The following is a 57,671-nucleotide window of genomic DNA, read 5'->3' as shown; positions in this document are numbered from 1 at the left end:
ATGTTAGGAATAAAGTTAAAGATTTTATCAACCATATTCGTCAATGGAGCAAATAGACCGTTAAGCTCTAATTGACCAAGTACCATGGTCAAAACAACCAATAAGATGAACCAATAAACCATGTCAGCAATGGTGCTGCTCATTGGTTTCACGCCAGCTTTTTCGCTTAAACGTTCATCCATTGAGGTTTTAGCCAAAGCGGCATTGATAGCTGTGCGAGCCACAGTCGCCACAACCCAACCAATAACACCAACTGCAATAGCCACAATAAGATTAGGAATAAACATTAATACTTGGTTGACCATATTTGCAAATGGTGCCGAAATAGAGTTTAAATTTAACTGGCTAAGCGCCCCTGAAATAGCAATGATAAAGATAAACCAGAAAACAACCTTAGAGATAATGCCCTCAAGATCGTAGGTTTTACCCGTTGAGGAGTTCATACGTTGGTTCAAATTGACTTTAGACAATACACCGCGTACAAGTGCTGCAACGCCAAGTGCCACAAGCCAACCGATAATGAAAATCAAGATAGCGCCGATAATGGAACCGATAGGCCCACCAAGATAACCATTGAACGATGTATACATTGGATTCATCTTATCCTCCTTTAATCATCATATAAAAGCTGCCAAACAATATTGCATATTCCATTATTATTGAGCGAATCCATTACATAGATGGTTATGATAAATAGTATTTTTTGAGTTAATTATGCAATGACATTATAATTTTTGAGGATAAAGCTCTATCAGAGAATATTGGTCTACCTTGTGTTAACTGCTTCACTACCAAGACTTCAATAAATAAGATAAAAGCTTACACTCGGTTACTTATCACTTTAACTAATTCAGCTTATCTGATGTATTAGTGGATTTAAAGATAGAAAGCTTAACGTGTTGCTGTATTTGTGTGATAACTTGTTATCGTAAGAAGAAATATTAACATAGACTGTACATTAGCCCGATAATTTCGTGTCAAATATGGCTCCTAAAACGTAGATTTGATATGATGGCAAACAAATTAATAGATACCATTTTATAACTTGAGAAATCCTATGAAAAAAATCACTACTTTAAGCGTTAGTGCCCTTGCCAGTGCAATGTTGTTGATTACTGGTTGTAGCACGAACAATGGCAATCAAGAAACAGCAGCGAAAAGCGTTTCAATTACCGAGCAAAGCCCAGCCACTGAAAAAGTTGGTTACAGTTTGGGTTATATGATGGCGGAAGGTAATAAAGAAGCCGTGCAAGACTTAGATCTTGATACATTTGAGAAGGGGTTCCGTGACGGCTACGAAGGCAAAGAATCTGCATTGACACAAGAGCAAATGCAAGAAGTATTGACCGCGTACCAAAAAGAGCAAGAAGAGAAGTTTGTTAAAGACATGGAAACCAAAGCAGCAGAAAACAAAACCAAAGGTGCTGCATTCTTAGCAGAAAATGGTAAAAAAGAGGGCGTGAAAACCACGGCGTCTGGTTTACAGTACAAAGTTATCACGGCTGGTACGGGTAAATCACCAAAAGCGACGGACGTGGTTGAAGTCAATTACGAAGGCAAACTGATTGATGGTACAGTCTTCGATAGCTCTTATGAGCGCGGCGAGCCAATCGAGTTCCCATTAAATCAAGTCATCGCTGGCTGGACGGAAGGTTTGCAGTTGATGAAAGAGGGTGGCAAATACGAGTTCTATATCCCAGCAGATATCGCTTATGGCGAAGCTGGTAACGCTGGTATCGAGCCTAACAGCACGCTTATCTTTACTGTTGAGCTATTAAAAGTAAAATAAAACGCCAATCAGTATGTAGCAAACACAAAAAAGCCTTCATTGTTATGAAGGCTTTTTTATGACTATTATGGTCAGTTCAAAATAAAATCGATACGTTAATAGCAACGTGCTACTGGGTGAATTTTTCTTGCTTGCTGTCCGCGGGCGTGACAGAGGCTGCAAAAAATTTACCTCAGCAGCACTGTATCGGTTTTAGAGTAACTCGGCTATAAAATGTTTTATACGCTGACGTCAATTATAGGTTCTTTTGGAAAACTTTTGAGTTGCGACCGTTATGATACTTCTCTAAACGTGCAGCTGGCAGCGCACTAGCATCCACTTCTTCAAAGCCTTGTTCAACGAACCAATGAGCAGTACGAGTGGTCAATACAAACAACTTATGCAGACCGTGACTGCGTGCTTGTTGCTCCAAGAATGCCAACAAATCGGCGCCGCGACTGCCACTTCGATAATCAGGATGGACAGCGACACAGGCGACTTCTGCTGATGAGGCATCCAGCGGATGCAAGGCAGCACAGCCCAAAATCATACCGTCACGTTCGATGACGCTATACTGATCAATCTCTTGTTCCAAGCGCTCACGTGAGCGGCTGACCAAGATTCCTTGCTCTTCTAGCGGTGATAGCAGCTCGATAAGACCAACCACGTCATCAATATCAGCACGACGAATCTCTTCGTAAGGGTCGTGACTGATCAAAGTACCAGAGCCGTCACGTGTGAATAGCTCTTCTAGTAATGCGCCGTCTTTAGCGTAAGAGATGATATGCGTACGATGAACCCCTTGACGACACGCCAAGCTGGCACAATTTAAGAAATAATTGATTTCGCAGTTCAAGTCACGATCTCGTAAAAAGCGATCCACTTCGTTTGGAATCATCTCGCGCAGCAAGCGATCATCATCATTGATACCGGTTTCTTCACCTAAGAATATCAACTTATCTGCACCAAGTGCCACAGCAGCACTTAGAGCAACGTCTTCTGCCAATAAATTAAAGACTTCGCCAGTCGCTGAATAACCCATTGACCCCAAAATAACAATATGGTCGTGCAATAAATTATTTTTAATGGCTTCAACATCGATAGAGCGGACTTCGCCTGTCATCTGATAATCCACACCATCACGAATACCATAAGGACGTGCAGTCACAAAATTACCTGAAATGGCATCAATGCGTGAGCCATACATGGGTGAATTGGCCAGTCCCATCGACAGCTGGGCTTCGATCTGTAAACGAATCGCCCCAACGGCTTGTAAGATAGCAGGCATCGCTACCCTTGGGGTAATACGAATATCTTGATGCAGTGGAGAGGCGATACCCGTACCATCTAAATTATTTTCGATTTGCGGTCGTGCCCCATGTACTAAGACGAGCTTAATACCTAAGCTGTGCAGTAAGGCAAAATCATGGATAAGCGTACTAAAATTGGGATGATTGACCGCCTCTCCACCGAACATAATCACGAACGTTTTGCCGCGATGTGTGTTGATATAAGGCGCAGAGTTACGGAACCAATGGACGTAGTCAGGGTTAATTTGTGGCATAGCACTAGTAGTCATAGTAGAGGCAATAGTTGTTTGAATAAAGAAAAGGCGTGGCAAAAAAATGCCAATCGCTAAAGATTTACCATAGCAAAAAACACCGTTATGAGCTATCTTTTATTTCAGTCGTATTCATCAATCTGCATCGCTGATAGACTATATACACAACCGCTACACGGGGTTAGTGTACGTACAAACGCTTTTTGCTATGCTAAACACTATTATTTTGCCGATACCGACCAAACCACAGATCGTCACGTCGATAACAAGGTCTCTACACGGTCCAAAATATATTAAAAGCGATTCAAGCTTCACCAGCCGCGTTTTACCGATATATTAACTAGGGATAATGAAAACCATGAAAAAAAGTAACCAATTTGCTAGTCCATTTAGTGCTTGGAGCGGCCATCGCTTGTTTCACGTTGTTGCTGGTACCCTTATCGGGGCGATGGTGGTGACTCAAGCCTCGGCCATGTTACCAACGCCAGAGCAAGCTGTTGATGGTTCGGTTGCTATGCAATCATCGGCTAATACAAACAGTCGCTCAAGCGCGCAAGCTGTCAATAGTAAGATTACAGCCTCGTTAATTAGCACCGACGCGAATGGTCAAGAAGTCTTGGTTCCTGTTAATGCCAGTACACGATTACAGTCAGGTAATGTGTTGGAGTATCAAGGGTATTTTACCAACACCAATGCGGATAGAGTCCGTAAAATGACAGTAACGATGAGTATCCCTGAGCAAGTAGAACTACTGCAAACCGTTTCTCCTGATTTTCCTTATGGCAGTGCAGATGGTAATACTTTTGCTCGTATGCCTTTGCGTGGAAAAGTAGACAATAAATTGCAAGAAATCCCACTAAAGTATTATAAAGCAGTGCGCTGGGATCTCGAAGGCGTTGGTCTTAATGACACAGTCGTGGTGAAATATCGTGCGCGTGTTAAATAAATCTAGCATTTGAAGTGAGGGTGTATTGCATTGTCATTAACGCTGTACTTACTCAAATATAAAAAGCACCACAGTTTATAGCTGCGGTGCTTTTTTAACGCCTAGGCTTTCTAGCTGTTCTGTTGATGAATAGATCAGAGAGTCGCATATTTGCTTGCTGATTTTTGTTTGATGAGCTGTTTAATGGCGGGAATGTGTGGTGCAGTTGCTTGCATGCCGGCTGTGATCAGTGCACGACGTTGGCTGGTATCAATTGAGCTTATGTGAGAAACCTGAGGAGTGATGACAACATCCGCACGATCACGCTCATGACGCATAGATAAGAGGTGAGTATTACTCGGCTGTGCGGCGATACTATTCTCCATAAACCCCCAAACGCTACTGAGGGAATTTAGTGTGGGCAGTTTTTTGGTACCAGAAGTCTGTTTTTGCGTTTCAACAGCTGTCACGTCAACCGCGATAATAATATCAGCACCCAAATCATGCGCACTATCTACTGGCACCAAGCTTATGACACCGCCATCGATGTATTTTTTGCCGACAGTTTCAGGAATGCGAGGGGCAATAAAAATATTGGGTACGCTACAGGACGCTTGTACAGCGAGACCTGCGTCCCCTGTGGTAAATACCGCTTTTTTTAAGGTGTGCTTTTCGGCAGCAACAGCAGCAAAACGGATGGGGAAATTTTCGATGGTTTGCCCGCCCACCTTGGTATTGATAAAGTTTTTGAGTTTGATACCTTCGACAAAACCTTGGTTTGATAAGACAAAATCAGTCAATTCGCTATCAGTCGTGGTTATTGCCAAGCGCTCAAGCTGGGCTGGTGTGTAGCCGCTGGCATATAAGCTACCGACCAAACTGCCGACGCTGGTACCGACGATGAGGGTCGGTGTAATGCCTTGCTCTTCTAACGCTTTGATGACGCCAACATGCGCAAAGCCTTTCGCACCGCCACCGCCCAATACCAAAGCCACCCTTGGTGCCTCTGCGGCCTTTATTAAAGACGTAGAATTAGTCGTTGCAGGATCTAGTGTGCTACAAGCGCTCACAGGTAATATCAACATCGTCAGTATACTCAGACGTATTAGCGCTGCATGACGCTGGTAGTGACGATAGATGGGAGCAAACATAAAAAAGACCTTATATAATTGCCATTATGTAGAAAAGAAGGCATCAGTTATTGGTATGATATAAATGACTGATTTGTCTTTGAATATTTATGAAGCAGTATTACTAAATAGGTGACAATAAGCAATCATACTAACCTAAAAAATACGGCCAACAGCATCACATTCGCTTAGTCCATGAATTACGGTAAGATGTATCTTATATAGAAAAACCTATTACCTTTATCCATCATATTGTTAGGATCGTCGATGTCTGTTAGTCACTCGTCCATTCATTCATCAGACTATACTAGGTCTGATTTGCCTGTCTCAGCACTAGACTTGCCAGTGACTGCGCTGGCAGGCGTTGGAACAAAAGTCGCTGAACAGTTGGCACAATTGAATATCAAGCGCGTGTTTGATTTGCTACTGCATTTACCTCGGGATTACGAGGATCGAAGCCGCTCGCTGTCTATTGCTGAGGTTGAACATGGACAATCCGCATTGATCACGGGACGGGTCGTGCATGTCGATAATAAACGCAGCGGAATGACCGTTGTGATAGATGATGATACTGGCACGATCTCTTTGCGGTTTTTTAAAGTATATCCAGGTCTTGCACAAACGATGAGTTTGGGGACGCGTCTACAGCTGTTTGGCGAAGTTAAGGTAAGCCGTTACGGTAAACAAATGAGCCATCCTGAATATCAAATCATGACGGATAGTATCGCTGTGACGAATACGGGATTGCAGCCCATTTATCCAAGCGTCAAAGGCTTACATCAAAATAAGCTGCGTACATTGATTAAACTGGCCTTACAAACCGTTCGCAGTCAAGGTTTGCCGATGACGTTGTTAACGGCGGCAGATTTTTCAGTGGTCGCTGATTTGCCATTGGTGCCTTTTGAACCGACGAAGCCATTCGCAATAGAGTCTGAGTATTCAGAAGATATCTTTTCTACATTGGCACGTAGTGTGCCAGACCATAATGTCGATAGCACTTATCCTGCGGCTAATGATAGCAACCAAAATATAAATCCTGAAGCGGTTAAAGTAGCCAATAGCAATGTCTATAATTTGACGATATTTGAAGCTCTAGTATTACTGCACACGCCGCCCACTTACACCGATGCTGGCCAACAATATAAGCTGTTGGCCCAATTAAGTGCGCGCACGCATGCGGCTTGTCAGCGTTTGATCATTGAAGAGTTGGCAGCCCATCAGCTGAGCTTACTATACCGTCGTCAGCAGTTGCACCAACACAAAGCACCTAAGTGCGCGACCAAAAGCGCGCTTGCTGATGCGTTGTTTGGTGCATTACCGTTTGATCTAACGGGTGCGCAAAAAAGAGTCATGAAAGACATCACTGCCGATATGGCACTCTCAATTCCCATGCTTAGATTGGTACAAGGTGATGTGGGTGCTGGTAAGACGTTGGTTGCCGCAGGGGCAGCAGGGTATGCACTTGATAGCGGCTGGCAAGTGGCGGTGATGGCACCGACAGAGATTTTGGCAGAGCAGCATCTGCTCAACTTTAAAAACTGGTTTGAGCCATTGGGCATTAATGTGGGCTGGCTTGCTGGTAAGCAAACCGCAAAGCAGCGCCGCGAAGCATTAGAAGCTGTGAGCGACAACACAGTACAGGTGGTGGTTGGCACGCATGCACTGTTTCAAGAGCAGGTACAGTTTGCCAAATTGGGATTGGTCATTATTGATGAGCAGCATAGATTTGGCGTTGAGCAACGCATGGCCTTGACCAATAAAGGGGTTGCTAATAGTACGCCGCATCAGCTGATCATGACGGCAACACCCATTCCACGTACGCTGGCGATGAGTGTGTATGGCGATATGGACACCTCGATCATTGATGAGTTGCCGCCGGGCCGTACCCCTATCACCACAGTCACCATTGATCGCAATCGCCGTGACGATGTGATTGAGCGTATTGCCATTAACTGCGAAGCGGGTAGGCAGGCATATTGGGTTTGCTCGCTAGTAGAAGAGTCTAGTGTGCTGGACGCGCAAGCGGCTGAAGCGACCTATGAGGATTTAAATGAGCGCTTAGATATTCGCATTGGACTGGTACACGGCAAGATGAAGTCCGCTGAAAAACAAGCCATCATGCAAGCGTTTAAAGCGGGCAGCCTAGATTTATTGATTGCCACCACGGTTATCGAAGTTGGGGTTGATGTCCCCAATGCGTCACTCATGGTCATCGAAAATGCCGAGCGTTTGGGATTGTCGCAATTGCACCAGTTGCGCGGCCGAGTGGGGCGTGGTTCGACCAAGAGCTATTGTGTCTTGCTATATCAAAAGCCCTTGTCTGAGACGGGAACGGAGCGCTTAAATGTTCTGCGTGACAGCACAGATGGTTTTGTCATTGCGCAAAAAGACTTAGAGCTGCGTGGACCGGGTGAGCTTTTGGGTAAACGCCAAACGGGTAACGTCGGATATTATTTGGCTGACCTGATTCGTGATGAGCAATTATTTGCCATTGCTCAGCGTCTGGCCAAGCATTTGATTGTAGACCCTGCGCGCAAAGCAGATGTTAGCCAACTTATTCATCGCTGGATGCCAGAGGCCAGTCGTTATACCAATGCCTGATATGAGTGATAGAGTAGCCAGAAGAGTGACTGCTATCGTGACCGTCCATATCGTGAACATAGAACAAAATGTATAACCATACAGTGATGGGTTAGTATGTACTATTCTTGATAGCTTTATAGATACGATAATTGAAGAAAGTTAGTGAGTTAGTACGCCTATATTGACCCTTTTAGTTTTATTATTGCCTGTACTTATAGAGAGTGATCATGAGCGATCTTAAAGAACCCAATCCCAAGTCATCATCTGATTCTGAACTACCACCATACCGTCAATCTGATGCCAACACTCACAAGTCTTCTGCAAAGATGCCACTGTGGCTATTACCCGTACTGGTAGGGGTGCTTATTGTTGGCGTTTTGCTTGGCAAGTACTGGGGCGGTAATGATGAAGAAGGAATGGATGGGTCAACAACCTCTGCTACTGAGCAAAATGACGGTTCCAATACCGGCACTGCTAGTGAGGAGCCAGCTGTACTATCGGTAGAAACAGTGATGCCCAATCAAGACGATATTGGCGCGACCTTAAGTGCTGATGGAACGATCAATGCCAAAGACACGGCGAATGTCAGTGCCAAAGTAAATAGTGTTGCCATTGAGCAAATATTGGTTGAAGAAGGTGATCGCGTCAAAGTGGGTCAAGTGTTGGCCACATTTGATACAGAGGCCATGCAGCAGCAAGTCTTGCAGGCAGAAGCTGATGTGGCAGAAGCGGAAGCAACGCTTGCCAATGCTAGCGCTGATGCTGTCCGCGTTCTGCCACTGATAGATATCGACGCGATCAGCAAACAAGAAGCGGATCGTTATCGTACGGCTGAGGTAAAAGCTCGCGCTGCATTGCAGGCGTCAAAAGCGCGTCTGAGTAATCAGCAATTGACACTAAAAAACGCCAGGGTGGTTGCGCCAGTCAGTGGCATTATTAGTGAAAAAATGGTTGAGGTTGGTATGGTCGCTGGTGGTGAGCCATTATTTACGATTATCAAAGGCGGCGTTCTAGAATGGCGAGCAGAGATTGATCCCAAGCTGGTCAGCGACATTACTATTGGTACACCGGTACGTGTCAGTTTGCCAGACGGTGATTCAGTCATGGGGCAGGTGACTCGTATTGCACCGACCGCCGCTGACAACCGTCAAATTACCATTTATGCCAGTTTAGCCAACAATGCCAAAGTACGTGCAGGCATGTTCCAAACTGGAGAATTCCTATTGGGCAGTACCAGTACGCAAACCATACCGAACAGCGCCATCGTGAGTAATGATGGCTACGATTATGTGATGCTGGTGACCAACATAACGACGCAAAACGGTAAGACCATGGGTCGTATCAAGCAGCAGCGAGTGACGTTGGGCGAACGACTTGGGGACAATGTGGCGATCACAGAGCCGCTACCTAATGATAGCCAAGTCGTGAAGCAAGGCGGTAGTTTCTTAAACGATGGAGACTTGATACGTCTCATTACCACTACGAGTCTAACCAACAATCAAGCAGACACCACCAATAACTCAACTGGCACAGCCACGCAGGCGCGCGTATGAGCTTAAACGTCTCCGCTTATTCAATTAAAAACCCGCTGGTTGCCATTTTGTTGTTTGTGCTGCTGACATTGGGCGGCATCTATGGCTTTATGAAAATGAAGGTGCAGCAGTTCCCAGATATTGACTTGCCAGCGGTCGTGGTCACGGTGACCTTACCAGGCGCTGCCCCTTCACAGCTTGAAAACGATATTGCAAAAAAGGTAGAAAATAAGCTTACCAGTATTGAAGGCGTCAAACATATCAGAACGACGCTACAAACGGGCGCGGCCACCATGGTCACTGAGTTTGTCTTAGAAAAAGACATTCAAGAAGCTGTCGATGATGTAAGATCGGCCGTTGGAGAGGTACGTGGCGATCTGCCCGCAGCGGCCAACGATCCTATCATTACTAAAGTCTCGACCGCTGGGTTCCCTGTAGTGACTTACTCTGTTTCTGCCGATAACATGAGTGTGGAGGATCTGTCTTGGTTTGTTGATGATACTGTCACCAAGCGTCTGTCCGATATTCCCGGTGTCAGTACGGTCGGCCGCATTGGGGGACTTCAGCGTGAGATCACCGTTGCCGCTGATCCAATAACGCTCAGTGGTTTGAAGTTTTCGATTGCCCAATTATCGGATCAAATAGCGGGTATTCAGCAAGACAGTTCAGGCGGTGAAGCTGAAGTGGGCAAAACCACTCAGACTATTCGGGTACTTGGCGCTGTTGAGCGCGCCAGCGAGCTGAATGATTTGCAAGTGGCTGTTCCGACAGGGGGCACGCAAGCATTGGGGCGTATGGCACAAATCACGGATGGTGCTGCTGATCCAAGCTCTATCGCCAAGCTGGACGATAAAACAGTGGTGGCATTTAATATTACCCGATCACGAGGGGCGAGTGAAGTTGATGTGATGGCACTGGTCGATGCAGAGTTGGCAAAGCTCACAGCAGATGAAGGCAACATCACTATTGAAAAAGTCTACGATCGAGCGACGCCCATTTCTGAGGACTATGAAGCGTCGTTACGTATGCTGATTGAAGGTGGTCTATTAGCAGTCGTGGTGGTTTTCTTATTCTTACGCAATATTCGAGCCACCATCGTAGCCGCTGTTGCGTTGCCGCTGTCTGTCATACCCACTTTTTTGGGTATGTACCTATTTGGCTTTAGTCTTAATATCATATCGCTATTAGCATTGTCGTTGGTGATTGGCGTATTGGTTGATGATGCGATCGTCGAGGTCGAAAACATCATCCGCCATCTTCGCATGGGGAAGACGCCTTATGAAGCAGCGATGGAGGCAGCTGATGAAATTGGCTTAGCGGTCGTCGCTACTACCTTTACTTTGATTGCCGTATTTTTGCCAACAGCCTTTATGGGCGGGATTGTGGGGCAGTTCTTTCGCCAGTTTGGCTGGACGGCAGCCCTATCGATTTTTGCGTCACTAATGGTGGCACGTTTAATCACACCAATGATGGCCGCTTATATCTTGCGCCCAGAAAAAAAGCATGTTGAAAAACAAAGCGCGCTGATGGGTTGGTATCTTAAAATAGTAGGTTGGACACTGCATCATCGTTGGATCACGATAGGGGCAACACTGATATTATTTGTGGCTTCTTTAACACTGGTGAAGTTATTGCCCACGTCTTTTATTCCTGATAATGATATCGATCAAACCCGTGTAGAGATTGAACTGACGCCTGATGTAGCGTTGGCAGATACTGAGCGAGTTACTGCGCTAGCAAGCGAGCGTATTTTGGCGATGCCTGAAGTAACGCATATTTTTTCTTCCATTGGCGAAGCACAGGCCACGATGGACTCAAGCTCAAGTGGTGGCAGCAAAGCAGAGAATATCGCAGGATTAGATATTGTATTGGCCCCAAGGGCAGAGCGAGCATCTAAACAAGAGATTGAACGAAAAATTAGTCGTGTATTGTCAGCAGTACCTGGTGCTCGCTTTACCGTTGGTCTATCGAGTGGCGGTGAGAGTGGTTATAACTTCTCTATGACCAGTACCAATCCGCAGTTACTTGAACAGACTGTTCAGCAAGTTATGTCAGAGATTCGCGCATTACCCAGTGCAGGTTCAGTGACCAGTGACCGCAGTTTGCCGCGACAGGAACTTACTGTAACGCCAGACAGACTGGCGATGGCAGATAAGGGCGTGACCACGCAGGATATCGCAACGACATTACGGATCGCGACCGTTGGTGATTATGAACAGCGCTTGTCCAAACTCAATCTAGACACACGGCAGATTCCTATCGTTATTCGTCTGCCAGATGTTGCCAAGCAAAACGTCAGCCAATTAGAAGGGTTATACGTTCCTAGCGCTGCACCAGCAGGACAAGGTGTGCGTGTAGGCGAGGTCGCTGCCCTTGATTTTGGTACAGGGCCTGCACAGATCAGCAGGCTTGATCGAGAGCGTGCGATTAGTATTACGGTTCAGCCGGCAAATGGCGAGCTTGGGGATTTGGTGCAAGCAGTCAAAGCGGTCCCTGCTATGCAGACATTGCCGTCATCGATTACGATTATTGATCAAGGTCAAGCCGAAAACATGGCGGAGCTATTTAATGGTTTTATCATCGCTATGTCGGTAGGGGTGGTTTGTATCTTAGGCGTCCTTATTTTGCTATTTGGCCGTATATTGCAACCATTTACTATTTTAATGGCGCTGCCTCTCTCGATTGGCGGTGCTTTCGTGGGCTTGGTTATTACCAATAGTAGTCTCTCAATGCCTTCAATGATTGGTTTTATTATGCTGATGGGTATCGCAACCAAAAACTCTATCTTACTGGTCGATTATGCCCTGATTGCACAGCGTCGTGGTTTGGCACGTTTTGAGGCGATTGTCGATGCTTGTCGTAAACGTGCGCGTCCTATCATTATGACGACCATCGCGATGGGTGCAGGTATGTTGCCATTGGTATTTGGTTGGGGAGATGCTGACCCTACGTTTAGACGCCCGATGGCTGCTGCTGTGTTGGGCGGGCTTGTGACGTCTACCTTATTGAGTTTGGTCGTTATTCCAGTGGTTTATACCTTGATGGATGACCTATCAGGTTGGTTTGCCAAATGGCTTGTGCCAAGTGGAAAACCAAGTGTTACTACCGAAAAATAAGCTAGCTAGAGAAGTGAGAGCGTCAGTAATACTGGTTCAATTGTAATGATAGGACGATACTTATCAATGAAGTCTGGTTCTGTCAGTGCTATATAATCAAATGGAGAGACTGACCATCACATAGGATGTGATTGACCCAAACTGTACTACCACAAAGGAATGTCATCATGTACCGATTTTTATCTTTAAGCACTATACACTTTTATCATAAAGCGCTCACTGGTTTATTACTAAGCGCATGGGTGGTGGGTAGTAGTCATGCTGCTATCTACCATATAGATCCCACGCATACCAATGTACGCTTCGCGATCGACCACTTCAAAACCTCTACCAACACGGGTGGTTTTTATAACTTAACAGGTCAGTTGGAGTACGATCCAGTGGCCAATATAGGCAATGTCTCGCTTATCATTCCTTTGAACAGTTTGATGACAGGCGACAAAGCCTTTGATATAGCGCTTAAAAGTGCAGATTTTTTTGATATCGAAAAATTTCCACTGGCTCATTTTGAATCCACCAAATGGCATTTTCAGAGGGATAAAAATCGTCCAGCGGTCACCAAAGTAGACGGTATGCTCACGCTACATGGTCAGACCAATCCAGTGACTTTAACGGCCACAAAGTTTAACTGCTATTTTAGTTATATATTGAAAAAATCGGTGTGTGGCGGTGACTTTACAACCACTATTGATCGGACAAAATGGGGAATCAGTAAATATACCTTGTTAGGTATCACTGAAAAGGTTGATTTGACCGTTCAGATTGAAGCAGCAAAGCAGTAGTAGTAAGGGTTTGAAAAGCGGGTAGTGACATATATAGGTGAATGTTTCTACTGAGCCATCATTATTTCATCAGACAACTTGCATATTTATCATTCATAAAAAAACGGTGGCCATACATAGAGTATGACCACCGCTGGAGAAAACGAATGAATAAGCAGACTTGCGATAGATTAAACAGCAGTCTTCTTAAAGCGCTTACGATACATCTTACGAATAATTGGCATGAATATCATGACGACTACAAGACCCCATAGTGACACAGTGATTGGGCTACTCCATAGAATAGACATCTCACCTTGTGAAATAGAGAGAGCACGACGTAGATTAGACTCCATAAGCTCTCCTAGTACATAGCCTAGAATAAGAGCTGATAGAGGGAAATGCAGTTTACGTAAGAAATAACCAAATATGCCAAGTGCTACCATGAATACCATATCAAAAGTCGTGCTATTGATAGAATAGACACCAACAAAACTGATGGCAGCAATGGATGGAATCAAGATATAGTTTGGTACGTTCAGTAGCTTAGAGAAGAAACCTACCAAAGGAATGTTCATGACCAACAAGATAACGTTACAAATAAACAGAGAAGCGATAAGACCCCAAACGATATCTGGCTGCTCAGTGAATAGCTGTGGACCTGGCGTGATATTATACAAAGTCAACGCACCCATCATCACCGCTGTTGTACCAGAACCAGGAACACCTAATGTCAACATCGGTACAAATGAACCACATGCTGATGCATTGTTAGCCGCTTCTGGTGATGCAACGCCACGTAGATCGCCTTCGCCAAATTTGCCACTGTCGCCAGCAATTTTACGTTCACTAGCGTAGGTCATTGCACTCGCAATCGTCGCGCCTGCACCAGGCAAAATACCAACGAAGAAACCCATTGCACCACTACGTAACATGGCACCAACGGTAAAGAGAAACTCTTTTAGGTTGAATAAGCTACGCTTACCTTGCGCAACTACTTTACCACCAGTAGTGGTTCTTTCGAGCAAAATCAAGATTTCGCTGACACTGAAGAAACCAATAACGATCGTTGTGAATTGGATACCATCAGATAGGTTGACTGAATCAAAAGTATAACGATAAATACCAGTCACCGCATCGACACCAACAGTCGCCAGACCCAAACCGATTAACGCTGATACGGCGGTCTTAATAGGTTGATCACCGACCAAACCGCTCAAACAGCAAATCGCGAATACCATCAATACAAAGTATTCGGCAGGGCCAAAAGACACCGCCCATTTAGCTAATAAAGGTGCGAACAAGACCACACCAATAGTCGCAATCGTAGAACCAATAAACGAGGCAACCGCAGAGATGGACAAGGCAATACCTGCCTTACCTTGCACTGCCAGCGGATTACCATCCAATGAAGTCATAACCGCTGCAGCAGAACCCGGCACGTTCAGTAGAATGGCAGAAATACGACCACCATATTCACAACCAAGATAAACCGCTGCCAGTAAGATAAGCGCACTCTCTGGTGGCAGACCAAGAGCAAATGCGAAAGGTAGTAGAATTGCCACACCATTAATCGGGCCAAGGCCAGGCAACATACCCACAACAGTACCAATAAAAGCGCCGATAAGCGCAATCAGTAAGTTTTTGGGCAACATCGCTACGCCGAAACCGTGCATCAAAAAATCAAAAGTTTCCATAATAGCTATCCCATTATTCCTGATAATATCCCAAGTGGCAGAATGACGTCCAAAGCCATGTCAAATAAGACATACAGGGCGATACTGATCACAACTGAAAAGATAAGGCTTTTAACAGGGTTGCCAGCAAATAATAAACCAACCGCAAAACACATCAGTGTGGTAGCAACAACAAAACCTAAAGGCTCAAATATCAAACTATAGATCAGCAATACGCTGACACACAGAACAAGATTTCTAAGCACGACCTTGTTATAGCCTAAATCGATGATTTTGGTAAATCGCGCTGGACGAAAGGCAATAACTAGGGTCAAAAGTGCCATCAGTGAAAAAATTAAAATAGGATAGGGCCGAGGGCCGATGGGATCATAGGCAATAGGAGCAACGTAACCAATAGCTAAATAGACCAAAAATAAGCTAAATAGTCCCATTAATCCAGAAAATGCACGTTCCATTGTCATAGAAGTATTCCTTAAATTCTAAAATAAGAAGGTTGAGAGATGTCTCATCTGTCAACCTTCGATAAATACTATAAAATTCAGTATTCAATCATTAAGGGGATATAGTCTGAGTAGTGCTACTTAGCTGCAGCATCAACAAGACCGTACTCAGCAGACAACTCACGTAGCTCACCTGTACGCTTATACACGTAAGCTTCAAGCTCTTCACCCGTCATAGAGAAAGGTAGTAGCTCTTGCTGCTCGCGTAATTCTGCAAATTTTGGATCAGCAAGCATCTTATCGAAGCTCGCTTTCCACCAGTCATAAGCAGCAGGGCTGACATCTGGACCCATGTAATAACCACGGACGACTGGCCAAGTAACGTCATAGCCTTGCTCTACAGCCGTAGGAACATCAGCCATACTGCCGCCCAATCTTTCATCTGCAAACACAGCCAATACGCGTAATTTGCCAGCAGTGGCTTGTGGCATGATCTCAGCAATACCTGCACTCACAACAGTAACATGGTTGCCCATTACCGCTGTGATAGCTTCACCGCCACCTTCCATCGCTACATAAGTCATATCGCTTGGGTTAACACCAACAGCTTTGGCCAAAATTGCCGTTTGCATCCAATCCTGACCGCCAACACTACCACCAGCGGCAAAACTAACTGCTTTCGGATTTGACTTAAGCTCAGCGACCAATCCTGCTAGGTCTTTGATGGGTGAGTCAGCATTGACAGCGATAGCGCCATAGTCAGTACCAACACCTGCCAGCCACTTCACGTCTTTTTCAGTAAATTTACCGAATTTTCCTTGCGATAAATTAAGGATAGAGCCAGTAGAGAAGGCAACGATAGCATCTTCATTGCTGCGGTCATTGGCAACAATCTTATTGTAAGCAACAGCACCAACGCCACCTGGCATATAAGTGACTCGCATTGGATCTGTCAAGATGCCAGTGTCTCTAAGGCCTGCTTGAGCAAGTTTACAAGTCAAGTCAAAGCCGCCACCTGGTTTTGCTGGTGCAATACATTCTGGACGTGAAGGACCAGAAAACTCATCTGCGCTTGCAGTTTCGTTTGCATTGTTACAGGCGGTAAGAGTTAGTGCAGAAAGGCCAAGAGCCAGATAGGATAGTTTGTTCACACGACACTCCTTGTGTGTATTTTTTCAGTAAAAATCAATAAAATTTTGATTCAGGCAGGAAAGTTATTACATGAAACCTTAATGCAAGATTCATTTGGATTAACAAATTTTGTGACAAGATAACTTTCAATGTTATGCAAAAGTAACAGAATATTTTACGAATGACAAGAAACATATGTATGTATGTATGAATATTATTTATAGGGAGTCAATCGAAAAGTGAAACAATCCAAGTCATTGAACCATTCAATAATGGTCAAAATAGTTTGCTTTTTTCTATAGGATATAAATCAAAAGTATTCGTCAATCATTATAAATATTTTTTAAATCAGTTATTTACGACTGATATTTTAAAAATCCGCGTAATACAATAGAGATATTTTTTGATGCTGATTGGTTTGCAATGAGGGGTAGGATACCGCGATCGAGTATGGGACTATAGACGACACGACCTGTAAACTGGCAGTTACTCTAATTCTGAAGATGCTAAGATAGCAACAGCCATTCAGTTTAGAATGTAAACAAGTTGGTGTTATTGGTGGTCAATATCTGTGCTGCCAATTCGTCGCAATTTATAATTTTTTTGAAAGTGGTCAGCGCTTTGGTAAAGTTGATTTGGCTCTCATTTTGAGTATGAGGCCAATCACTACCCCAAATTAGATGATTTCTCATATTACGTTGCATTAATAATTCAAGAGCGTCTTTAGCGTTTTGGATACCTATCTCATTTCCCAACCGATAATATCCAGATACTTTGACCCAGTGCTTCTCAGGCTCAAGCATATCTAACAGCTGAAGGAATTCCTGATCTTGCACACCTTTGATAGGATTAAATCGACCAAAATGATCAATCACAATATTGAGTCTGTATGGTTTCAGTATTGGTAATAACTGGATCAAATAAACAGGCGGTGCCTGAATCTCTACTTGCCAATTTATGTCGGCCAACTGTGATAAAAAGGCTTTCCACTGCGGACTAGTGAGATCAGGACAAGTGATGCCAAACAGGTTGATACGTATGCCAACAATGCCTTGCTTATCTAGTGATCGCAATGTAGAAGCATCTGTGGTGTTTGATAGTACAGCAATACCTCTGAGACGCTCAGGATACTTTGAAAGAGCGGTTAACATATAACTGTTATCCGTGCCCAAAAAGCTTGGCTGAACCAACACTGCTTTATGAAAGCCATGTCTATCGAGCTGTTCAATATAACTTTCTACGCTGGCCGTATAAGTGGGTCGATAGCGCGCAGTCGTTGGAAACGTATCATGGTGTAAAAATACATGTGCATGAGCATCCATGTAATCCATATAAATCTCTTTTTTAGTAGCAGTTAAAACACGATTTGGATAAATAAAATCGCTATTATGCCAACAACAATATCTAAAGGTACGGCTTTAAACAACAAAATATGTAAAAGCTTATTTTTATCGATGTGTACTTGTGCTGCTCCCAATATTAGACTGCCGCCTGATGAAAAAGGCGAGATCGATGAGCTTTGAGCCCCTATTACAATACAAATAAATAAGAAAAAAGGGTTTAAACCAGAGGCCACAGCCAAGGCTGGTACCATAGGAAATAGCGTAGGAGCGACGACCCCAAGCGTACTGGCAAATATCGACATAATTGCACTAATAATGAACAATAAAGTGGGTATCAACCAAATAGGTACGTTGGTACTGAGCCATTCTGTTAGCTCGTAAATCACCCCTACCTCCACACCCAAACTGATTAACATACCAACGCCGCAAATCATAATGAGTGTATGCCAAGGTATTAAGGCAATCACTGTTTTTTCATCACCCAGCTTCAAAACCAAACTTACTAAAGCGAAAAAAATAGCGATAAAACCAATATCTATTCGAGCGTTCAAAAACTCAATCGTGTCTACATTTGGTATGAGTAGGTTTGAAATAGGCACAATAAGTACCGTGGCCATCATAATGAAAATTAGCATGATAGATTTTTTTTGTTTGCTATCGAAAGGTTTTGGTACGATGGTTTGAATTGCTATTTTGCTAGATTTGGCATTGATAGAGCTATAAATACCCAATAGAACCACAGGCATCAAAAAGGTTGCAGCAAATATTCCTAAACCGTAAGTAAAGGTATTGTCATTTGCCACGCCAGCGCCACTCATAAGCTCTCGAAAAATGACACCGCTCTGTGAGGTAATAAAATTGGCACCTGCGAGCGCCCCATAGTTCACCGACAAGGTGGCAATAATAATATTTAAATTGGTTCTTTGAGATAACAATAAAATCATTGGCGCCATAGTAGCGAGCACGGTGTAATAGCCGGCTCCCAAAGCTGCTACAATCGTGGCGGCAAAGAAAATAGCCAACGGCAAAAATGCCGGAAAATGTCGACATTTATATATCAAATGTTCACACAGTTTTTCCAAAGCACCATTGGCAAGAGAGAAGTTGTAGAAGAGAGTCACTGCCAAAATAACGAAGAAAATTTTGAGTGGCCATAGTTTAATAACTTCATAAGCACTTAGCTGCATACCAAAGCAACCGATCAGGTATGAAAATACGATAGCAAATAAGCCAATATTGATTTTCGTTTTGTAGCCCAGCGCAATAGATATCACAATGGCGGCTATAATGTAGAGAGTCATGACTACTCCTTGACCTTAACTGTATGAATTCTATAAAAATCCATAGCAATTTTTATGGATTAAAGAGCATCACGATAATATTGACAAATAGCGTTCTAGATTAGAAAATCGTACAAGCTTTAAAAGTGCTATTGATTGAGTGAAATAATAGCAAAAAAGCACACGTTAATTAGATAAGATTGCCTATAAAAACCCAATCGAGTATTAACATTAAAATGATACATATTAAATTTGTTTAGGGCTTAAGATAGTGTCATCAAATAGGTTCTACTTTTGGGATTTTAACAACGCTCAACGAGATTAAGCAGCCTTTAATACTCTCTTTATTGTGGTGGAAAAAATGTTAACAAACTTCAAACAATTTAAAATGCCACGGTATGAGCAAGTACGCTGGCATATTCAGACTTTGCTAACAGAAAGTAAATGGGATGAAAATACCGCGCTACCTACCGAACAGGAATTTGCAGATAAATACCAAGTATCGGTAGGAACGGTTCGTAAAGCCGTCGAGAAGCTGGTAGAAGAAGGAGTCCTCATGAAGCAACAGGGCAGAGGTACTTTCTTAAAACGACCAAATTTTGAAGGTTCGTTATCAAGGTTTTTTAAGTTCCGTGATAAAGATGCTTGCTATGTCGTACCCACGGGTGTGGTCAAAAAGGCTGTAACAATAGAAGCTGTCGATGCCATCAATAAAAAATTAAACATCAGTAAAAACAAAGAACTCATTTATATAGAACGTGTACGTATCGTCGAAAATACGGTCATGTTGAGTGAAAGAATCTGGTTACCCAAAAGCATGTATCAGCCTTTTATAGGCTTGGCGCCCGAAGATTTTGAAAATCTCTTATATCCTTTTTATTACAAAGCGTGCGGACAGTTTGTTTCGTCTGCTGTCGAAAAACTCTTTTTTATCACCGGGCATGTCGATTCTTATTTAGGCAATGAGGCACAAGAAAATTTGGTTAAGGTATGCCGCGTTGCTAAGAACCTAAAGGGTGATCCAATCGAATACAGAGAGTCGTACGGATTGGCAAAAGATTTCAGTTATGAAATAAATATCAACTAGTCATAGTCAACTATAATGCATTGGATATGACTTGATCACCAGTATGATCCTAAGTTTATAACTGGACAGCTTAGGGCAGGATTAAAATAACTAATGACACAAGATACCTATTAATATGAGTTATCTTGCTGCCTTTTGTTATAAATAAGCGATTACTGACTATTATTTCTTCTACATTCTATCTTTAATCAGATTTTTACTCCTCAAATACACTGTCGATACCACTCTGATTTTCACGCTACCGAGTTTAACTTTATTTCTAACATGAATTTTATTCATCTTTAGTTAAAGTTAAGTCGTTTTTATTCATGTATTGATTCAGGCATAATTCCCTTATACAAAAATTTGGTTTCATATTTGATTATAAGGTAGTGAATTGCCATGAGTAACAATTTTACTTGTTCAATTTCGAGTATCCGTTTTGATGAAGACTATCATCCTGCAGACAGCACACGTCTAACCACGAACTTTGCCAATTTGGCTCGCGGTGAGCACCGTCAAGAGAACCTACGCAGGACACTCAGAATGATAAACAATCGTTTTAACGCGTTGGCGCATTGGGATAATTCAACAGCGGACCGCTATTCTGTGGAAGTTGACATTGTTTCTGCAAACATGGACATCGAGGGCAATGGAGATACTTTTCCTGTCATCGAGACGCTGAAGACGACCATTGTTGATCATAAAGACAACAAGCGTATCGAAGGTATGATTGGTAACAGCTTCTCGTCTTATGTACGCGATTATGATTTTAGCATCGTACTGCCAGATCATTTTGACAAAAACCCAACCTCACCGCCACCTGAACATTTCGGTGACCTTCATGGCAAGCTATTTCAGTATTTATTGAATTCAGAGGCTTACCAAGCCAATTTTAGTAAAAAGCCTGTGATTTGTCTGAGTGTTTCCACCAGCAAAACCTATCACCGTACCAACAATCAGCATCCTGTATTGGGGGTGGAGTATAGACAGGACGAATATTCGTTGACGGATGAATACTTCCACAAAATGGGTTTGACCGTTCGTTACTTTATGCCTACAGGCAGTGCAGCACCGCTCGCGTTTTATTTTGCAGGCGACTTGCTGAGTGATTACACCGATCTTGAGCTGATTAGTACGATTAGTACGATGGATACGTTTCAAAAGATCTATCGCCCTGAAATCTACAATGCCAACTCTACTGCAGGTGAAGTGTATCAACCCAGTCTTAAGTATCAGGATTATTCACTGACGCAGATTGTGTATGATCGTGAAGAGCGCAGCCAATTGGCGGTGAAGCAAGGAAAGATTACTGAAGAGCAGTTTATCAAGCCATACCAGTCCATTCTTGAGCAATGGGCAGCAAACTACTCTGTCGAAAAAGAGACAGTCAAAAAGCATGCTGCTTAATACGCCAAAGTGGCCGAAATAAGACATTCCCAATATATAAAAAGTAAATAGATAAGAGATACATTAAAAATGAAAATATTATTACCGACGTCGACCGCTGGCAGCTTACCAAAACCCTCTTGGCTTGCCGAACCTGAAAAGATTTGGTCACCTTGGGCTTTAGAAGGTGAGCAATTGGTTGAAGCCAAACAAGATGCGTTACGTTTGTCACTGCAAGAGCAGTTGCATGCAGGCGTCGATATCGTCAGTGATGGTGAGCAGACCCGTCAGCATTTTGTCACCACCTTTATTGAACATCTCGATGGCGTCGATTTTGAAAATCGTGAGACCGTTCGCATTCGTAACCGTTACGATGCCAGTGTGCCATCAGTCGTTGGCGACGTAAGCCGCCAAAAACCTGTGTTTGTAGACGATGCCAAGTTTTTACGTCAGCAGACCGACAAGCCAATCAAATGGGCACTGCCAGGTCCAATGACGATGATTGACACTTTGTATGATAGTCATTATAAAAGTCGTGAAAAACTGGCGTGGGAGTTTGCCAAAATTTTGAATCAAGAAGCCAAAGAATTAGAAGCGGCTGGCGTGGATATCATTCAGTTTGATGAACCCGCGTTCAATGTGTTCTTTGATGATGTAAACGACTGGGGTGTTGCCACATTAGAGCGCGCCATTGAAGGTTTAAAGTGCGAAACCGCTGTGCATATTTGCTATGGTTACGGTATTAAAGCCAATAATGATTGGAAAAAAACACTGGGTTCAGAGTGGCGTCAATACGAACAAGCATTTCCCAAGCTGCAACAATCGAAGATCGATATCGTATCACTTGAGTGTCAAAACTCTCATGTCCCAATGGATTTGATTGAGCTTATTCGTGGCAAAAAAGTAATGATTGGTGCCATCGATGTGGCAACCAACACCATTGAAACACCAGAAGAAGTGGCAAACACGCTACGAAAAGCCCTACAATTCGTGGATGCAGATAAGCTTTACCCGTCGACCAATTGCGGCATGGCACCGTTGTCTCGCGACGTGGCACGAGGCAAATTAAAGGCACTAAGCGCTGGTGCTGAGCTGGTTCGTCAAGAGCTGGCGCGCTAAGCGTACGATGCGCGATAAATTTAGGACATATATGATGATTGAAGCCAGTGATTTTAGAAATGCGATGGCGCGGCTTGCGACAGCGGTCAGTGTGATTACCACAGAAGGGGAGTCAGGCGCACACGGTTTTACTGCTTCCGCCGTTTGTAGTGTCAGCGATAACCCGCCAACCTTATTGGTGTGTATGAACCAAGCGGCGCGCTCACATGGTCATTTTGTTGATCATAAGACCTTATGCGTTAATGTGCTGAGCGCGCGGCATGAGGCGCTATCCAATACTTTTGCCTCCAAATTGTGCTCCAAAGAGCGATTTGAACAAGGTACTTGGGGCACATTAGTCACAGGCGCGCCTGTTTTAGCAGATGCGCTGGTCAGCTTTGATTGTGAGATTGAGCAGGTGCAGGCAATGGGCACGCACAGTATTTTTATGTGCCGTGTCGTCGCTATCAAACATGCTGAGCGAGAAAGCGAGGCAGACGAAAGCTTGGTCTATTTTAATCGCGCATATCATCAAGTGGGTCAAGTCGAAAGCGCTTAACCATATCTTTTCATCATCCAACCAAAAGTAACGATTCTGTGGAACTTATCATTTTTTTAATCATTGGGGCAGTAGCAGGCTTTGCAGCGGGTCTGTTCGGAGTAGGTGGTGGCACGATCATTGTGCCGCTATTATTCATTGTCTTCACCCAAATGGAATATAGTCCCGATACCGTCATGCATTTGGCGCTAGGCACCTCGCTGGCAACCATCATCGTCACCTCTATCAGCTCGCTCATGGCGCATAATAAAAAAGGCGGCGTCATGTGGCCTGTGTTTAAAAATCTCACACCGGGCATGGCGATTGGCTGCTTTTTTGGGGCAGGGATTGCAGGCGCACTCTCAGGCACTCATCTTCAGCTGATTGTAGGTACGTTTTTGCTATGGGTGGCATTTAACATGTTTACTGGCGGCAAAAAGCGATTGGCTACTGATGTCAGCGCTGCCGATACTTTATTGCCGTCAACGCCCAAGCAACTAGTGGCTGGAGCGGGCATTGGTGTAGCGTCGGCTATTTTTGGTATTGGCGGTGGCAGTTTAACCGTGCCGTATCTCACGCGTTATGGCGTGGTGATGCAAAAAGCAGTGGGCACGTCTGCTGCTTGCGGTCTACCTATTGCTATTGCAGGCGCACTTGGTTTTATGGTCTTTGGAATGAAAGATCACGTCGATATTCCCAATGCGATTGGCTTTGTACATATTTATGCGTTTTTGGGGATCAGCATTATGAGCTTTTTTACCGCAAAAGTGGGTGCAAAGGTCGCCCACCAATTATCGCCAACATTATTAAAAAAATGCTTTGCGGTGCTACTCATGATTGTGAGCTGCTTTTTCTTATATAAAGGATTATTCTGAGTATTTGGATTGGTGTGTTTCAAACCCTAAGACTGCGAAAAGCATTGTACTGCTAAGAATTATTTATAGCTTGAATTGATTAATAGCACAAACTGGATGGTTCCCTTGAGCTATAGACTATTGAAACTGATTTCAGCGAGTTAAAGTATTGATACTGTAGGTCCAATATTTCGACTACTTTGAAATAAATTTTTAAGACAAATGCTAAATTTTACGCTGCTTAATTTGTAGTATTCTCCACCCAAGAAAAAGTTTCCAGTATACGCATCCATTGATTGTCCAACCCCGCTTTTAGCAATAATGGCTCACCAGTGACGGGATGATTAAGTGCCAAGGTCTGAGCATGTAATAGCATGCGCGTACAGTCATAGTGGTTACGAAAAAATCGCGTCTGCCGTATATCGCCATAGCTGGTATCACCGATGATAGGATGAAAGACATGTTTCATGTGCCGCCGCAGCTGATGCTTGCGCCCAGTCTCAGGTTTCAAGCGCACGAGGCTATAGCGGCTCGTATCATGTTTTTTTGATACCGAAAATGGCAGCTCAACTTGTGCCAAGCTTTGCCAATGAGTGACGGCTTCTTGAGCAGGTTTGTCCCAATCGGCAAATTTATCAGCAATGGCATCGGGTTGAAAGCTTAATGCATAGTCAATGCTACCTTGCTCTGGCATAAAGCCGCGCACCACGGCTAAATAGTGCTTGGTAACGCTGTGTTCGGTAAACGCCTCGGTCAAGATACGGGCCACGGCTGAGCTTTTGGCAAACAACAGCACGCCTGATGTTGGCTTGTCTAGACGATGTACCGGAAATACATGGCAACCGACGGCATCACGAGTGAGCTGCATCGCAAAGCGCGTCTCGCCTTTATCCAGCCAACTGCGATGGACCAATAAACCTGCCTCTTTATTGATCGCGACCAAAAATTCATCTTCATAGATGATTTCTATTTGGTCGGCGCTATCGTTTTCGATATCTATATTTCCCGTGCTCATGCTGTCGCTGCCATAATGATATAAATAATTGATATTTTGCCCATTCATCATATACAAAAAATCCTTCGTCATCTTGGAACATCAGATGGCGAAGGATTCATCACAGTACGGTAGTATGACAGACAATCACTCAGTAAGACAATTCATTAATTTATAAAAAATATATGAAAATCAATAACTTATACTATTCGACCGTGACTGACTTTGCCAAGTTACGTGGCTGGTCAACGTCCGTGCCACGCATCACTGCCACATGATACGACAATAGTTGTACGGGTACGCTGTAGACAATAGGCGCTAGCGTTTCGCACACATCAGGCACATGCACCACGTGCAAACGGTCTTCTGCCACCATTTGACTGGCTTCGCTAGCGAATACAAACAATTCACCGTGACGAGCATGTACCTCTTGCATATTGGCTTTTAGCTTATCAAACATGCTGTCTTTAGGCGCAAGTACGACGATAGGCATATCTCTGTCAACCAACGCCAAAGGACCGTGTTTGAGCTCGCCTGCTGCATAACCTTCTGCATGGATATAAGAGATTTCCTTAAGCTTTAACGCGCCTTCTAAAGCGATCGGGAACTGTAATCCGCGACCTAAAAATAAGCAACTTCTCTTATCTTCAAAGTGCTCACTCATCGCTTGAATAGGTGCATCTAGGTGTAAGCTGGCATACAACTGACCTGGTAGCTGCTGTAATTCATCAATCAGTGTCGTTAGATGCTCTTGAGTCATACGCTGCTGAGTTGACCCTACTTTTAAGATTAATAGCATCAAAGCGACTAACTGGGTTGTAAACGCTTTGGTTGAAGCGACTCCAATCTCAGGCCCTGCCAGTGTCGGTAAGAAAATATCAGTCTCACGCACAAGCGACGAGGTAGGCACGTTGCATAATGCCAAGCTGACCAAACCTGCTGGTGTATGCTTTTGAATATCACGTAAGGCTGATAAAGTATCCGCTGTTTCGCCTGATTGTGAAATACAAATCACCAGTGAATTGTCAACCACAACTGGATTGCGATAACGGAACTCACTAGCCACTTCAACCGAACAAGGCACACGGATTAGGCTTTCAAACCAGTATTTTGCAACCAAACCTGCGTGATAGCTGGTGCCGCAAGCAATAATTTGTACGTTACGGATACCTGATAGCTGCGCTTCATGGCGCTGCAAAAAATCATCGCGCAATTTGGCTGTTTCGCCATTGTCTACCGCCATCTCGATAGTACGAGCGACTGCATCTGGCTGCTCATAGATTTCTTTGAGCATATAATGCTTAAATTCACCTTTATCGGCATTGTGCTGTGTCGCGTCAATTTCATGTATTTGACGTTTCACTTCCACACCATCGGCAAAGATTTGAATGCTTTTACGAGTTAGCTTGGCAATATCGCCTTCTTCTAAATACATAAAGCGATTGGTGACAGGCAGTAACGCCAATTGATCTGAAGCAATAAAGTTCTCGCCAATACCCACGCCAATGACTAATGGTGAACCAAGACGTACGGTAATCAGTTCTTCAGGACAGTCAATATGTACAATACCTAAGGCAAAGGCTCCATGTAACAACGGAATAACCTTGCGAACCGCTTCTAGTAAGTCAGGCGTTTGCTTATAAATATCATGAATCAGATGCGCAACGACTTCGGTATCTGTCTGTGAGGTAAACTCGTAGCCTTTAGCCACTAATTCTTTTTTAAGCTCAGCGTAGTTCTCAACAATACCATTGTGAACCACAGCAATTTTACCTGAAACGTGAGGGTGTGCGTTACGCTGCGCTGGTTCACCATGAGTCGCCCAGCGTGTATGAGCGATACCAATATGACCGTCGAACAGTTCTGGATTGGTAGCTACCGCATCAACTAGAGCCTGAACTTTACCTACTTGACGTTCGCGATGCAGCTCGCCATCACGGATGACAGTCAAACCGGCAGAATCATAACCTCTGTATTCCAGACGTTTGAGACCTTCTAGTAAAATATTAGCGATATTACGCTCAGCAACTGCCCCTACAATTCCGCACATGGCTATTCCTTACTTTTAATTTTCGATATATAGTGATGAGTCAGTCAATAAATCGTATGAATGATTATTGGGTATCAATAGAATAATAGTTCTATAAAAACGATGAAGCAGCACCACAAAGATTGCCGTACTGCTTAACTGCCAACTGGTATTAATGTCGTGATTAATGACCTAGCTATTTTTTAGCTGGTCTTTGATAATGCTCTTTTTGAGTTTGACGAGCGCGCCCAAATGCTAAGGCGTTAGCATCGACATCTTTGGTAATCACTGAGCCTGCAGCTACTGTCGCAGTTTCACCAATCGTCACTGGCGCAACCAGACTGGCGTTAGAACCGATAAACGCATTGTCGTTAATAAGAGTGGGTGATTTGTTGATACCGTCATAATTACAAGTAATCACACCTGCACCGATATTCACGCCTGTACCAACGGTAGCATCTCCAATATAGCTGAGATGATTTACCTTACTACCTTGACCAATTGTGGATTTTTTGATTTCAACAAAGTTACCGACTTTACTGTTATCGGACAATACTGTCTGAGGACGTAAGTGGGCAAACGGACCAATATCCACACCTGCACCTATGTTGGCACCATCAATGACACAATAAGGTTTGAGATGACATGCATTGCCAATTTGGGCGTTTTTAATGATACAGCCGGCTTCGATGTAGACATTATCGCCTAATGTACAATCGCCTTCGAATACCACGCCGACATCTACAAAAACGTCTTGGCCTGCAGTCAACGTCCCTCGAATATCAACACGAGTAGGGTCAGCAAACTGGACACCCGCTTCTTGCAAATCAGCAACCAGATTGCTTTGCCAGGCACGTTCCAAACTGGCAAGCTGTTGACGGTTATTCACGCCTTCAATCTCAAACGTATGCTCAGGCTCGATCGCAGCAATAGTAATCCCATCAGCGACGGCCATTTTGACAATATCTGTCAGATAATATTCTTGCTGGGCATTGTCGTTAGACAGTTCCGGTAAGTATTTATGCAATAAAGCATTATCGACACAATAGATACCACTGTTGATTTCTTGAATGTTTTGCTCATCAGCGTCAGCGTCTTTTTGTTCGACGATAGCCGTGATATGCCCTTCTTTATTGCGTTTGATACGGCCCAGTCCAAATGGATTATCCACCGTCAACGTCAGCATAGACATACCGTCAGTATTGGCAGTTTTCAATGCGGATAAGGTTTGGCAGCTTACTAGTGGCACATCACCGTATAGAATCAGGCTTTGGCCCTCTTGTGGCAAGTCAGACAAAGTAACTTTGACGGCGTGCCCCGTTCCCAACTGTTCGGTTTGAGCAACCCAAGTAATGGAAGAATGCTCATATTGAGTGGTGATTTCTGATTTTACTTGGTCACCACCAAAGCCATGGACAATGATCGTCTCATCCACCGTCAGCTTGTGGCAAGTGTCTAATACATGACCAAGTAATGATTTGCCAGCCAAAGTTTGAAGGACTTTTGGCTTAGCCGACTGCATGCGCGTGCCTTTACCAGCCGCTAAAATAATTACGGAAAGGGGAGATGTCATAATAACTCTTATGAATGTAACAAAATATAATATTCGATTATAGCGCAAATGTTTGTTTGGAATGATGTGATGACGTTCAAGCTTTGTAACTTAGCGCTATAAAAAAATGTATGTAGCAATACTTAAAATCATCAAACTTATTCGTATCTCATAACCACTAAAGAGAAAAAACCATCATCACAATTATCCACACGATGAGCGCCATCACTCCTGCAATAATATCATCGAGCATTACACCCAGACCGCCAGCGACCTTTCTATCAGCCCAACCAATTGGTGGCGGTTTAATGATATCGAAAAAGCGAAAAAGTACGAAAGCCAAGAGCAAAGCAGCAAGGGAAGACGGCTGCGAAATATAATGCCAAAAATTATCAGCCGTCACGCTCATATAAGAAAAAGGTAATAAGGTAAGCCACATGCCTGCCCATTCATCCCAAACAATATGAGGGTCATCATGCCCTTTCATCAGCTCAGAAGTACGGCCACAGATCCAAATACCAATAAAGCAAGACAAAATAGTAATCAGCAAAAATGGTAAAAATCCAAGGCTTAATAGCGGTATGGCGACAATCAAACCCCCTATCGTTCCCCAAGTACCAGGTGCACGGCGGGGCAGACCACTACCCAAACCAAGCCCAAGCCAATAGACCATACGATCGATCATGCTAGCATTTACTGGGAGAGGCGGGCAATCATTAGCTTTACGAATATCGGGCTTAGATAAATCATGGTCGATCATGGGTTAACCTGTAAAGTGTTGGTAACCAGTAAGCGTAGGCCATGTGGTAAATGGCGCAGGATGGGTTGGGGTGATTGATTGCCCTTGATAATAAAGCTCAGGGCGCATCGGTATTGTGGCGTCTGCAGTAGCGCCTACATTATCTGCTATTGCGATAACATCACCAATATAGGTAACAGGGACGTTGCTGGCAGGAGGAGTAACATGAGCTGGCAACGTAAAAGCCAATTCATAATCGTCACCACCAGCCAATTGACACAGTAAACGCTCAGATAAATCAATGGCTGATAAGGGCGTGCTACTGGGTAACTGCTCTAGGTTTAAACGGATATTAACAGCGCTTTGCTGACAGATATGTCCAAGGTCTTGGTATAGACCATCAGAGATATCTATCATCGCAGTGGCACCGATTTTTGCTAAAGCAGCTCCCAATGCAATGCGCGGCGTTGGCATGTGCAGACGATGTGCCAATGCCATGCCCTGAGTATTATGAGGATATTGCAAGGCATAACTGGCGTCGCCTAATGTTCCTGACACATATACTCTATCACCAACCTGCGCCCCTGAACGGTAAACAGCTGGCGTATCTTTTGCCAATACACCTTGAGCGCTGACACTGAGTACTAGGCTATCGCTGCGCGTGGTATCACCACCGATTAGGGTAACTCCAAATAGCTGGCAGGCATGAAACAAGCCTTTGGCAAAGTCACTTAACCATTGTTCATTTGCAAGACGTTTAGGCAAGGCCAATGCGAGTAAAATACTGTGCGGCGTTGCACCCATGGCAGCAATGTCTGAGACATTGACCGCCACCGCTTTATAACCAATGGCAAAGGCAAGCTTATCAATTTGATCCCAGTCAGCACTAAAGTGTCGACCTTGAACAAGGGTGTCAATACAGCTGACCAAACGCGAACCTGTAGGCAAGGCCATGACAGCAGCATCATCACCAATACCTTTTTCAAGACCATTTGATAGGGGCTGTGCCGCTTGCATCTGTAAAAATATGCGCTCAATCAGCTCAAACTCATTCATGATCAGTCTTGACTTTTGGCGTCAGCGTCTTTTTTATTCGCTTTAAATTCACTGATATTGGCACTGGCTTTGCTAGCGCTATTGCGTTTGACGCTGGCGTTATTGGCGCTGATACGCGGTTTGTTGGATGCTGTAGGTTGGTTGTCGCTATTAGTTTCAGCAGTGTCTACAACCGTTGTTTCAGGAGTATCGACTGCTTGGGCTTCCGCCTGTTTAGCAGCTGCTTTTTGCGACGTTCGCAGATTGGCTTTGGTATCGGCTTCTATTTCAATGACGCGCAGTTCCACGGCCATTCTATCGAGTACGGCATTGATCAATTTGTGTGCATCAGTGGCACCAAAATGATTGTTCAATTTCATTGCTTCATCAAGGATGACTTTGTAAGGAATTTCAAAGCGATTCTGTAGCTCATAAGCACCAATAAGCAAAATGGCGTGCTCAACCGTATCTAATTTGTTGATGTCACGATCAAGATGTTGGCTAATGAGCGCATCCAGCGTCTCAATTTGCTCTGGGATATCGCGCATCATTTCATGATAGTAGCCGATATGTACCGTGTGCATGGCGTTGGTTGCACGTGTACGAGCAGCGATATCGTGTGGGGCATTGGCTTTCCAACCAAGCTTGCCATCTATGTCGAAGCGGCGATCAGTAACAAGCCATTCGTATAGACCTTGCATGGCAAAACGTCTTGCCTTACGGATAGCGGTGTGACTGGTCTTGTAAGAAGACTCACTCATATCAAAGGTTTGATCACCCGCACTGCTGCTGGCTATGCGAGTAGCTTCAGCTTGTGGATCGTTGTCTTGTGCGGTTTTTGCAGCGCTGATAGCGCGCTTGAGTTGGTCAGTCATAGGGGGTCTGTACCTAAATTTTGAGATAATACCTATTTAAAATATAAATCAACAACGTGCGTCATAATGGTCGGCAAGCGTTCCACTCATATTGATGTGAGTGAGGTCTTTATATTTTAAAAGAGGATAGAAATACGGTGAAAATTCAATAAACAACCAGTTGTTAGTGCTGGCTAATGTTATGTGAATGCGGCTATTATCAAAAAGCCGCATCAGTAAAATTTACATCAGACAATATCAATCTTATTAAGCATATAATCTTGTTCTCAATAAAGATGACTTTATCCAAAAAAATTAAGCGACGTCGCTCTCATCGTCAATGTCTAACTGTGACAAGACGGCAATCATTTCTAAAACAACCATAGCCGCTTCTGAGCCTTTGTTACCCGCTTTGGTACCAGAACGCTCAATGGCTTGCTCGATACTGTCAGTCGTCAAAACACCGTTTGCGACGGGGATATTATAATCAATGGCGACACTGCTCAAGCCTTTTGCAGACTCGCTTGCAACAAAATCAAAGTGCGGCGTGCTACCACGGATAATCGCGCCTAAAGCAATAATGGCATCAAAACGATCTGATTCAGCAGCGCGCTGGGCAACCAACGGCAACTCAAATGCGCCCGGCACACGGATAACCGTAATATTGCTACCCAAAACGCCATGACGTAGTAACGCATCAATGGCACCATCTACCAATGACTCGACAACAAAACCATTAAAACGACCGACCACGATACCGATACGGGCATCGGCATTTTGATGCAAATTACCATCGATATGGGTCACGTCATTGCGTTGCTGTTGTAAATTTGACATAAAAAATCCTTTGCCTGATTGGCGTTCAATGGAAATATAAGAGGGAACAGAGCGTTAAATATAGTAATAGATTCAAATAGCTTGTTTGATTGTCTGGTCATTCATGAATGAGTCGTCGCAAAAACAGGCAGTTAAATGAACAAAAATAAGTGGTTAGTACTATGATAACATTTTTTATGATTTATTGGCATTTTACCAATGTCTTATAAGCGCATCTGTATGCCTTGCGATGCCATATACTGTTTGGCCTCTAAGACCGTATATTCACCGAAGTGGAAAATACTGGCGGCAAGCACGGCATCTACGCCACCCTCTAAGACGCCTTCGGCCAAATGTTGTAAGTTACCAACGCCGCCCGAGGCAATAACAGGGACATTGACTTGGCTGGTGATGTGTTGCATGAGCGCCAAATCATAGCCTTTTTTAGTACCATCGCCATCCATTGAAGTGACCAACAATTCGCCCGCACCTAGCTCTGCCATTTTGCGCGCCCAAGCGACGGCATCAATGCCTGTGGGTTTGCGTCCGCCATGGGTAAAAATCTCCCAACGTGGCATGACAATACCATCAACAGTTATATCCTCGACACGCTTGGCATCAATCGCCACCACGATACATTGATTGCCAAATTTTTGCGCCGCTTCACCAACAAATTCAGGCGTAAACACAGCGGCTGAATTGATCGCGACCTTATCCGCACCGGCATTTAACAAATTGCGAATGTCAGCGATTTTACGTACGCCGCCACCGACGGTCAGCGGTACAAATACGGTTTCAGCCATGCGCTCGACAGTGTGATAGGTGGTGTCACGCTCATCATTGGTGGCAGTAATATCCAAAAAAGTAATCTCATCCGCGCCCTGCTCGTTATAGCGTTTGGCGACTTCAACTGGATCCCCTGCGTCTTTGATATCGACAAATTGGACACCTTTGACCACGCGGCCATTGTCCACATCAAGACAGGGAATGATACGTTTTGCTAGCATAAAACCGCCTATTAATTCGTGCAAGAATACAAAGATGAATCGTATAAAATGCTATGATACGCGTAACTATTTTACAAAACAAATGCAAAGGTTGCTTATGTGTCAACTGCTCGCCATGAACAGCAAAAATCCTGCTGATATTGGTTTCTCTTTTGCTGGTTTTCGGGCTCGTGGTGGATTGACCGATGATCATATTGACGGCTTTGGAATCGCTTACTTTGAGCCGACAGGATTGCGCCTTTATTACGACAATCGTGCGGCGATGGACTCTCCGCTTGCCGAATTGGTCAGTCAAACCCGAGTGAAGGCGGCCAATACTATTGTCCATATTCGTAAGTCAGATGATCAATTGTTATGTAATGCGCATCCCTTTACCCGCGAGATTTGGGGCGAGGCTTGGGTATTTTCTCACAACGGTAAAATGACCATTAGAGATGCCTCAGATAGCGACCCCATTAATCAATCAACAGGCAAACAAGGTAAATCTAGTCATTATATTCCAGTAGGCGATACCGATTCAGAATTTGCCTTTTGCTACTTACTCAATCAGCTCAAAGACCGTTTTGAGCATAAGCCTGATTCACAAACGCTGTATGTATTTTTAACAGAGCAGTGCCGTTTTTTGGCGAATTACGGATTGTTTAATTGTCTGCTGTCCAATGGCGAGTGGATGCTTGCTTATGCCGATACCCTATTGTTTCATATCACTCGTCAAGCACCATTTGGTTCAGCGTCCCTCATCGACGTGGATGTAACCATGGATTTTGAAACGGTCAATGATGCCGATGATGTTATGACAATCCTTGCCACTACGCCGCTCACAGATGATGAGGAATGGCAACAGCTTGCCGTCAACGAGTGCATCATTTTTGCCGATGGTCATAAGGTTTACCAAGACTTGCCTAAATCGCCTGTTTATTTGTCGATTGAAAAGGGCTTAGAGATTGCAAAAAATGCCTAGTCTATGTGCCAGTTAACGTAATCATGGCTTATCGCCATCTTATGTAGTATCAACCAAATTATATAGGGTAGGTGGTTGCCAAAGCCTCTTATTGATATTTAAAATTTGCTTATCAGCGACGTAATGGTCACTATTGCCATCTGTCGCCACGTTTATTTTATCCAAATTGAATGTATTATTTTACGCGCTACTTTTGCCATTTAACTATTTCTACCATTTAACGATTACAAGTGAGATGTTATGTCTGTCTATACCCAGTTAACCGATGACCAGTTTGCCGCCTTTTGCCAAAGCTTTGGCGTGTCGTTTGCGCGTGCCATTCCGATTACGCAAGGTATCAAAAACTCTAACTGGTTTATTCAGACGACTGACGATGTAGATGGCGAGCACTCCTACGTATTTACCTTGTTTGAAGAGCGTCCACCTGCTGATATCGAAAAGATGGCCGTTATTCTCAATCAGTTGAATGGTAAGTTACCTGTGGCCGCACCATTGGCTGTTATCGAATTGGATGCTGCTAAAACGGATAACGATAAACGCTATGTCATCCATTATGAAGACAAGGCCATTACGCTTGTTCCTTGCTTGGCGGGCACACACCCAGAGCATACCACTCAAGCAATGTGCCATGAGATTGGGGCCGCTCTAGCGTTGCTACATGAAACATTGCAAGCGCTACAACCGAGCGAGCAATATGGCGTACCTTTGTATCCATGGGCGGATGTACGCGACCGTGAACGTCAGTTTATGCCAAGTGATGAAGCCAAGTTGATGAGTGACATTTGGCGCGCTTATACAGACTTACCGCTTGCAACCTTGCCAAAAGGCTTGTGTCATCTGGATATGTTTGCGGATAACACGCTTTGGCATCTACAAAGAGGAGAGTCTCGTCTGACAGGACTGTTAGACTTTACTGAGGTTAGCTCCGAACACTATGTCATGGATATTGCCATTACTATTAATGACTTTTGTACGACGTGGGGCGATGCCGAACAAGGCGAGTCGGTGAATTTTGATCGCAGTAAAATGGCGGCGTTTTTACAAGGATACGAGTCCAAGCGACTACTTGGTGATGATGAAAAGCGTGCCTTACCAGTGATGCTAGCCAAAGCGGCGGTTATCTTTTGGTTATTGCGCCTAAACGTCATTCATTACAATCGTACTGAAGGACGCACTGGCGATAATATTATGGTCAAAAATCCAGACCTGATGAAACGCCTTGCGGCTTATCATTGGTCACATGTGGAAAAAGCGCAAAATACGGTTTTTGCCCTTGAACATGCGCGCTACAAAGATGATGATAGAAACAACGATGTTGAAGATTATAAATTAATAGGTGTATTTACGACTGAGCAACAAGCGCAAACAGCGATGTCTCAGTTAAAAATGCAGCCTGGTTTTAAAGACTATCCCAATGGTTTTCATATTGATGCTTACCCGCTAAACCAAGTTAACTGGTCATCAGGATTCGGTTGCAACTAGAGTACAACCATAAGTCATATTTATAAATATTTAAAAGGATTTTATCATGACCGATCAAATTGATAACTGGCACAAATTGGCGCGTTACGATACCAATATGCAAGGCGAGCTGCATGCCAACTTACTGCGCAACAATGATATTACGGTGTCGCTACAGCCGCTTAGTGCAATGCCAGGAATGAATTCAGGCATCGTACTATGGGTTCAGGACACTGAGCTGGCAGAGGCTCAGCGTATTTTGAATAGTATTGATACAGAGGGGGAGACGACTCCTTATGAGCTGTTTGATGAGTCGACAGAAACTGCTCTAAACGCGACTGTGAATCCTGCAAAAGACAATAACAACGGCGGTACTCTATAAATGTGTCAACTCTTAGGAATGAACTGTAATACGCCAACCGATATTGGGTTTAGCTTCGCAGGTTTTCGCAAGCGCGGCGGTATGACGGACAGTCATGAAGACGGCTTTGGTATTGCGTTCTTTGAGCGTAGTGACTGCACTAATAATAATGATTCGACAAATGCATCAACGGGATTGCGATTGTTTCACGACAATCGTCCCAGCCATGAATCCCCTGTAGCGGATTTGGTTAATAACTATCCTATTAAAGCAATGAACGTTATCGCGCATATTCGTAAAGCCACTCAAGGCCAAAACTGCTTGGCAAACACGCATCCTTTTGTCCGTGAAGTGTGGGGTGAGCAGTGGGTATTTGCGCATAATGGGCAAATGAATAGCGACTTTATTAAACGGTGCCAACGTCTGCAAGACAATGGCAACGCGACGCATTGCCAACCAGTAGGGTCAACTGACTCCGAAATGGCGTTTTGCTATTTGGTTAATCGTCTAAAAAGTACCTTTAAAACCCGTCCTGATGACCAAACGCTGTTTAATTTTTTGACCACGCAATGTCGCTATTTATCCGCCAACGGTTTGTTTAATTGCTTAATATCTAACGGCAGGTGGCAAATGGCGTATGCGGGGAGTTTATTGTTTTATCTCACACGTAAAGCGCCATTTGGCGAAGCCAAACTCGCTGATGATGATATGGCGATTAACTTTGGCGATGTGACTACAGACACGGACAAAGTGACTATCTTGGTGACTGTCCCACTGACTGAAAATGAAAAATGGCAGCAATTGGCCGTCAATGAGTGCTTAATATTCCAAGATGGCGATGTGATTTATAAAGACAGCCCAAGCCAGCGCAAGTTTTTGACCATTGAGGAAGGTATTGGGATTGCACGAGCCGTTGGGGCGAGTGTTTAGGTAGGTTACTAACCCAAATACTCCCCACAACAGCGCTTAAACTTCTCACCAGACCCACAAATACACGGTTGCTTTTGCGTGACCGTCATTGCAACCGTAGGATCTAAAAAATACCAGCGCGCATCATTAGTAGCTTTGTCTTTCACCTTTACAAAGGCAGAAAATTCATGATGCGCCTGCATGCCATCTACATTATTAAAGTACGCCTTAAACTCAACCTGAGCATGGCGTTTACCAAGCTTTGGTGTGTGCTGCACAATCTCCAACCCTGCCCAATCGGTCTCCGTCGCCCAACTTTCAATCGCATTCATATCAAGCAAGCTTTGCTGCGTGGGTAGTGTGGTTTTGACGATATAATCTGGCTTAACCAATACAAACGCACTGTAGCGCGTGCGCATGAGACGCTCGGCAGTCTCTGCCTTTACCGCGCCTAATTCGTCCATATCTGCATTAGAAAACGCATCATGATAAGGCTGACAGCATTCTTGATACGTTAGCAGCGAGTCCGTCTTATCTACTGATGGATTGATTTGGCAAGGACAGGTTTGGGTAGTAGACAGTGTAAAAAGTGACATAGCGTACTCTAATGATTCGTATTTATATGGTCGATTTATTCTATAGCAGCCACGATGTAACTATGGTCAAAATATTTCAAAAACGCTACGGTACTACTGATATCAATTTTTGCAGCCTCTGTCTGCGCAGGCTCAGCAAGCAAAAAAATTGATATTAGCAGTGCATCATGTTTTGCTCGTCAAGCACCATCATGGTCTCTCACGCAGCATATCTTCTACGATGTCAGGTAAAATGCCCACTTTTAATTGTGTCCACGGTGCTGGATCTCGCAGCTGTTGCCAAAAAGGCTCAAAGGGCGGCGTCAGATACAGCAGCATAGCCAGTACGGTATAGATTAATAAGTACCACCACTTATCTTTATGCTGATAAAACTTCATCGCCGTACCGGATGAGCGCTTCATTTTCATGTTGGATAAATTGACGCTATACACTTCATCTAATAATAAATGTACCAGCGCACCGCCAAATAAAAACAAACCATAAAACCAGCTGGCAGTCAGGGGAAGCTGCAACACATAATAGCTAAGACAGGTGAGTCCAAGTCCCAGTATCGCCATATAAGGCACAGAATGAATCACGCCTCGATGCACCGTCATATTGGTAAAAACAGCAAAAACGGTATAACGCATAAAACAATAGCCAGCCAGCCACAAAACAATCAGCGACAATAAACTCAGCTCACTGCGCCAATGCATAACTAGACCAAAAGCAAAAATAAAAGAAGTGATGTTAAAACCAAGTTTAATCGGTGTTGAGTTATCGGAATCCAAATCGGGCAAGAGCCCGCCGATGGTACCCAGCGCCACGCACATCAAAAATCCTGAATCGTCAACCAACCCTGCTTTATAAACCGTTAAACTCAGCGTACCACTCACCATAAATGCGGTGTTTAAATGGGTATTAAAATTTGCCATAGACACTCATCAATAAATAGCGCTCAAAAAGACCTTTCGAGCGGCTCATCTAGCTGTAAAAAAGCGCACCATGATACCATAGACCAGCCATACGTCTAATAGGGATCGCTCATATGACCGCGACTGATTTACCTTTCAAAATACCTTCTCATGCCTCCTTTAGTCATTTACCTATACTTGATGAACAATTTGCTGAGATTGATTGGCAAGCGCCGTGGCTCAGCCACTTAAACCAGCTAAAGTATATTGGCGATACGGTAAAAGGTTTAACTGAGACAAATGGACAAGACAGTCCTACCGCGCGTGATGGTCAGCCAATCGACATCATCGCTAATATATTAAATACGGCCTTAATGCTGCGATGCGACGGCGTACAAGAGGATTTGCCGACCACCAAACCAACTCAAAACGCACAAGCGCAAACGCTCGCATTCGTTTCACAAAACGCGTTACCTGAAGGCGAGGCTTATGAGCATTTTATCGCGAAGACAGGCAATATACCCACGCGTGATAATTTGCATGACTTGTTTAATGGCAGTATTTGGCTCACGTTTCCGAAGACCAAAGCGCTGCTAAATCACTACCACATGCTAGAAATTGCCGCGCAGGGCATTGGGCATAGTCGAGGACGGGTACGCGATACTATTACTGTCTTTGATGAAAATGGCGCAGTGCTGGTCACGTCTGATATACGCATTGGTAAAGGATTAAAAGCATTTGATTGGCAAGCAAGTTTGGTTACGTCGCGTGCGCAGTGGGACAATCCAACACAAGTGAATCGCCATGCGCAAGCGGCTGTCTATGTTTTTGGTCATGCGCTGCTGGAGCAGTTGGTACAACCCCGCAAACCCTTATGTGCGCATAGTCTTGTTATTTATGTGACACAGGATTTCTTTGCATTGCCATTGTCTGAACGCATGAATTATTTAGACCGTACATTGGCTCAGCAGATGGATGAGTTACTATCGCATGATGAGGTTACGCCGCGTCATTTATCTCCATTACCGATTTTGGGTGTACCGTATTTTTGCTCTCAAAACGAGCACGCTCACTTTTACGATGACGCTTATGTCTTTCGCAGTGGACGTCGCCAAAAAAGTAAAAGGTGAAAGCCTCTAAATACTTATCAAAAAATCGTTAAACCATTGTACCGTTTACGATTGTGCCACGATTTGACAACGTCTAAGCGTTCACAAAGTATGGGATGTTTGTTATGGTAAATAGAGGTATCGTTAAGTACTAATAAGTACGTTTGTGCTATTACTGCAAACGCCTATCTCTATTTTAAGTAATGCTCTGTCAATTACTAAAAGTCAATTTTAGTAAGCAACAAAGTCTTTAGCTATATAGCCACCAATCATCCGCATAAACGTCTGACGGTTTATGTGCAGAATCCATAACAACGATAAGGAAGCTACCATGAGTGATATTTTTAATGTAAAAGATACGATCTCGGTCGATGGCAAGGAACATGCCTATTACAGTTTGCCAAAGCTGACCAAAAACTTTGCAAACATCAGCAAACTGCCGTTTTGCATGAAAATCGTCTTAGAGAATTTATTGCGCAATGAAGATGGTGGTCAATCTGTCGGTGAAAACCATATCGAAGCGGTTGCAAATTGGGATGCAGGTGCCGAAGCGTCAAAAGAGATCGCCTTTATGCCAGCCCGCGTCGTATTGCAGGATTTTACGGGTGTGCCATCGGTCGTCGATCTGGCAGCCATGCGTGATGCGGTGGTCGAGCTGGGCGGTAAAGCCGAGCAAATCAATCCGTTTATTCCAAGTGAACTGGTCGTTGACCATTCTGTACAAGTAGATGCTTATGGCCGCGAAGATGCGCTAGATTTAAACGAAAAAATCGAATTTAAGCGTAATAATGAGCGCTATGAGTTTTTGCATTGGGGTCGTAATGCCTTTGAAAACTTCGTTGTTGTACCGCCAGCGACAGGTATTGTCCATCAGGTCAACCTTGAGTATTTGGCACGTGTCGTAATGGCAGCAGACGTAGACGGTGAGCTGACAGCGTATCCTGATACGGTATTTGGTACGGATAGCCATACAACGATGATTAATGGTATCGGTGTGCTTGGTTGGGGCGTGGGCGGTATTGAAGCGGAAGCGGCGATGCTTGGTCAACCCTCCTCAATGCTCATTCCACAAGTAGTCGGTTTTGAATTGACAGGTAAGCTGACCGAAGGGGTCACAGCAACAGATTTGGTATTGCGTGTGGTTGAGATGCTGCGTGCCCATGGTGTGGTTGGTAAATTTGTTGAGTTTTATGGTGAAGGTCTACACAGTATGCCGCTTGCCGATCGTGCTACTATTGCTAATATGTCGCCAGAATACGGCGCCACTTGTGGTATTTTCCCGATTGACCAAATGGCCATCGATTATTTGCGCCTGTCTGGACGTGAGGAATCTCAAATTGAGCTGGTCGAAAAATATGCCAAAGCGCAAGGCTTATGGCATGATGCGGATACGCCAGCAGCGACGTATTCAAGCAAGCTAGAGCTGGATTTGTCGTCTGTCCAGCCAGCACTGGCAGGTCCTAACTTACCGCAACAACGTATCAACCTGTCTGATATGCACGAAAAATTTGGCGAAACGTTAGCAAAAATGACCAAAGACCGCAAATCAGAAGTCGAAGGTAAAGTGCGTTTCGACCAAGAAGGCGGTGAGCAAGAGCAAGCCGAAACTTTGGCAGCGAAACCAAAAATGGATAATAGCCAAGATGAAGGTTATCAGCCTGCGAATGGGGTGTTTTCTACCGTCAGTATCAACGACAAAGACCATAAGCTACGTGATGGCTCAGTGGTGATTGCCGCAATTACCTCTTGTACCAATACCTCTAACCCAGCAGTTATGATTGGCGCTGGTTTGGTGGCAAAAAAAGCGGCGGCAAAAGGACTCAAAGCAAAACCTTGGGTCAAAACCTCATTAGCACCTGGCTCTAAAGTGGTGACTGATTACTTAGAAAAAACCAAACTAATGGATGAGCTAGAAAAAACAGGCTTTTACCTAGTAGGTTATGGTTGTACCACTTGTATCGGTAACTCAGGGCCGTTGCTTGAAAGTATCGAGCAGGGTATTGAGGAAAACGACTTAGTTGCTGCTGCCGTACTATCTGGAAATCGTAACTTCGAAGGCCGTATTCACTCACATGTCAAAGCCAGCTATCTGGCGTCACCACCGCTAGTAGTTGCTTATGCGCTGGCAGGTACGGTCGATATCGATATGACAACGCACCCAATCGGTCAAGATCAAGAGGGCAATGATGTCTATCTAAAAGACATCTGGCCAACGTCAGAAGAGATCAACGAGCTGATAGCAAATAATATTGATGCCGATATGTTCCGCAAAAACTATGGCGAAGTATTTGAAGGCAGTAAAGCGTGGAACGCCATCAGCTCAGCTGACAGCCAGCTGTACCCGTGGAGCGAAGAATCTACTTATATTAAAAACCCACCGTTCTTTGATGGGATGACTATGGAGCCAGAAGGTATTCCAGATATCGAAGGCGCGCGCATCTTAGGTCTGTTTGGTGATTCGATCACCACCGATCATATCTCACCTGCTGGTAATATTGATCCTGACTCTCCAGCAGGTAAGTACTTGAAAGAGCGTGGTGTGATGCAAGCTGATTTTAATAGCTATGGCTCACGTCGTGGTAATGATGCGGTCATGACACGTGGTACCTTTGCCAATATTCGTATCAAAAACACCATGATGAATGGTAAAGAGGGCGGTTATACCTATTACTTCAAAGGTGATAGTGCCACGTTGCAAGATGGTGAAGAGATGGCCATCTATGATGCAGCAATGAAGTACAAGGAAGATAAGCGTCCGCTAGTAGTATTGGGCGGGGCTGAGTACGGTTCTGGCTCTAGCCGTGACTGGGCGGCTAAAGGTACGATCTTGCTTGGCGTAAAAGCCGTATTGACCAGCTCGTTTGAGCGTATTCACCGCTCTAACCTCGTCGGTATGGGTGTATTACCATTGACCTTTAAAGAGGGCGAAAATGCTGAGACTTATAAGCTCGATGGCTCAGAGGTACTCAGCATCACAGGTCTAGAGAATGGTGAGAGCAAGACCGCAAGCGTCACCGCTACCCGTGCCAATGGTTCGACCGAAACGTTTGACGTCAACGTCATGCTACAGACGCCAAAAGAGCGCGAGTACGTACGTCATGGCGGCGTATTGCACTATGTGCTACGTCAACTAGCGGCTGAAAGTAAAGAAGCAGTGTAATAGTTCATCACACCTCATATAAACAAAAGGCCTCGATCATCATGATTGAGGCCTTTTTTATAACGCACGCTTTTGTCTCTGATTACTTCAGTACTCAAGCCTTCTCAGTCAATAACTTAATTCCTAAGCCAAAAAAGACAAGTCCGCTTATTTTATTTAATATGGTTTCAATAGAAGGTTTTGCTCGTAATTTTTTGCTGAACCGAGCCGCCAATAATGCCAAACATGAGCACCATATAAAACCCGTGGTCGCAAAGGTCAGTCCCAATATTAAAAATGACAGCATGCCATAAGCGTAATTAGGATCAATAAACTGAGGAAAAAAGGCGATAAAAAATAAGGCAACCTTCGGATTAAAGACGTTGGTCAAAACCCCTTGTTTATAAATTTGCCAACCCTCTATCTTGCTCTGCCTAATGACATCTTTGTCTTGAGGCAGACTGCTTGCTATCGAGGAGGATTTTTTGCTAGTAAGCATTTTGAATCCTAAATAACATAAGTAACCTGCACCAAGATATTTGACAATCATAAAGACAGTGGGAGAGCTGGCCAATAAGACGGACAATCCTAACGACGCCAACAAAGTATGGATCAAACTGCCTGTGGTGATGCCCAAAACAGAATAAAGCCCCGCGCTTTGTCCTTGAGAGACACTACGAGTAATGATGTACATACTATCTGTGCCAGGAGTAAGGTTGAGTAAAATAGCCGCGAGGATAAACCCTAGATAGTTTTCAATACCGAACATAGCCAACCACATCCTTAATAGCGCCAATCGTCATCATTGTTTATGACATGAGAATACGAGTCATAAAATCTCCAATTGTATCGATAGTAACGAGTATTAAATGAGTTGGCAATAAGGTTTATAATCATGGATTACTGAAAGTAGAAATAAAATATATGCTAAAAATAATAACCATAAAAAAGCCCAATCATCAATGATGATCGGGCTTTTCTTTATTTTCAATGAATACGCTATCAGTGTTGCTTTGATTTTTTACCAAGTATCTTAGCGAACATTATCATTTAGCGTAATCATAGGCTTTACTAAGCGATACTTTGAAGCGGCACTTCTTGCGCCCATAGTGGCAGCAATGAAGGTCAACAACGTACTGATTAACCAAAATAGACCACTATATAATGCTGCTTTACGGGCAACGTCTTCAGCTTGCTGTAGTCTTTGCTCAGCCGCTTGTCTTGCTTCTGCAATCGTCTGCTCAGTTTTCATTTTGTATTCGTTAAATGACTGTTGAACTTCCGTACGAACCTGAATCGCTTCTGCTTCACTCAAACCTTCTTGTTGCAAACGAGCGATAAATTCAGGGCCTTCTAAGGTCTGTTCAATAGATGCCATACGTTGTTTTGCATAGTCATCAATGTTGCGCCATGTGTCTAGATCAGTGAAGTCCATTTCAGCAACTTCATTTTTAGTACCATTTACGAGATCTTCGACCACACGACTGGTCGCTGCAACCTGCTGTTGGTCTAAATTTTGCGTGTTTTTTGCAACCATAGCTTGGATATCTTGTTCGCTGATATCACCTGATACGCGCTGGTAAATCTCTTGTGCTTTTTGTTGTACGCCTTCATTTTGTGACGCTTGACCAGCGGCTGCTGTGCCAGCGGCGGCAGCGCCACCAGCTGTTTTAGCGACTGTACTCACGGTACCACCTACGACATTACCTGCTGATGCCAAAATACCAGTGGCACTACTGAGTGTGAAGAAAGTGGTCAATAAGACGATTAAAGCCGCCGTCAACATACCCGTTAGCGTAGCATCTTTTGGATCAATGTCTGTACCATCGCCAAATAGGGCTTCTGGCGCTGAAAACTTGATCGCAAAATAACCTGCCACAAACGCACTGACCAATGCTGTAATAGCTGCATAAATACCACCAGCAATACTCGTACCTTTTAAATCAAACGGTAAAAATGAGCTGAGTACCAAAGCGAGAGCAATCATCGCCATGACGACAATCATTCCCATGACAAGACCGGCGATGACACCGCGCCACGATGGACGACGTTGAGGGGTATAAGTAGATAACATAACCATTCCTTTTAAAAATCACTAATTATTCGTTATTTGTTTAGACTTTTTACTATATAGACAATAAAATTTTTTATAAATTCGTTTTTGCCAAATATTATCCATAGTGAATATAGGGCAATCATAAGGAAAAATTAATGAGATTAATAATGCTATTGAGTAGGAAAACACAAGCATTTTGTATTGGATTGTTAAACTAGGTGAAAAAATCGACGGTATGTAAGAACGTGTAAATCACCTAAATAAGGTGTTTAAACGACTATTGAAAACTATGGACAGTCGTCTAGGAAATTAAAGAGAGGTAAAATGGTAATGTACAAATTTAAGCCATAAAAAAAGCCCAGTCACAAAATAGGTGACTGGGCTTTTTAGTGTTCGCTTATTAGTCTTATCTAATGCAGAGCAAAAGTGCTAATAAGTGACGCCGAATAGTGGCGTCCCCAGGGGGATTCGAACCCCCGTTACCGCCGTGAAAGGGCGGTGTCCTAGGCCTCTAGACGATGGGGACGCATAGAGTGTCATAACCAATAGTTATAACGGTACTTCACAATATCAGAGTGCTTATCTATTAATAGAGCAAGCCTTGCCTAGGTGCTGATACTGTTCTACTAGCGAGTATTTATGATGACGTTTCAGTAATACTGAGCGTTGCTATAAATAAGTATGGTGGAGCTAAACGGAGTCGAACCGTTGACCCCTTGCATGCCATGCAAGTGCTCTACCAACTGAGCTATAGCCCCTCGCTAAGAGTGAGCACATTTTAGGGAAGTAAGGGGGGTCTGTCAACACTTATTTTAAAAAAAGTCATAAATATGCAAAAAAAAATGTTTTAGCCTATTTCAACTGCTCGATAAGCTGAAATTAGCGTGGATTTTGCTTGAGAGCGATCTCTTTAATGGCTTTATCGGTGTAAAACTCTTCTTCGCTGCCACCAGAAAAAATAATGGCACCGCATTCAGTTGGCATATATTGACCACCCTTTTCTCGGATTGTTCTTATACCTTTGAAGCCAATGATGTCATATTCGCCTAATTTATCTAGATTATGCTTGGTGTAGCCGCAGTAAGTGCTGTATATCCATTTTAAGTCTTCAAAATCCTGACCCTCTGTCAGAGTAAGTTTTGCATCATAAAGCTCCTTTACGATGGCATCATAGTATTTCTGCGCTTCTTTGAGTGTGTTAAATACATAATCTTTACTTTCTATCGTGACGGTTTTGGCTGCCATATTTGTTTCCAGTTAAAAGGTTTGATAAAAGACGTTTAATAATCTGAGGGTAATAGCTACTAACAACGAAAAAAGGGTCAGAGATGGCCTGACCCTTTTAAATTCGACAAGTTTAGCTCATTGATTATTTAGCAGATAAATTATTCAGTAGCCGCCAAAAAGTCTGGCAATTCTGCCGCCTGTTTTTCAAGCTTCTTCAATTTCTTTTTACCGAGGCCGCCCAGTACATCAACAGCATGACGCAAGCGAGTCAGCGTCATATCAGCACCAATAATCGCCATAGAGTTCATGACGGGCGTTGATGACGTGCTACCAGCAATCGCGATAAAGAACGGCGCCATAAAGTCACGCATTTTAATATCAAGATGGGCGGCAAGGCCTTTTAGCGTGGCGTAGATATTTTCTTCTGACCACGTTGGTAAGGTTTCAAGCTGCCAAAGTGCCAATTGTAGCGTCTCGACGATTTGCTCAGGCGTTAGCGATTTATGTGTGAAGCTCTCAGCAGTGATCTCAGGTAAGTTTTGGAAATAAAAGCCACCCCAGTTGACGGCATCAGATAATAGCTCAATACGGGGTTGAATCGCGGCGGCGATAGCGGTCAATTTATCGCTATTGCTTGCCCACTCAAGGATTTTATTTTTGAGCTCTTCAGGGGTGAGGGCGCGTAGCCACTCGCTATTTACCCAGTTGAGTTTTTCGATATCGAAGATAGGGCCGCCAAGCGATACACGCTGAATGTCGAAGCTCGCAATCATCTCATCTAAGGTGAATTTCTCAGCTTCATCAGGCATTGAGTAGCCCATACGACCAAGGTAGTTCAGTAATGCCTCAGGCAATACGCCTGCATCACGATAGTAAGTGATGGAGGTTGGATTTTTACGCTTAGACAGTTTTGATTTGTCAGGGTTGCGCAGTAGTGGCATGTGGCAAAGCGTTGGCATCTCCCAGCCAAAATACTCATAAAGCAGTTGATGCTTGGGGGCAGAGTTGAGCCATTCTTCGCCGCGCATCACATGAGTGATTTCCATCAAATGATCATCGACGACGTTGGCCAAATGATACGTTGGCATGCCATCGGTTTTTAGCAGCACTTGCATATCCACTTGTGTCCAAGGAATCTCAACCGTACCGCGAAGCATGTCTTGTACCTGACAAGTGCCTTCGGTTGGCACACGCATACGAATGACGTGCGGTTTGCCCTCGCTTACCAGTTGCGCCGTTTTCTCTGGGGCAAGGTGGGCACAGCGACCATCATAGCGCGGCGTCTCGCCATTGGCCATTTGCTCAGCGCGCATAGCGTCTAGCTCTTCACTGGTACAAAAACAGCGAAACGCATGATCTTTTTCTATGAGTATCTCAGCGTGCTTTTTATAAATATCACTGCGCTCGCTTTGGCGATAAGGGGCATGTGGGCCACCGATATCTGGGCCTTCGCTCCAATCCAGACCGACCCAATGTAGGGCGTCTAAAATCATTTGTTCAGACTGTTCAGTCGAGCGAGTTTGGTCAGTGTCTTCAATGCGCAAAATAAACTCACCGCCATGCGCTTTGGCAAAGGCTAAGTTAAAAAGAGCGATATAAGCCGTGCCTACATGCGGAAAACCAGTAGGCGATGGAGCAATACGAGTACGGACCGGACGCTTGCTGTTAGTAGTAGATGGTGTCGAGGTTTGCATCATAAAAATCTCAGAATATGGTGATTAAAGAAAAGTGACAAATAAAACGATGAATAAAGAAGATGACTAAAAAATACAGGTGAAAGAATAGAAGTCAACGTGAAAAAATAGCGTAAAATATGCCGTTAGTATAACAGACAGACGGGATATTTTTAACGAAAAGCCCGTCTAGCGCTTGACTACCTGCGTATCCTTGCGATAATAATGCTCAGTAAGTCATAACTTGTTTATTTTCATCTGATTTTTTACTATTACTGGCCAATATGGTCATCATCTACTGAGTTGTTTGTGTCCCTATCAAAGTCTAAATCAAATACCAACGCCAATCCTTCCTTAGTCACTGATCATTCTGAGTCAGAGGCCAGTCCGTCTGCTGTCGAAAAACATACGGATCACATGCTGACTCAAGCGTCGATTCAAGACCCAGCCACATCTGACGAGGCGGATTTTGTCCACGATGCTGTGCTGCTGCCAGAAACCGTCGCAGCGGTATTGGGTGTCAAATCCTTACCGACGCAAAAAGATAAGTCAAAACCCCAAAAAAGCTTACAAGTAAGCGGCGTCTATGTGGATGCAACGTTTGGGCGAGGTGGTCACAGTCGCTTGCTACTTAGCCAGCTTGCAGATGATGCACGGTTGATTGTCTTTGACAAAGATCCGACTGCCATCAGCGTTGCCAACGCACTGGCAAGCGAAGATAAGCGCGTACACGTGGTGCATGATAGCTTTGCGACATTGACGACCAGTTTGGCAGCTCTCGGTATCACACAAGTCGATGGATTGATGGCGGATTTGGGTATTTCCTCTCCGCAAATCGATGACGGTAGCCGAGGTTTTAGTTTTATGCGGGATGGCGCAGTTGATATGCGTATGGATACCAGTCGTGGTCAGTCAGTTGCAGAGTGGCTTGAGTACGTTGATGAAGAAACCTTAGCCAATGTATTGTATGAATTCGGCGAAGAGCGCCATAGCCGCCGCATTGCCCGTGCTATCAAACAAATGGAGAGCTATGACTCAACGCTTGCGCTGGCAGAGGTGATTAAAGTGGCGCATCCTAATTGGCAGCGCGGCAAACATCCAGCCACGCAAAGCTTTCAGGCCATGCGTATTTTTATCAATAATGAGCTTGGCGATGTTGACGACTTTTTAGCACAAAGTATACCGCTTTTAAAGGCAGGTGGGCAGCTGGCAGTAATCAGCTTTCACTCATTAGAAGATCGTCGTATCAAGCAGTTTTTGCAGCGTCATAGCAAAGGTCAGTATCCAGAAGATGAGAATTTGCCGATGCCGCCCAAACGTCCGCGTTATTTTAGTAAACCCAAACGCGTGGGCCCGAGTAAGGCTGAAACCAGTCGAAATCCGCGTGCTCGAAGTGCTTGGTTACGAATGGCAACCCGTACAGACAGTGATTATGTCATCGACAATGCGCCATAAAGCGTCAGTCAGTTCATTGACGTAATGGACAGTTGGTTTTTTATGAGTTGTATATGCCTAAATGTTTCAATGATTACGCTGCTGTTAAAAAGCTGTAAACATTATCTGCTAGGCTCGGCGTTTACTTTTGTATTTGGCTGTATATGAATTGATGGTGCGGATAGCTTATGAGGGTTGTTAACTCGTAACTGATTATCGCTTTTTATATTTTTAAGTTCACTTTTTTGAGATCGTCATGGCAATATCTGACAAAACTACAAACCGTCGTGCCGCAATACCCCCGAATGCCGATATTGGCGAGTTATTTGTGCGCCGATTTAATATGGTCAGTATTTATGTCGCCATATTATTGCTGCTAGCGGCGGCTATTATTTGGAGTGGAATTAAAACTGCCGAAGGCATTCAGCAATACCATCAGGATTATAAAGCTTTGCAAGACATGAAAAAACAAGAGAGAAAGCTACAGATCGAACACCAGCGTCTATTGATTGAGCAGCAAACGTTTAGTGCAACACCGCAAATTGCCAGCCGTGCCGTTGCTGAGCTGGGTATGTTCTCTCCTATGCTCGAAGATAAGTTGATTATCCAACCAGGCGTGGCAGGCGTAGTAGCACCAGCCGAGACGACAGAATCTACAGATGTGGCGACCAATGATTCAGATATCGCTGGCGAAGGACGAGTAAGCAATGTACCACCTGTTGTGCCAGCGGAGACGGGATCTGCCGAGACAAATGATGTAACATCTGAGGTTGCTCCAAGCGATGCCGACCTAACGGAGGCAGGACAATGAGCGACAAAAAACCCAATACCAATAATAGTAAAGCTGCCTCAAAAAACACCAGTAAAAAAGCTGCCAGTGGTAAAGTTATTAAACCTTTGCGCCGTACCAATGCTGCTAAATCTGGTCAAGCAGGCGGTAAGTCCGATCCTAAAGCCACCAATAGCCGTAAAGAAAGATTATTTGGTCGTCTCAAAAAAGATGATGAACAGGGCGCCTATACCAGTGTCAAAAACCAAAAAAGTAAAAGAGGGTTTTTGGGTAAAGCGTCTGGTGCCTCTTCTCGTGGCGGCTTTGAGCAGGATAAAAACCGCTTTCGCATGATTTGGGTCATCTCTTTGGTGATTTTGGGTTTGCTCATCGCCCGTGCTTACTATTTACAAGTTGCCAATGCTCAGTTTTATCAAGACAAAGGCAATGAGCTGATCACTAGTGTGCGTACGCAAAAATCCTATCGCGGTATGATTACCGATCGCAATGATTTACCATTGGCCATTAGTGCGCCTCTTGCGACCGTGACATTTAGTCCGCACGATTACGCACGCGAATACTATGAGCTCAAACGCATTATCCTGACCAATCCTGATAGTCCAAAACTGGTCGCGCGTATGCAAAAACGATTAGACAATATGGATTTAACCAAATTGGCAGCGGCGGCTAATATTTCGGTCGATGAGCTAAAAAAAGTAACTGCCATTGATACCAGTGTCGATGTGACAGATGAAGAGGCGGTCAAAGCTGCCCTACCAAAGGGTGCTGGCTCTCATTATCTGCCCCTTTTGAACAAGGTAACGCCAGAGATTGCTCAAAGCGTCAGCTCGCTTGATTTCCCTGGCGTCTATGAGAAAAACTTCTTCCAGCGTTATTATCCACAGCCGCAACCAAACTCTCAGCTTTTGGGTTTTATGGGGCAAAACTCTACCGATCCTGAAGGTGGTTATGAAGGACGCGCAGGGATAGAACATCAATACGAAACAGATCTGTCAGGCTCAGATGGTAAAGTCTTGGTACTCAAAGATGCCAAACAAAACAGCCTAAAAGAGCTAAAGCAGATTGAACCTGAAATTGCTGGCAAAGATGTGGCATTGACCATTGATTCACGCTTGCAGTATTTGCTTTATAAAGAGTTAGAAAAGGCAGGACGTGTCCAAAAAGCGCGTTGGTCTACGGGTATGATCGTCGATGTACAAACGGGTGAGGTACTGGCTTTATCTACATGGCCATCATTTAACTCCAATAATTTGAATGAGATGACGGGTGAAAATCAGCGTAACCGTGCACTCCTCGATGTTTTTGAGCCAGGTTCGGTGATGAAGCCGTTTACCGTTGCGACAGCCTTAGATTCAGGTAAGTATACGACGACCTCTTTGATTGACACCAATCCAGGCTCTATTCGTGTTCGTGGTTATACCATTCGCGATCATAACAATTTGGGTCGTATTAACTTGGCAACCTTGTTACAGAAATCCAGTAATGTGGCGTCAACCAAGATTGCTCTATCGCTACCACCCGAAGCCATCACCAATATGCAAAGACAGTTTGGTTTTGGTAAAAAAACACCGCTACAGTTTCCAGGTGAAGGTAGTGGGCTTATTGTCACACCAAAAGAGAAAGAGACGTCAAGACGGGCGACAGTCAGTTATGGATATGGCCTACAAGTGACGCTGGCACAAGTAGCACAGGCTTACTCAGCACTGGCTGCAGGCGGCGTTATGCATCCATTGACCCTCATCAAAGATGACAAGACCAAGCCGAGCAAACGTATTATGGCCCATGAGCAGGCAATGTCTATTGTACAGATGATGGAGAGTGTCACCGAAACAGGTGGTACGGCCAAAGCCGCGGCTATTGATGGCTATCGGGTGGCGGGCAAAACAGGAACATCGCGCCGTATCAACCCAGAGGGTGGCTATTATTCGGATCAATATCGTAACGTCTTTGCCGGTATGGTGCCTGCATCAAATCCAAGATTGGTGGGTGTGATGTTGATTGAAGACCCACGTGGTCAAATGTACGCAGGTCTAACTGTAGCACCCGTTTTTCATAATGTGATGAAAGAAGCACTACGTTTATATAATGTGCCGTTGGACAAACCGTTAGAAACGAAAGCCAAGTAGGTATTGGTAGTCGGTTTTTAAATGTTTAGCCATTCATTCTTTGATTTGTTTTAACTGTTTAGGATTTGCCAATGACCGTGTCTACTTCGTCGCTAAACCGCACTACTGTCACCTTGCAACAATTAGCCGAGTCCAGTAATAAACACAGTTTGCAGCAAATCCTAACAGCGATGATCGCTGCATCCGCGCAGCCTCCATTGGCACAGACATTATCGACACAAACTCGCCGCAATCAACAAGAATCAATTGCGGCTATTCCCTTCCACCAGTTTTGTTTGGACAGCCGTCAGCTCAAAAAAAATGATGTGTTTGTCTTATTAAAAAGCCAAACACTACACAGTCAAAAAAGTCGTGATTATCTGATACAAGCGGCTAACAGTGCCGCATTTATCTTATCTGAAATCGATCCTATTGCTTTACTGACAACAGCCGATATGAATACTTCTTCACTAGCAGATAATTTGCAATCGGTTGCACAGCAGCAACTCATCGCGCTGCCTTGTCCTGTCTTATACGTGCCCAATATTAGAGATTTTTTGGGCGATTTGATTCAGGCGTATTTGCAGTATCAGCAACCAGTGACTTTGCCAGCAATTGTAGCCGTTACGGGCACCAATGGTAAAACCACCATCAGTCAACTGGTCGCGCAATTGGCGCAATTGATGGGCATGAGTAGTGCCGTCATGGGTACAGCGGGCAATGGTAAGCTTGGAGCGTTGGTGCAAGCCAGCCACACGACAGGGGATGCGTTAGCCGTTCAACAGTTCTTATATCAAATGGGGCAAGAAAATGCTGATCTACTGGCGTTGGAAGCGAGTTCGCACGGTCTTGATCAGCAGCGCTTACAAGGCATGCCGGCGTCAGTGGCGATTTATACCAATTTGAGCCGTGATCATTTGGACTATCATGCAGATATGGCAGAATATGCTGCTGCTAAAGCTAAGCTGTTTGATAAAACGCATTTTCCAGAGTTGACCCATGCCATTATTAATCTTGATGATGAGCATGCACAGATTATGCTAGATATGGCGCACACCAGTGCTTTAACCGTCTGGACATACAGTCTAAACCCTACTAAAAACGCAACCTTTGTCGCCGCTACTATCAATCCGAGTTTACAAGGGGTTGAGATTGCTGTGCGCTATCACGTTAGTAATAATACTGGTGATGTTCATTTTGATAGTACAGATTCCAATCAGGACCAAACCAACACCATCACTGTCGTAAGTCCATTGTTGGGCCGCTTTAACGTGGCCAATTTGCTGGCAGCCATTGCCGCAACAGTGGCGCTTGGGTCAGACATTGACCATGATATCAAGCGTATCGCAGCCGTTGTACCGCAGTTACAAGGCGCTGTTGGGCGCATGCAGCGCGTACCATCCAATGAGGGCTGTTTTATTGTGGATTATGCGCACACCCCTGATGCCTTACAACAAGTACTCGCCAGTCTTAAAACCCATTGTGATGGTCAGCTATGGGCGGTATTCGGTTGTGGTGGCGACCGTGACGCTGGTAAGCGCCCATTGATGGCGCAAGCGGGCTTGGCAGGTGCGGATCAAATCATACTCACAGCGGACAATCCTCGTACTGAAGATCCGAATATGATTTTGCAAGACATGCAAGCTGGCATGAGTGCTGAGCAATATCAGCGTACGCATATCGAGCCTGCACGCCAAAAAGCGATTGAGTACGCTGTCCAACAAGCCGCCGCCGCCGATATTGTAGTCATCGCTGGTAAGGGACATGAGACCTATCAAGAAATCAATAACGTGCGTTATGATTTTGATGACAGTGTTGTCTTACAAAATGCACTTCAGCAAGCGGGACGAGCATAAATCATAGCGGTTGCAGTTGCGTTTTAATTTTTTCTAGAACACGCCCATTACATGCAAGTCAGTACATACAAATCAGTACATTCAAATATAAGAAACAAGTAGTCATCATATAAGGTAACCACTATGACAGCCGACAACGATAACACCATCCAGTCACAAGGGCTGTATGTTTGGCAGGCAGACAATTTGCTTGCGGCCACACAGTCGCTTAATGGACATTGGCAACTACCAGAAGTCCAAGTAAACGCAGGTCACGCAGAGTCAGCAAACCACGGAGCAATCAGTAATCGCATTGCCACTGATACGCGTACCATAAAAACGGGTGATATCTTTTTGGCATTAAGTGGTGACAATTTTGATGGCCATCATTACATCAATATGGCAGCATCAAAAGGGGCGGTCGCTGCTATTGTCTCTCGTCCTATTTCTACCAGTATTCCACAGCTAGTTGTGAGTGACACACGATTGGCACTTGGACAACTGGCCGCTTATCGTCGTCAGCAGCACAAAGATTTGACCGTGATTGCCATCACAGGCTCTAGTGGCAAGACGACTTGTAAAGAGATGCTTGGTAGCATTTTTGGTCGATTGGCACCCACATTGATTACCCGTGGCAACCTAAATAATGATTTAGGTGTGCCGATGATGCTCCTTGAGTTATCAGATCATCATCGTTACGCTATTTTAGAGCTGGGTGCCAATCATATTGGCGAGATTGCTTATACGACTGAGATTGTCCAGCCTGATGTCGCTTGTATCTTGAATATTGGCACGGCACATTTGGGTGAGTTTGGCAGTCGTGAAGGTATTTGCCAAACCAAAGCAGAAATTTATCACACCTTAACAGACACCCAGTTTGCTATCGTTCCTGATAAAGACGATTTTACCAACCAGTTACGCCGTATCGCTGAACAATATACTTCACATGTTATCGGGTTTGGTAATACCGATGTGAGTGCCAGTCATTTGGACGTAGAGCCTGAACGCAGTGAATTTAAGCTACATATCGGTAACCAATTGCATGACATCAATTTGCCACTCGCAGGCGAGCACAATGTCAATAATGCGCTTGCTGCTGCTGCCTGTGCTCATGCATTAAACATTGATGCAAAAGATATCGTCATTGGCCTTGAGAATTCGCGCCCTGCCAAAGGTCGTTTGAACAGCCAGCTGCTTGGTATGCATCGCTTGATCGATGATACTTATAATGCCAATCCTCATTCGGTACGTGCCGCTGCAAAAGTATTAGCCGCGCAGACGGGTATACAAGTCATGGTATTGGGTGATATCGGTGAATTGGGTGAGGCGGCAGTGAGTGAGCATCAGAGTTTAGGTCGTACCATTGCGACCACGGGGATAGATGTATTGCTTTGTGTGGGTGAGTACGCGCCTTACACAGTGGCAGGGGCGCAAGAGATTGCCAATATCAATGCACATGCGTTCGCCGATAAAGACCATTTATTACAATATTTGCAGCCGTATTTGCAAGCGCAGCAAGCTCAGACTTGTACCGTGTTATTCAAAGGCTCTCGTTCCATGCAGATGGAAACCCTTATCAATGCGCTAGTCGAGGAGTAGGCGGTGTTAGTTTGGTTGTTTGGCTGGCTTGGTCAGTATTATACGCCGTTTTCGGCAGTTTCTTCGTTGACGCTACGCGCGCTACTCGCGGTTATTACCTCACTTGCCTTTAGTATGATCTTTGGCGGACGTGTCATTAAGCATCTACGCTCGCTCAAATACGGACAGGCGATTCGTGACGATGGCCCGCAGTCGCATTTGGTCAAAACGGGTACGCCAACCATGGGCGGCGTGTTGATTCTCAGTGCTATAGGTATATCGACGTTGCTTTGGGCACGCTTGAACAATCCCTATGTGTGGATTTTGCTGGTAGTGATGGTCATTTTTGGGGCAGTAGGTTGGGCAGATGATTGGCTCAAAATCAAATACAAAGACCCCAAAGGCTTAATCGCCCGCAAAAAATATTTTTGGTTATCGATAGGGGCATTATTTGTCGGTGTATCTTTATACTATATTGCCACACTACAACCTGATATCAATACCACTCGCGAGATGCAGGATTTGTTATTACCGATTTTCAAGGATTGGATGATTCCTTTTTCAGTCGTACCTTTTGGTATTGGTTTTATCATTTTTACATATTTTGTGATCAATGGCGCGTCCAATGCAGTGAACTTGACTGACGGTTTGGATGGTTTGGCTATTTTACCAGTGGTACTGGTGGCAGCTGGTTTGGGTGCCATGGCATATGTGTCAGGTGACGTGCGTTTTGCTGATTATTTACATGTGCCTTACATCGCTTACAACTCTGAGGTAATCATTGTTTGTGGCGCTATGATTGGAGCAGGATTGGGCTTTTTGTGGTTCAATGCCCATCCAGCACAAGTGTTTATGGGTGATGTCGGTGCATTGGCACTTGGTGCGATGCTAGGTACAATTGCGGTCATGACACGCCAAGAAATTGCCTTTGCGATTATGGGTGGTTTGTTTGTCGCCGAAGCCTTATCAGTGATGCTACAAGTGGGTTCGTATAAGCTACGCAAAAAACGTGTCTTTCGTATGGCGCCGCTACATCATCATTTTGAAGAAATTGGCTGGAAAGAAACCCAAGTGGTGGCACGATTTTGGATCATCGCCATCATATTGGTTATTCTTGGCCTAATGACGTTAAAACTGCGTTAAAAGTGCCTCACCAATACCGTCTAGATTGATAATAAATCGACAGTGATATCGGTTATTTAAAAGCCGCCACAATCAGTATTGAGGCGGCTTTTTTTATCCACGCTTTTATTACTTAGGTCGCGCAAATTTTGTTAAAATGCCAGCCATATTGCTACGATTTTGAGATGCTTGTGTCCTTATTTACCTGTCCCCTTTGTCACTCTCCTATGCAGCCTGCACCAGATACTTGGCGCTGTGACGGTAGCCTAAATCCTAAACAGACTGCCCATACTTTCGATGTGGCACGGCAAGGTTATGTCAATCTATTACCAGTACAACAAAAAAAGTCCAAAGCGCCAGGTGATAGCCAAGCCTCTATCGAGGCGCGTAAACGATTTTTGAACGCTGGGCATTATCAAGTATTGCAGGCTTTGATTGGCCAACAGATGCAACAGCTATTGGCAAAAAGGGGAGTAGGAGATGAAACGGGTAAAACCCCTGTCAATTGGTTAGATATTGGGTGCGGTGAAGGCTATTACACTCAGGCGATGACACAACTGGAATCAGGTCTCATCGATAATTTGATCGCCGCTGATATCAGTAAGCCTGCATTGGTTGAGCTTGCCAAGGTAAGTAAGACAACAGGTAAGCTTTGGTATCAGCAGGATAAAGACACCTCGGCTGGGACAACCATTATTTATCCATTGGTGACAAGCGCGGCAAACCTACCGCTAAGCGCTCATAGTATGAAAGGTATCAGTAGTATCTTTAGTCCAATCTTACCAAGAGCATTTGCTGAAGTATTAAGTGATGATGGCTATTTGATCATTGCAAAACCAGATGCAGGACATTTGGCATCGATGCGCGAAGCATTATTTGATGACGTGCGTGAGCATGACTCTGATAAGTTTTTACAAGAGCTGTCTTCTGAATTCACTCTCATACATACGCATCGTATCAGTCATGAGCTGACTTTATCCGCCAATGACTTAAGTGATTTAATGACAATGACGCCATATGCTTATCGTGCTAAAAGCGAAAAAAGACAAGCGCTATTAGACGTTGTTGCAAGACAAGCATTTAGTACCGAAGCAAAATTTGTGGTTTACGTTTTGCAAAAAGCCCCTAACCTATCAGACGCTATTACGCATTTATCATAATGGTGCGGCCTATTTTCCATAAT

The 57,671-nt window shown here is 44.3% G+C and carries 46 protein-coding genes and 2 tRNA genes (1 of these 48 running past the window's edge); 24 read left to right on the top strand and 24 right to left on the bottom strand.

Going from position 1 to position 57,671, the window contains the following annotated elements; genetic code table 11:
• Positions 1–599, bottom strand: the 5' portion of a protein-coding gene (locus FW759_RS13120) for a mechanosensitive ion channel (protein ID WP_443567882.1). It extends 1,165 nt beyond the left edge of the window; 599 of the gene's 1,764 nt are visible here — the first part of the coding sequence; its start codon is at positions 597–599; the stop codon falls past the left edge of the window.
• A 458-nt stretch (positions 600–1,057) separates the two neighbouring features.
• On the opposite strand from FW759_RS13120, the gene FW759_RS13115 reads away from it, so the two are divergent.
• A complete protein-coding gene (locus tag FW759_RS13115) occupies positions 1,058–1,789 on the top strand; it encodes an FKBP-type peptidyl-prolyl cis-trans isomerase (protein WP_062845708.1) in 732 nt (243 codons plus the stop codon).
• 235 nt (positions 1,790–2,024) lie between these two features.
• On the opposite strand, the gene argA is transcribed toward FW759_RS13115, so the two are convergent.
• Entirely contained in the window at positions 2,025–3,347 is a 1,323-nt protein-coding gene (gene argA / locus FW759_RS13110) for an amino-acid N-acetyltransferase (protein WP_062845707.1), read from the bottom strand.
• A gap of 340 nt (positions 3,348–3,687) precedes the next feature.
• On the opposite strand from argA, the gene FW759_RS13105 reads away from it, so the two are divergent.
• Entirely contained in the window at positions 3,688–4,275 is a 588-nt protein-coding gene (locus tag FW759_RS13105; RefSeq protein WP_443531485.1) for a hypothetical protein, read from the top strand.
• 134 nt (positions 4,276–4,409) lie between these two features.
• On the opposite strand, the gene FW759_RS13100 is transcribed toward FW759_RS13105, so the two are convergent.
• Positions 4,410–5,405, bottom strand: a complete 996-nt coding sequence (locus tag FW759_RS13100; protein WP_443531487.1) for a patatin-like phospholipase family protein — start codon at positions 5,403–5,405, stop codon at positions 4,410–4,412.
• 246 nt (positions 5,406–5,651) lie between these two features.
• On the opposite strand from FW759_RS13100, the gene recG reads away from it, so the two are divergent.
• The 4 genes from recG (at position 5,652) to FW759_RS13080 (ending at position 13,397) form a co-directional block, all read left to right on the top strand.
• Positions 5,652–7,985 (top strand): ATP-dependent DNA helicase RecG, encoded by a 2,334-nt coding sequence (gene recG / locus FW759_RS13095; RefSeq protein WP_443531488.1) that lies wholly within the window; start codon positions 5,652–5,654, stop codon positions 7,983–7,985.
• Positions 7,986–8,194: 209 nt separating this feature from the next.
• On the top strand, positions 8,195–9,520 hold the full coding sequence (locus FW759_RS13090; RefSeq protein WP_446443213.1) for an efflux RND transporter periplasmic adaptor subunit: 1,326 nt from the start codon (positions 8,195–8,197) through the stop codon (positions 9,518–9,520).
• Complete coding sequence (locus tag FW759_RS13085; protein ID WP_446443212.1) at positions 9,517–12,615, top strand: efflux RND transporter permease subunit; 3,099 nt, start codon at positions 9,517–9,519, stop codon at positions 12,613–12,615. The genes FW759_RS13090 and FW759_RS13085 overlap by 4 nt, the downstream gene beginning before the upstream one ends.
• A 167-nt stretch (positions 12,616–12,782) precedes the next feature.
• Complete coding sequence (locus tag FW759_RS13080) at positions 12,783–13,397, top strand: YceI family protein (RefSeq protein ID WP_446443211.1); 615 nt, start codon at positions 12,783–12,785, stop codon at positions 13,395–13,397.
• Between the two features lie 170 nt (positions 13,398–13,567).
• Here the strand turns inward: FW759_RS13080 and FW759_RS13075 are convergent, their stop codons facing one another.
• From FW759_RS13075 to FW759_RS13055, 5 genes are all read right to left on the bottom strand, one after another.
• Entirely contained in the window at positions 13,568–15,073 is a 1,506-nt protein-coding gene (locus tag FW759_RS13075; protein WP_062845701.1) for a tripartite tricarboxylate transporter permease, read from the bottom strand.
• Between the two features lie 5 nt (positions 15,074–15,078).
• A complete protein-coding gene (locus tag FW759_RS13070; RefSeq protein WP_062845700.1) occupies positions 15,079–15,534 on the bottom strand; it encodes a tripartite tricarboxylate transporter TctB family protein in 456 nt (151 codons plus the stop codon).
• A 116-nt stretch (positions 15,535–15,650) separates the two neighbouring features.
• A complete protein-coding gene (locus FW759_RS13065; protein WP_062845699.1) occupies positions 15,651–16,664 on the bottom strand; it encodes a Bug family tripartite tricarboxylate transporter substrate binding protein in 1,014 nt (337 codons plus the stop codon).
• A 510-nt stretch (positions 16,665–17,174) separates the two neighbouring features.
• Positions 17,175–17,975: an amidohydrolase family protein gene (locus FW759_RS13060; protein WP_446443210.1), complete on the bottom strand. Its 801-nt coding sequence runs from the start codon at positions 17,973–17,975 to the stop codon at positions 17,175–17,177.
• Between the two features lie 23 nt (positions 17,976–17,998).
• Entirely contained in the window at positions 17,999–19,288 is a 1,290-nt protein-coding gene (locus tag FW759_RS13055; RefSeq protein ID WP_095569588.1) for an SLC13 family permease, read from the bottom strand.
• Positions 19,289–19,628: 340 nt separating this feature from the next.
• Here FW759_RS13055 and FW759_RS13050 point away from each other — a divergent pair, with 340 nt between their 5' ends.
• The 5 genes from FW759_RS13050 to FW759_RS13030 all read left to right on the top strand — a co-directional run bounded on the left by FW759_RS13050 (position 19,629) and on the right by FW759_RS13030 (position 24,233).
• Entirely contained in the window at positions 19,629–20,354 is a 726-nt protein-coding gene (locus FW759_RS13050) for a GntR family transcriptional regulator (protein WP_446443209.1), read from the top strand.
• A gap of 381 nt (positions 20,355–20,735) precedes the next feature.
• Positions 20,736–21,743 (top strand): DUF1852 domain-containing protein, encoded by a 1,008-nt coding sequence (locus FW759_RS13045; RefSeq protein WP_446443208.1) that lies wholly within the window; start codon positions 20,736–20,738, stop codon positions 21,741–21,743.
• Positions 21,744–21,812: 69 nt separating this feature from the next.
• Positions 21,813–22,841: a methionine synthase gene (locus tag FW759_RS13040; protein WP_062845694.1), complete on the top strand. Its 1,029-nt coding sequence runs from the start codon at positions 21,813–21,815 to the stop codon at positions 22,839–22,841.
• Between the two features lie 34 nt (positions 22,842–22,875).
• A complete protein-coding gene (locus FW759_RS13035) occupies positions 22,876–23,379 on the top strand; it encodes a flavin reductase (RefSeq protein ID WP_446443223.1) in 504 nt (167 codons plus the stop codon).
• Between the two features lie 38 nt (positions 23,380–23,417).
• Positions 23,418–24,233, top strand: coding sequence for a sulfite exporter TauE/SafE family protein (locus FW759_RS13030; RefSeq protein WP_446443207.1), 816 nt, complete (start codon positions 23,418–23,420; stop codon positions 24,231–24,233).
• 220 nt (positions 24,234–24,453) lie between these two features.
• On the opposite strand, the gene truC is transcribed toward FW759_RS13030, so the two are convergent.
• The 8 genes from truC to hisF all read right to left on the bottom strand — a co-directional run bounded on the left by truC (position 24,454) and on the right by hisF (position 33,238).
• Positions 24,454–25,227, bottom strand: coding sequence for a tRNA pseudouridine(65) synthase TruC (truC, locus tag FW759_RS13025; RefSeq protein WP_446443222.1), 774 nt, complete (start codon positions 25,225–25,227; stop codon positions 24,454–24,456).
• Positions 25,228–25,411: 184 nt separating this feature from the next.
• Complete coding sequence (gene glmS, locus FW759_RS13020) at positions 25,412–27,256, bottom strand: glutamine--fructose-6-phosphate transaminase (isomerizing) (protein WP_443566975.1); 1,845 nt, start codon at positions 27,254–27,256, stop codon at positions 25,412–25,414.
• Positions 27,257–27,431: 175 nt separating this feature from the next.
• The gene (gene glmU, locus FW759_RS13015) at positions 27,432–28,808 is read right to left on the bottom strand and encodes a bifunctional UDP-N-acetylglucosamine diphosphorylase/glucosamine-1-phosphate N-acetyltransferase GlmU (RefSeq protein WP_446443206.1); all 1,377 of its coding nucleotides are present in this window, start codon (positions 28,806–28,808) and stop codon (positions 27,432–27,434) included.
• 157 nt (positions 28,809–28,965) lie between these two features.
• Complete coding sequence (locus FW759_RS13010; protein WP_443566972.1) at positions 28,966–29,547, bottom strand: phosphatidylglycerophosphatase A family protein; 582 nt, start codon at positions 29,545–29,547, stop codon at positions 28,966–28,968.
• A 3-nt stretch (positions 29,548–29,550) separates the two neighbouring features.
• Positions 29,551–30,582: a thiamine-phosphate kinase gene (gene thiL / locus FW759_RS13005; RefSeq protein ID WP_446443205.1), complete on the bottom strand. Its 1,032-nt coding sequence runs from the start codon at positions 30,580–30,582 to the stop codon at positions 29,551–29,553.
• A 2-nt stretch (positions 30,583–30,584) separates the two neighbouring features.
• Entirely contained in the window at positions 30,585–31,436 is an 852-nt protein-coding gene (gene nusB / locus FW759_RS13000) for a transcription antitermination factor NusB (protein WP_446443204.1), read from the bottom strand.
• Between the two features lie 294 nt (positions 31,437–31,730).
• Positions 31,731–32,252 (bottom strand): 6,7-dimethyl-8-ribityllumazine synthase, encoded by a 522-nt coding sequence (ribH, locus tag FW759_RS12995; RefSeq protein ID WP_062845688.1) that lies wholly within the window; start codon positions 32,250–32,252, stop codon positions 31,731–31,733.
• A gap of 203 nt (positions 32,253–32,455) precedes the next feature.
• Complete coding sequence (gene hisF, locus FW759_RS12990) at positions 32,456–33,238, bottom strand: imidazole glycerol phosphate synthase subunit HisF (protein WP_095569598.1); 783 nt, start codon at positions 33,236–33,238, stop codon at positions 32,456–32,458.
• Positions 33,239–33,335: 97 nt separating this feature from the next.
• On the opposite strand from hisF, the gene FW759_RS12985 reads away from it, so the two are divergent.
• From FW759_RS12985 to FW759_RS12970, 4 genes are all read left to right on the top strand, one after another.
• Positions 33,336–34,199: a class II glutamine amidotransferase gene (locus FW759_RS12985; protein ID WP_443528000.1), complete on the top strand. Its 864-nt coding sequence runs from the start codon at positions 33,336–33,338 to the stop codon at positions 34,197–34,199.
• A 240-nt stretch (positions 34,200–34,439) separates the two neighbouring features.
• On the top strand, positions 34,440–35,681 hold the full coding sequence (locus tag FW759_RS12980) for a homoserine kinase (RefSeq protein WP_446443203.1): 1,242 nt from the start codon (positions 34,440–34,442) through the stop codon (positions 35,679–35,681).
• 46 nt (positions 35,682–35,727) lie between these two features.
• Complete coding sequence (locus tag FW759_RS12975) at positions 35,728–36,042, top strand: hypothetical protein (RefSeq protein WP_084387361.1); 315 nt, start codon at positions 35,728–35,730, stop codon at positions 36,040–36,042.
• The gene (locus FW759_RS12970) at positions 36,043–36,951 is read left to right on the top strand and encodes a class II glutamine amidotransferase (RefSeq protein WP_446443202.1); all 909 of its coding nucleotides are present in this window, start codon (positions 36,043–36,045) and stop codon (positions 36,949–36,951) included.
• An 8-nt stretch (positions 36,952–36,959) separates the two neighbouring features.
• Here FW759_RS12970 and FW759_RS12965 read toward each other — a convergent pair whose 3' ends face one another.
• Entirely contained in the window at positions 36,960–37,526 is a 567-nt protein-coding gene (locus FW759_RS12965) for a YchJ family protein (protein ID WP_446443201.1), read from the bottom strand.
• Between the two features lie 189 nt (positions 37,527–37,715).
• Complete coding sequence (locus FW759_RS12960) at positions 37,716–38,441, bottom strand: metal-dependent hydrolase (protein WP_446443200.1); 726 nt, start codon at positions 38,439–38,441, stop codon at positions 37,716–37,718.
• Between the two features lie 113 nt (positions 38,442–38,554).
• Between FW759_RS12960 and FW759_RS12955 the strand changes: the two genes are divergently transcribed.
• Together FW759_RS12955 and acnA are read left to right on the top strand one after the other, a co-directional pair.
• Positions 38,555–39,550 (top strand): DUF3025 domain-containing protein, encoded by a 996-nt coding sequence (locus FW759_RS12955; RefSeq protein ID WP_446443199.1) that lies wholly within the window; start codon positions 38,555–38,557, stop codon positions 39,548–39,550.
• Between the two features lie 310 nt (positions 39,551–39,860).
• Positions 39,861–42,689, top strand: coding sequence for an aconitate hydratase AcnA (acnA, locus tag FW759_RS12950; RefSeq protein WP_446443198.1), 2,829 nt, complete (start codon positions 39,861–39,863; stop codon positions 42,687–42,689).
• A 94-nt stretch (positions 42,690–42,783) separates the two neighbouring features.
• Here the strand turns inward: acnA and FW759_RS12945 are convergent, their stop codons facing one another.
• From FW759_RS12945 to gltX, 6 genes are all read right to left on the bottom strand, one after another.
• Positions 42,784–43,437, bottom strand: a complete 654-nt coding sequence (locus FW759_RS12945) for a LysE family translocator (RefSeq protein WP_446443197.1) — start codon at positions 43,435–43,437, stop codon at positions 42,784–42,786.
• A 264-nt stretch (positions 43,438–43,701) separates the two neighbouring features.
• Positions 43,702–44,742, bottom strand: coding sequence for a hypothetical protein (locus FW759_RS12940; protein ID WP_446443196.1), 1,041 nt, complete (start codon positions 44,740–44,742; stop codon positions 43,702–43,704).
• 432 nt (positions 44,743–45,174) lie between these two features.
• Positions 45,175–45,250 (bottom strand) — tRNA-Glu (locus tag FW759_RS12935).
• A 156-nt stretch (positions 45,251–45,406) separates the two neighbouring features.
• Positions 45,407–45,482: transfer RNA gene (locus FW759_RS12930), tRNA-Ala, on the bottom strand.
• Between the two features lie 121 nt (positions 45,483–45,603).
• Complete coding sequence (locus FW759_RS12925) at positions 45,604–45,969, bottom strand: hypothetical protein (protein WP_446443195.1); 366 nt, start codon at positions 45,967–45,969, stop codon at positions 45,604–45,606.
• 140 nt (positions 45,970–46,109) lie between these two features.
• Entirely contained in the window at positions 46,110–47,648 is a 1,539-nt protein-coding gene (gene gltX, locus FW759_RS12920) for a glutamate--tRNA ligase (protein WP_446443194.1), read from the bottom strand.
• A gap of 393 nt (positions 47,649–48,041) precedes the next feature.
• On the opposite strand from gltX, the gene rsmH reads away from it, so the two are divergent.
• The 7 genes from rsmH to FW759_RS12885 all read left to right on the top strand — a co-directional run bounded on the left by rsmH (position 48,042) and on the right by FW759_RS12885 (position 57,648).
• Positions 48,042–49,079 (top strand): 16S rRNA (cytosine(1402)-N(4))-methyltransferase RsmH, encoded by a 1,038-nt coding sequence (gene rsmH / locus FW759_RS12915; protein ID WP_446443221.1) that lies wholly within the window; start codon positions 48,042–48,044, stop codon positions 49,077–49,079.
• Between the two features lie 235 nt (positions 49,080–49,314).
• The gene (gene ftsL / locus FW759_RS12910; RefSeq protein ID WP_443571241.1) at positions 49,315–49,869 is read left to right on the top strand and encodes a cell division protein FtsL; all 555 of its coding nucleotides are present in this window, start codon (positions 49,315–49,317) and stop codon (positions 49,867–49,869) included.
• Positions 49,866–51,974 carry a peptidoglycan D,D-transpeptidase FtsI family protein gene (locus tag FW759_RS12905; protein WP_062845675.1) on the top strand — a complete coding sequence of 703 codons (2,109 nt, stop codon included), beginning with the start codon at positions 49,866–49,868 and terminating at the stop codon, positions 51,972–51,974. Before ftsL ends, FW759_RS12905 begins: the two co-directional genes overlap by 4 nt.
• Before the next feature lie 71 nt (positions 51,975–52,045).
• A complete protein-coding gene (locus FW759_RS12900) occupies positions 52,046–53,809 on the top strand; it encodes a UDP-N-acetylmuramoyl-L-alanyl-D-glutamate--2,6-diaminopimelate ligase (RefSeq protein ID WP_446443193.1) in 1,764 nt (587 codons plus the stop codon).
• 123 nt (positions 53,810–53,932) lie between these two features.
• Positions 53,933–55,387, top strand: a complete 1,455-nt coding sequence (locus tag FW759_RS12895) for a UDP-N-acetylmuramoyl-tripeptide--D-alanyl-D-alanine ligase (protein ID WP_062845673.1) — start codon at positions 53,933–53,935, stop codon at positions 55,385–55,387.
• Positions 55,388–55,390: 3 nt separating this feature from the next.
• Entirely contained in the window at positions 55,391–56,509 is a 1,119-nt protein-coding gene (gene mraY / locus FW759_RS12890) for a phospho-N-acetylmuramoyl-pentapeptide-transferase (RefSeq protein ID WP_446443192.1), read from the top strand.
• Between the two features lie 164 nt (positions 56,510–56,673).
• Positions 56,674–57,648 (top strand): putative RNA methyltransferase, encoded by a 975-nt coding sequence (locus tag FW759_RS12885; RefSeq protein ID WP_443530430.1) that lies wholly within the window; start codon positions 56,674–56,676, stop codon positions 57,646–57,648.
• Positions 57,649–57,671: the final 23 nt, after the last annotated feature.

The organism is Psychrobacter sp. 1176_08 (genome assembly GCF_052850615.1).
Note: the sequence above shows the minus strand (reverse complement) of the source record. Positions and strands in the feature narration are given on the sequence as shown.

Excerpts from the sequence above, each read along its gene's own strand:
- FW759_RS12980 (WP_446443203.1), top strand. The coding sequence starts at position 34,440 with ATGTCTGTCTATACCCAGTTAACCGATGACCAGTTTGCCGCCTTTTGC.
- FW759_RS12940 (WP_446443196.1), bottom strand. The coding sequence starts at position 44,742 with ATGTTATCTACTTATACCCCTCAACGTCGTCCATCGTGGCGCGGTGTC.
- FW759_RS13075 (WP_062845701.1), bottom strand. The coding sequence starts at position 15,073 with ATGGAAACTTTTGATTTTTTGATGCACGGTTTCGGCGTAGCGATGTTG.
- FW759_RS13090 (WP_446443213.1), top strand. The coding sequence starts at position 8,195 with ATGAGCGATCTTAAAGAACCCAATCCCAAGTCATCATCTGATTCTGAA.
- FW759_RS13055 (WP_095569588.1), bottom strand. The coding sequence starts at position 19,288 with ATGACTCTCTACATTATAGCCGCCATTGTGATATCTATTGCGCTGGGC.
- FW759_RS13010 (WP_443566972.1), bottom strand. The coding sequence starts at position 29,547 with ATGATCGACCATGATTTATCTAAGCCCGATATTCGTAAAGCTAATGAT.
- FW759_RS13080 (WP_446443211.1), top strand. The coding sequence starts at position 12,783 with ATGTACCGATTTTTATCTTTAAGCACTATACACTTTTATCATAAAGCG.
- FW759_RS12960 (WP_446443200.1), bottom strand. The coding sequence starts at position 38,441 with ATGGCAAATTTTAATACCCATTTAAACACCGCATTTATGGTGAGTGGT.
- glmS (WP_443566975.1), bottom strand. The coding sequence starts at position 27,256 with ATGTGCGGAATTGTAGGGGCAGTTGCTGAGCGTAATATCGCTAATATT.
- FW759_RS13100 (WP_443531487.1), bottom strand. The coding sequence starts at position 5,405 with ATGTTTGCTCCCATCTATCGTCACTACCAGCGTCATGCAGCGCTAATA.
- FW759_RS12900 (WP_446443193.1), top strand. The coding sequence starts at position 52,046 with ATGACCGTGTCTACTTCGTCGCTAAACCGCACTACTGTCACCTTGCAA.
- FW759_RS13045 (WP_446443208.1), top strand. The coding sequence starts at position 20,736 with ATGAGTAACAATTTTACTTGTTCAATTTCGAGTATCCGTTTTGATGAA.
- FW759_RS12885 (WP_443530430.1), top strand. The coding sequence starts at position 56,674 with ATGCTTGTGTCCTTATTTACCTGTCCCCTTTGTCACTCTCCTATGCAG.
- acnA (WP_446443198.1), top strand. The coding sequence starts at position 39,861 with ATGAGTGATATTTTTAATGTAAAAGATACGATCTCGGTCGATGGCAAG.
- glmU (WP_446443206.1), bottom strand. The coding sequence starts at position 28,808 with ATGACATCTCCCCTTTCCGTAATTATTTTAGCGGCTGGTAAAGGCACG.
- FW759_RS12945 (WP_446443197.1), bottom strand. The coding sequence starts at position 43,437 with ATGTTCGGTATTGAAAACTATCTAGGGTTTATCCTCGCGGCTATTTTA.
- FW759_RS12975 (WP_084387361.1), top strand. The coding sequence starts at position 35,728 with ATGACCGATCAAATTGATAACTGGCACAAATTGGCGCGTTACGATACC.
- ribH (WP_062845688.1), bottom strand. The coding sequence starts at position 32,252 with ATGTCAAATTTACAACAGCAACGCAATGACGTGACCCATATCGATGGT.
- gltX (WP_446443194.1), bottom strand. The coding sequence starts at position 47,648 with ATGATGCAAACCTCGACACCATCTACTACTAACAGCAAGCGTCCGGTC.
- FW759_RS12895 (WP_062845673.1), top strand. The coding sequence starts at position 53,933 with ATGACAGCCGACAACGATAACACCATCCAGTCACAAGGGCTGTATGTT.
- FW759_RS13060 (WP_446443210.1), bottom strand. The coding sequence starts at position 17,975 with ATGGATTACATGGATGCTCATGCACATGTATTTTTACACCATGATACG.
- argA (WP_062845707.1), bottom strand. The coding sequence starts at position 3,347 with ATGACTACTAGTGCTATGCCACAAATTAACCCTGACTACGTCCATTGG.
- ftsL (WP_443571241.1), top strand. The coding sequence starts at position 49,315 with ATGGCAATATCTGACAAAACTACAAACCGTCGTGCCGCAATACCCCCG.
- FW759_RS12985 (WP_443528000.1), top strand. The coding sequence starts at position 33,336 with ATGTGTCAACTGCTCGCCATGAACAGCAAAAATCCTGCTGATATTGGT.
- FW759_RS13040 (WP_062845694.1), top strand. The coding sequence starts at position 21,813 with ATGAAAATATTATTACCGACGTCGACCGCTGGCAGCTTACCAAAACCC.
- FW759_RS12955 (WP_446443199.1), top strand. The coding sequence starts at position 38,555 with ATGACCGCGACTGATTTACCTTTCAAAATACCTTCTCATGCCTCCTTT.
- FW759_RS13085 (WP_446443212.1), top strand. The coding sequence starts at position 9,517 with ATGAGCTTAAACGTCTCCGCTTATTCAATTAAAAACCCGCTGGTTGCC.
- FW759_RS13105 (WP_443531485.1), top strand. The coding sequence starts at position 3,688 with ATGAAAAAAAGTAACCAATTTGCTAGTCCATTTAGTGCTTGGAGCGGC.
- FW759_RS12965 (WP_446443201.1), bottom strand. The coding sequence starts at position 37,526 with ATGTCACTTTTTACACTGTCTACTACCCAAACCTGTCCTTGCCAAATC.
- hisF (WP_095569598.1), bottom strand. The coding sequence starts at position 33,238 with ATGCTAGCAAAACGTATCATTCCCTGTCTTGATGTGGACAATGGCCGC.
- rsmH (WP_446443221.1), top strand. The coding sequence starts at position 48,042 with ATGCTGACTCAAGCGTCGATTCAAGACCCAGCCACATCTGACGAGGCG.
- FW759_RS13035 (WP_446443223.1), top strand. The coding sequence starts at position 22,876 with ATGATTGAAGCCAGTGATTTTAGAAATGCGATGGCGCGGCTTGCGACA.
- FW759_RS13070 (WP_062845700.1), bottom strand. The coding sequence starts at position 15,534 with ATGACAATGGAACGTGCATTTTCTGGATTAATGGGACTATTTAGCTTA.
- FW759_RS12970 (WP_446443202.1), top strand. The coding sequence starts at position 36,043 with ATGTGTCAACTCTTAGGAATGAACTGTAATACGCCAACCGATATTGGG.
- FW759_RS12905 (WP_062845675.1), top strand. The coding sequence starts at position 49,866 with ATGAGCGACAAAAAACCCAATACCAATAATAGTAAAGCTGCCTCAAAA.
- FW759_RS13115 (WP_062845708.1), top strand. The coding sequence starts at position 1,058 with ATGAAAAAAATCACTACTTTAAGCGTTAGTGCCCTTGCCAGTGCAATG.
- FW759_RS12925 (WP_446443195.1), bottom strand. The coding sequence starts at position 45,969 with ATGGCAGCCAAAACCGTCACGATAGAAAGTAAAGATTATGTATTTAAC.
- FW759_RS13050 (WP_446443209.1), top strand. The coding sequence starts at position 19,629 with ATGTTAACAAACTTCAAACAATTTAAAATGCCACGGTATGAGCAAGTA.
- truC (WP_446443222.1), bottom strand. The coding sequence starts at position 25,227 with ATGAGCACGGGAAATATAGATATCGAAAACGATAGCGCCGACCAAATA.
- thiL (WP_446443205.1), bottom strand. The coding sequence starts at position 30,582 with ATGAATGAGTTTGAGCTGATTGAGCGCATATTTTTACAGATGCAAGCG.
- recG (WP_443531488.1), top strand. The coding sequence starts at position 5,652 with ATGTCTGTTAGTCACTCGTCCATTCATTCATCAGACTATACTAGGTCT.
- nusB (WP_446443204.1), bottom strand. The coding sequence starts at position 31,436 with ATGACTGACCAACTCAAGCGCGCTATCAGCGCTGCAAAAACCGCACAA.